47 protein-coding genes and 1 pseudogene (2 of these 48 cut by a window edge) are annotated in these 57,671 nt (G+C 43.3%); 19 read left to right on the top strand and 29 right to left on the bottom strand.

The annotated features are described in order from the left end of the window. Together LX73_RS06915 and LX73_RS06910 are read right to left on the bottom strand one after the other, a co-directional pair. Nucleotides 1-1,464 carry the 5' portion of a M28 family peptidase gene (locus tag LX73_RS06915; protein WP_148898757.1) on the bottom strand. It extends 243 nt beyond the left edge of the window, so 1,464 of the gene's 1,707 nt are visible here — the first part of the coding sequence; it begins with the start codon at nt 1,462-1,464; its stop codon lies off the left edge, out of view. Nucleotides 1,465-1,500: 36 nt separating this feature from the next. After that, nucleotides 1,501-2,244, bottom strand: a complete 744-nt coding sequence (locus LX73_RS06910; protein ID WP_148898756.1) for a segregation and condensation protein A — start codon at nt 2,242-2,244, stop codon at nt 1,501-1,503. A gap of 141 nt (nt 2,245-2,385) precedes the next feature. Between LX73_RS06910 and LX73_RS06905 the strand changes: the two genes are divergently transcribed. From LX73_RS06905 to metK, 4 genes are all read left to right on the top strand, one after another. After that, nucleotides 2,386-2,931 carry an RNA polymerase sigma factor gene (locus LX73_RS06905; RefSeq protein ID WP_148898755.1) on the top strand — a complete coding sequence of 182 codons (546 nt, stop codon included), beginning with the start codon at nt 2,386-2,388 and terminating at the stop codon, nt 2,929-2,931. A gap of 102 nt (nt 2,932-3,033) precedes the next feature. Then, nucleotides 3,034-3,858 (top strand): tetratricopeptide repeat protein, encoded by an 825-nt coding sequence (locus LX73_RS06900; RefSeq protein ID WP_148898754.1) that lies wholly within the window; start codon nt 3,034-3,036, stop codon nt 3,856-3,858. 75 nt (nt 3,859-3,933) lie between these two features. Beyond that, nucleotides 3,934-4,947 (top strand): Holliday junction branch migration DNA helicase RuvB, encoded by a 1,014-nt coding sequence (gene ruvB / locus LX73_RS06895; protein ID WP_148898753.1) that lies wholly within the window; start codon nt 3,934-3,936, stop codon nt 4,945-4,947. A gap of 114 nt (nt 4,948-5,061) precedes the next feature. Continuing rightward, nucleotides 5,062-6,210, top strand: coding sequence for a methionine adenosyltransferase (metK, locus tag LX73_RS06890; protein ID WP_148898752.1), 1,149 nt, complete (start codon nt 5,062-5,064; stop codon nt 6,208-6,210). A 15-nt stretch (nt 6,211-6,225) separates the two neighbouring features. Here the strand turns inward: metK and pbpC are convergent, their stop codons facing one another. The 6 genes from pbpC to LX73_RS06860 all read right to left on the bottom strand — a co-directional run bounded on the left by pbpC (nt 6,226) and on the right by LX73_RS06860 (nt 19,253). Continuing rightward, complete coding sequence (gene pbpC / locus LX73_RS06885) at nt 6,226-8,580, bottom strand: penicillin-binding protein 1C (protein ID WP_148898751.1); 2,355 nt, start codon at nt 8,578-8,580, stop codon at nt 6,226-6,228. A 47-nt stretch (nt 8,581-8,627) separates the two neighbouring features. Beyond that, nucleotides 8,628-11,753, bottom strand: coding sequence for an alpha-2-macroglobulin family protein (locus LX73_RS06880; RefSeq protein ID WP_148898750.1), 3,126 nt, complete (start codon nt 11,751-11,753; stop codon nt 8,628-8,630). Nucleotides 11,754-11,798: 45 nt separating this feature from the next. After that, nucleotides 11,799-14,180 carry an MG2 domain-containing protein gene (locus tag LX73_RS06875; protein WP_170245612.1) on the bottom strand — a complete coding sequence of 794 codons (2,382 nt, stop codon included), beginning with the start codon at nt 14,178-14,180 and terminating at the stop codon, nt 11,799-11,801. A 329-nt stretch (nt 14,181-14,509) separates the two neighbouring features. Beyond that, the gene (locus LX73_RS06870) at nt 14,510-15,172 is read right to left on the bottom strand and encodes a DUF748 domain-containing protein (protein WP_148898748.1); all 663 of its coding nucleotides are present in this window, start codon (nt 15,170-15,172) and stop codon (nt 14,510-14,512) included. Nucleotides 15,173-15,333: 161 nt separating this feature from the next. Beyond that, a complete protein-coding gene (locus tag LX73_RS06865) occupies nt 15,334-17,943 on the bottom strand; it encodes a M14 family metallopeptidase (RefSeq protein WP_148898747.1) in 2,610 nt (869 codons plus the stop codon). Between the two features lie 170 nt (nt 17,944-18,113). Next, the gene (locus LX73_RS06860; RefSeq protein ID WP_148898746.1) at nt 18,114-19,253 is read right to left on the bottom strand and encodes a baeRF7 domain-containing protein; all 1,140 of its coding nucleotides are present in this window, start codon (nt 19,251-19,253) and stop codon (nt 18,114-18,116) included. A gap of 256 nt (nt 19,254-19,509) precedes the next feature. Between LX73_RS06860 and LX73_RS06855 the strand changes: the two genes are divergently transcribed. Further along, a complete protein-coding gene (locus LX73_RS06855; protein WP_148898745.1) occupies nt 19,510-20,802 on the top strand; it encodes an Nramp family divalent metal transporter in 1,293 nt (430 codons plus the stop codon). 540 nt (nt 20,803-21,342) lie between these two features. Next, entirely contained in the window at nt 21,343-22,110 is a 768-nt protein-coding gene (locus LX73_RS06850; protein ID WP_148898744.1) for a LysE family translocator, read from the top strand. A gap of 242 nt (nt 22,111-22,352) precedes the next feature. Here LX73_RS06850 and LX73_RS06845 read toward each other — a convergent pair whose 3' ends face one another. From LX73_RS06845 to LX73_RS06825, 5 genes are all read right to left on the bottom strand, one after another. After that, entirely contained in the window at nt 22,353-23,249 is an 897-nt protein-coding gene (locus LX73_RS06845) for a DUF72 domain-containing protein (protein WP_148898743.1), read from the bottom strand. A 411-nt stretch (nt 23,250-23,660) separates the two neighbouring features. Beyond that, entirely contained in the window at nt 23,661-24,092 is a 432-nt protein-coding gene (locus LX73_RS06840; protein ID WP_148898742.1) for a hypothetical protein, read from the bottom strand. 5 nt (nt 24,093-24,097) lie between these two features. Next, nucleotides 24,098-24,634, bottom strand: coding sequence for a ComEA family DNA-binding protein (locus LX73_RS06835; RefSeq protein WP_148898741.1), 537 nt, complete (start codon nt 24,632-24,634; stop codon nt 24,098-24,100). Between the two features lie 120 nt (nt 24,635-24,754). Further along, entirely contained in the window at nt 24,755-25,174 is a 420-nt protein-coding gene (locus tag LX73_RS06830) for a BP74-related protein (protein WP_148898740.1), read from the bottom strand. An 89-nt stretch (nt 25,175-25,263) separates the two neighbouring features. Then, complete coding sequence (locus tag LX73_RS06825; protein ID WP_148898739.1) at nt 25,264-26,760, bottom strand: S41 family peptidase; 1,497 nt, start codon at nt 26,758-26,760, stop codon at nt 25,264-25,266. A gap of 77 nt (nt 26,761-26,837) precedes the next feature. On the opposite strand from LX73_RS06825, the gene LX73_RS06820 reads away from it, so the two are divergent. Further along, nucleotides 26,838-27,263, top strand: coding sequence for a hypothetical protein (locus LX73_RS06820; protein WP_148898738.1), 426 nt, complete (start codon nt 26,838-26,840; stop codon nt 27,261-27,263). A 192-nt stretch (nt 27,264-27,455) separates the two neighbouring features. On the opposite strand, the gene LX73_RS06815 is transcribed toward LX73_RS06820, so the two are convergent. The 3 genes from LX73_RS06815 to LX73_RS06805 form a co-directional block, all read right to left on the bottom strand. After that, entirely contained in the window at nt 27,456-30,386 is a 2,931-nt protein-coding gene (locus tag LX73_RS06815) for a CHAT domain-containing protein (protein WP_148898737.1), read from the bottom strand. A gap of 409 nt (nt 30,387-30,795) precedes the next feature. Further along, nucleotides 30,796-31,749, bottom strand: a complete 954-nt coding sequence (gene ftsY, locus LX73_RS06810) for a signal recognition particle-docking protein FtsY (RefSeq protein WP_148898736.1) — start codon at nt 31,747-31,749, stop codon at nt 30,796-30,798. Between the two features lie 145 nt (nt 31,750-31,894). After that, on the bottom strand, nt 31,895-32,485 hold the full coding sequence (locus LX73_RS06805) for a CDP-alcohol phosphatidyltransferase family protein (RefSeq protein ID WP_148898735.1): 591 nt from the start codon (nt 32,483-32,485) through the stop codon (nt 31,895-31,897). Here LX73_RS06805 and LX73_RS06800 point away from each other — a divergent pair. Further along, complete coding sequence (locus tag LX73_RS06800; RefSeq protein WP_246138185.1) at nt 32,473-33,129, top strand: NUDIX domain-containing protein; 657 nt, start codon at nt 32,473-32,475, stop codon at nt 33,127-33,129. The two genes, LX73_RS06805 and LX73_RS06800, sit on opposite strands and share 13 nt — an antisense overlap. Nucleotides 33,130-33,154: 25 nt before the next feature. Here the strand turns inward: LX73_RS06800 and LX73_RS06795 are convergent, their stop codons facing one another. Continuing rightward, nucleotides 33,155-33,448, bottom strand: a complete 294-nt coding sequence (locus LX73_RS06795) for a hypothetical protein (RefSeq protein ID WP_148898734.1) — start codon at nt 33,446-33,448, stop codon at nt 33,155-33,157. Between the two features lie 33 nt (nt 33,449-33,481). Next, a complete protein-coding gene (locus LX73_RS06790) occupies nt 33,482-33,892 on the bottom strand; it encodes a helix-turn-helix domain-containing protein (RefSeq protein WP_148898733.1) in 411 nt (136 codons plus the stop codon). Between the two features lie 302 nt (nt 33,893-34,194). Here LX73_RS06790 and LX73_RS06785 point away from each other — a divergent pair, with 302 nt between their 5' ends. The 4 genes from LX73_RS06785 (at nt 34,195) to LX73_RS06770 (ending at nt 38,105) form a co-directional block, all read left to right on the top strand. Continuing rightward, on the top strand, nt 34,195-34,668 hold the full coding sequence (locus LX73_RS06785; protein ID WP_148898732.1) for a DinB family protein: 474 nt from the start codon (nt 34,195-34,197) through the stop codon (nt 34,666-34,668). 120 nt (nt 34,669-34,788) lie between these two features. Beyond that, nucleotides 34,789-35,163: a DoxX family protein gene (locus tag LX73_RS06780; protein WP_148898731.1), complete on the top strand. Its 375-nt coding sequence runs from the start codon at nt 34,789-34,791 to the stop codon at nt 35,161-35,163. A 284-nt stretch (nt 35,164-35,447) separates the two neighbouring features. Further along, nucleotides 35,448-36,743, top strand: a complete 1,296-nt coding sequence (locus LX73_RS06775; RefSeq protein WP_148898730.1) for a two-component system sensor histidine kinase NtrB — start codon at nt 35,448-35,450, stop codon at nt 36,741-36,743. Nucleotides 36,744-36,746: 3 nt separating this feature from the next. Further along, entirely contained in the window at nt 36,747-38,105 is a 1,359-nt protein-coding gene (locus tag LX73_RS06770; protein WP_148898729.1) for a sigma-54-dependent transcriptional regulator, read from the top strand. Between the two features lie 5 nt (nt 38,106-38,110). Here LX73_RS06770 and LX73_RS06765 read toward each other — a convergent pair whose 3' ends face one another. Further along, nucleotides 38,111-38,764, bottom strand: a complete 654-nt coding sequence (locus tag LX73_RS06765) for a YceI family protein (RefSeq protein WP_148898728.1) — start codon at nt 38,762-38,764, stop codon at nt 38,111-38,113. Nucleotides 38,765-38,769: 5 nt separating this feature from the next. Further along, nucleotides 38,770-39,384, bottom strand: coding sequence for a YceI family protein (locus LX73_RS06760; protein WP_148898727.1), 615 nt, complete (start codon nt 39,382-39,384; stop codon nt 38,770-38,772). Between the two features lie 379 nt (nt 39,385-39,763). Here LX73_RS06760 and LX73_RS06755 point away from each other — a divergent pair, with 379 nt between their 5' ends. Beyond that, nucleotides 39,764-40,120 carry a response regulator gene (locus tag LX73_RS06755; protein ID WP_148898726.1) on the top strand — a complete coding sequence of 119 codons (357 nt, stop codon included), beginning with the start codon at nt 39,764-39,766 and terminating at the stop codon, nt 40,118-40,120. A 185-nt stretch (nt 40,121-40,305) separates the two neighbouring features. Here the strand turns inward: LX73_RS06755 and LX73_RS06750 are convergent, their stop codons facing one another. The 6 genes and pseudogenes from LX73_RS06750 to LX73_RS13275 form a co-directional block, all read right to left on the bottom strand. Further along, nucleotides 40,306-41,646: a hypothetical protein gene (locus LX73_RS06750; RefSeq protein ID WP_211359378.1), complete on the bottom strand. Its 1,341-nt coding sequence runs from the start codon at nt 41,644-41,646 to the stop codon at nt 40,306-40,308. Nucleotides 41,647-41,986: 340 nt separating this feature from the next. Beyond that, on the bottom strand, nt 41,987-45,109 hold the full coding sequence (locus tag LX73_RS06745; protein ID WP_148898725.1) for an efflux RND transporter permease subunit: 3,123 nt from the start codon (nt 45,107-45,109) through the stop codon (nt 41,987-41,989). 24 nt (nt 45,110-45,133) lie between these two features. Next, nucleotides 45,134-46,468 (bottom strand): efflux RND transporter periplasmic adaptor subunit, encoded by a 1,335-nt coding sequence (locus tag LX73_RS06740; protein WP_148898724.1) that lies wholly within the window; start codon nt 46,466-46,468, stop codon nt 45,134-45,136. A gap of 534 nt (nt 46,469-47,002) precedes the next feature. Then, nucleotides 47,003-47,830 carry a slipin family protein gene (locus LX73_RS06735; protein WP_148898723.1) on the bottom strand — a complete coding sequence of 276 codons (828 nt, stop codon included), beginning with the start codon at nt 47,828-47,830 and terminating at the stop codon, nt 47,003-47,005. Nucleotides 47,831-47,856: 26 nt separating this feature from the next. Further along, nucleotides 47,857-48,012 (bottom strand): NfeD family protein, encoded by a 156-nt coding sequence (locus LX73_RS13205; RefSeq protein WP_170245611.1) that lies wholly within the window; start codon nt 48,010-48,012, stop codon nt 47,857-47,859. Nucleotides 48,013-48,145: 133 nt separating this feature from the next. Further along, a pseudogene (locus tag LX73_RS13275) lies at nt 48,146-49,060 on the bottom strand (NfeD family protein); the annotation flags it as partial. Between the two features lie 247 nt (nt 49,061-49,307). On the opposite strand from LX73_RS13275, the gene LX73_RS06725 reads away from it, so the two are divergent. Beyond that, the gene (locus LX73_RS06725; protein ID WP_148898722.1) at nt 49,308-49,904 is read left to right on the top strand and encodes a TetR/AcrR family transcriptional regulator; all 597 of its coding nucleotides are present in this window, start codon (nt 49,308-49,310) and stop codon (nt 49,902-49,904) included. A gap of 14 nt (nt 49,905-49,918) precedes the next feature. Here the strand turns inward: LX73_RS06725 and LX73_RS06720 are convergent, their stop codons facing one another. Both LX73_RS06720 and LX73_RS06715 read right to left on the bottom strand, forming a co-directional pair. Then, on the bottom strand, nt 49,919-51,355 hold the full coding sequence (locus LX73_RS06720) for a pyridoxal phosphate-dependent decarboxylase family protein (RefSeq protein WP_148898721.1): 1,437 nt from the start codon (nt 51,353-51,355) through the stop codon (nt 49,919-49,921). A gap of 54 nt (nt 51,356-51,409) precedes the next feature. Next, entirely contained in the window at nt 51,410-51,622 is a 213-nt protein-coding gene (locus LX73_RS06715) for a hypothetical protein (RefSeq protein WP_148898720.1), read from the bottom strand. A gap of 151 nt (nt 51,623-51,773) precedes the next feature. Between LX73_RS06715 and LX73_RS06710 the strand changes: the two genes are divergently transcribed. The 4 genes from LX73_RS06710 to LX73_RS06695 all read left to right on the top strand — a co-directional run bounded on the left by LX73_RS06710 (nt 51,774) and on the right by LX73_RS06695 (nt 56,650). Then, a complete protein-coding gene (locus LX73_RS06710) occupies nt 51,774-52,109 on the top strand; it encodes an ArsR/SmtB family transcription factor (protein ID WP_148898719.1) in 336 nt (111 codons plus the stop codon). Nucleotides 52,110-52,111: 2 nt separating this feature from the next. Next, nucleotides 52,112-52,936: an arsenite methyltransferase gene (locus LX73_RS06705; protein WP_148898718.1), complete on the top strand. Its 825-nt coding sequence runs from the start codon at nt 52,112-52,114 to the stop codon at nt 52,934-52,936. A gap of 637 nt (nt 52,937-53,573) precedes the next feature. Continuing rightward, complete coding sequence (locus LX73_RS06700; protein WP_148898717.1) at nt 53,574-54,569, top strand: histidine kinase dimerization/phosphoacceptor domain -containing protein; 996 nt, start codon at nt 53,574-53,576, stop codon at nt 54,567-54,569. Nucleotides 54,570-54,682: 113 nt separating this feature from the next. Next, nucleotides 54,683-56,650: a S9 family peptidase gene (locus tag LX73_RS06695; protein WP_170245610.1), complete on the top strand. Its 1,968-nt coding sequence runs from the start codon at nt 54,683-54,685 to the stop codon at nt 56,648-56,650. Nucleotides 56,651-56,856: 206 nt separating this feature from the next. Here LX73_RS06695 and LX73_RS06690 read toward each other — a convergent pair whose 3' ends face one another. Continuing rightward, nucleotides 56,857-57,330 carry a hypothetical protein gene (locus LX73_RS06690; protein WP_148898715.1) on the bottom strand — a complete coding sequence of 158 codons (474 nt, stop codon included), beginning with the start codon at nt 57,328-57,330 and terminating at the stop codon, nt 56,857-56,859. Nucleotides 57,331-57,441: 111 nt separating this feature from the next. On the opposite strand from LX73_RS06690, the gene LX73_RS06685 reads away from it, so the two are divergent. Further along, nucleotides 57,442-57,671, top strand: the beginning of a protein-coding gene (locus LX73_RS06685; RefSeq protein ID WP_281289664.1) for an RNA 2'-phosphotransferase. Its footprint extends 322 nt past the window's final position; the window shows 230 of its 552 coding nt (coding positions 1-230); the start codon lies at nt 57,442-57,444; its stop codon lies off the right edge, out of view.

The raw sequence follows: 57,671 nt of genomic DNA, 5'->3' as shown, positions 1-57,671 counted from the left end.
GTTGGGATCCTGCAGGTCATTATAGCGGTCACTCAGCGTAATTTGGCCAGATTTTTTGTTACCAGCATTGATAAGGCTGTCCAGTTGTGATGAAATAATATCTCCGCCAATGATATAGGAATACTCCTCGGTCCCCTGCTTTTTATGTTTCTTGTCAATGCGTCCAATCATGTCTGTATTAATATCGGCTACGGTTTTTTCCATTGGAAAAACAGGATGGTCGGAATAGTAGCGCGAGCCGAGTAAGCCCTTTTCTTCTCCGGACACATGAAGAAACAGGATGCTACGTTTGGGCTTCACTCCATTGTCTCCGGCATTAGCAAAGGCTCGTGCAACATTTAATATCCCAATGGTACCGCTGCCATCATCGTCAGCACCATTGTAAATACGATCACCGGTAGAGTCGGGCTGGCCGATACCCAGATGGTCGTAGTGAGAGGTCATGACTACTACTTCATCTTTCAGTTTAGGATCGGCGCCTTCGTAGAAAGCGAGCACGTTTTTGGAGGTTACTTTCTCTTTAGCTGTATACGGAACGTGTGAAAGCTTATAGTTTAATTGGTCCGGTTGAAAGCTGGCAATGTTGTCAATCAGTTGTTGCCGATAATCTTCTAATGCCGACTTTGATTCAATATCGAGCAGTTGTGCTGCAAGAGCCGGTTTGATGATGTTATATCCCTTACTGAATCCGCCTGAAGAACCGGATCCATCATCGCGATAAGCAAGTTTGAGATCCGATAGTTTGCCAAAGTTAGACTGTTGCTGGCGGGCAACCTTGCTAAAATCAGAAGATTTTTCCGGTATAAGCAGAATGCCTTCGGCACCACGATCCATAATAGACTGAAAGCGGGCACGAGCATCGATGGTTGGATCAATAAGAGTATCTCCTTCTACAATATGAGGGATATTTCCAAAGACCATCACCCATTTATCCTTGAGGGTTACGCCTTGTAAATTTTGGATATCGTTTTTACTGTCATCAACGCCAAAACCAGCGAATACAATTTTGCCCTGCAGCGAATCGGTACCACCAAACTGACGAATGAAATGTGCGCTGCTGTTTTTGCTCGCTGTTGAGTAATCAACAAGTTTTTGCTCATCACTGGTAGCAAACAGTTTATAGACAATGCTGTCGGTTTTGGTAGCATTAAGATCAAAATGCTGGAAATAACTGTTATTATCACCTACGGGCTGCAATCCTAATTTTCGATATTGATGAGCAAGATAGCGGGCTGCTTTATCTTCTGCCGGAGTGCCAGTATCTCGGCCCTTCATCGAATCAGCCGAAAAGGCAGAAAGATGCCTCCGCATATATCTTGTAGAAATATTATCCTGATAACTGAGTAAGCTATCGGTATTAATGATTGGCTTTGTTTGTTGCTTCTGGGCTTGCTCAGTTCCGCTGCAGCTAATAATTACAGTTACTGCCGCACCAATAATTACAGCAAGGATATAGCGTTTCATAAATTAGAAATGAATTAGTATTAAAATGTTAGCGTGTTAATTCGTACGGACGATCTCGTCCACAGGTTTCAGATCGAGGTAAAACTTTGTAGGGTCATGATCCTCAACATAAAGGTTAATTTGTCGCTCTTTGAGCATCTCTAAGATAGCCAGGAAAGTAACTACAATTTTTGCTCGTGTTTCCAGCTCTTCACAAAAGGTACGAAAAGCCGTGCGTCCTCTCTCACGCAGGCTGTTTATGACATATTCGGACTGTTCTTCAACAGTGTATTCAATTTTTTCTACGTGATGAACGGTATCTCGTTGCTTAACTTCGGCTAGGATGTTATTAAAAGCCGTCATCAGGTCGAACATTGTAACATCTTGAAGGGCCTCCCCCGTGGCTTGTTTATTGACCTGATCTACCTCATGATTGCCGCGGAAGTGTCGTTTTTGAGCTTCTTCTTCAATATCCTCCATCCTACCAGCCATCTCTTTATATCGCTTGTATTCAAGCAATTGTTGTACCAACTCATAGCGGGGATCGTGTTCATCAAGTTTATCATCACTTTCTTCTTGGGGCAGCATCATCTTGGCTTTGATCGACATCAGCATACTAGCCATTAGGATAAATTCACTGGCAACATCGAGGTCAAGTTCCTCGAGCAGGTTGATATACTCTAAAAACTGGTTGGTGATATATGAGATGGGGATATCGTAAATATCGAGCTCATCACGCTTGATAAAAAACAGCAGCAGGTCTAACGGACCTTCAAAATTTTTAAGCTGAACACGATACATATTAATAATTGACTGCTAAAATTAATCTCTAATATAAAAAAGGAAATATTTACGGCATTTACTACCTAATTTTATATACCTGTTTATTACGACATAAATCTTTATACTGATGTAAATTGATTGGCCTGAATAAGTTAGTTCATGGACTATACGAAATTAGTTACTGCCCTTAAAGAAAATGATTCTGAGGAGGTAAATCGGCTGGTTGAGGCATTGCGGCCCCGGTTAATGGCATTTCTGCGTATCCACATGAATGCCACTGATGCCGATGCGGAGGATTGTGCCCAAGATTCACTGATTGATTCTCTTGAAGTTATTAAGTCTGACCGTATTGATGACCCCAAGCGAATTGTCTCTTATATATTAACCACCTGTCGCAATAATTATCTCAAGATGCAGAAAAAACGCAGAGAGACCTCTATGGAAGAGGTATCAGAAACGCAAAGCCAGGCTCCGCAGCAGCTACAGTCGCTGCTTGATGAAGAGCAAAAAAAGCTTCTCAGATGGTGCATGAATCAATTAAAAGAAGAATATCAGCGATTTATGCAGTATTGGTTTGACCACCCTGATGCCCACACAAAAAAGGTAGCTGCAGAATTTGATATCAGTATAAACAATGCCTGGACCCGAAAACACCGCTTGATAAAAAAACTAAACGAATGTTATAGAGAAAAAAGCAAATTATAATGTAAGGATGGGTCTTTTCAAGGGTCTTACTTAATAAACCGTTGAACTAAAGTACTTTCAAAGCATTTAAAGCACTAATATTAACTTTTGATTACGCACAAGATGTCAAGAGACTTAGAACTAGAACAAAAAATTGATGCTTATATAAAAGGCCAGCTTTCTGAAGAAGAGAGCCAAGAGTTGTGGGAAGATCTTTTACAACAGCCCGAATATATTGATTTGCTGGAGACAGAACTCGGTGTTAAGTCTATTGTTGCTGATCGTGCTAAGGCTGAAAATCCATCGCAAGAATCTTCTGCCAATGAAAACGGAATTATTTATTCGCTAAAAGAATCCTGGAAATGGACGGCTGCAGCGGCAGCGGTGGCTGTACTTATAGTAGCTATTAACTTTTTGCAGGTTGATACCAATCAAACAATACAAGAATTAGCTATTGGTAATATCAATATTTCCAAGAATCTTTCTTCGGCGCCGGTAATGCGAGCCCAAAAGGGTAATACTGCACCATCTGATTCTCTTTTAAACCGGGGATTTAAAGCAGCTATTTCGGGAGATCTTAAAAAAGCAATTGCTGAATACGATAAGATTATTCGTTCATATCCCAATGAGCCGGCTGCTGTACAGGCATATCTCAATAAAGGAATTATTCTATATAATTCGGGGGATTATGTTAATGCTATTACTGCACTAGAGCAGGTAACCAAAAAGGTTAAGGATAAACCCGTCACCAAGGAAAAGGGATATTGGTATCTGGGTAATGCATATATGAATCTTAACAAGCTGGAAAAAGCCCGCGAAGCTATTCATACTACTTATGCAATGGACGGCATTTATCGGGATTCTGCATTTAGAATCCTGCGAAAACTGGATCATAAACTCGGTAATGTTGACTTTGACAACTTTGAGCAGCAGATAAAAGACAACTAATAAAGCTTCGACACTTTGCAAATAATGAGTTAATTTAATCTGTCTTCTAAAAGTTAACTCATTAAGCATTTTATTTTGCAAAACCCTCTTTTAGACGCTTCTGACAGTGATACCGATTTTGAACAGACGCTTCGCCCAACGCGTATTCGTGAGTTTGTCGGGCAGAAAAAAGTTGTTCAAAATCTTTCTGTTTTTATAAAAGCTGCCCAAAAGCGGGGTGAAGCTCTTGATCACGTAATTTTGTCTGGTCCTCCTGGATTAGGCAAGACAACGCTGGCCCATATTATTGCTAATGAAATGGGTGTTCAAATTAAACCGTCAACGGGTCCGGTGCTGGAAAAGCCAGGTGATCTTGCGGGTATGCTCACTAATCTGGATGAGGGAGACGTGCTTTTTATTGATGAGATTCATCGCCTGAATCCGGTGATTGAAGAATATCTGTACTCAGCGATGGAAGATTATCAGTTGGATATTGTAATCGATTCGGGACCCAATGCGCGAAGTATCCAAATTGAGCTTAACCGGTTTACGCTTGTAGGTGCTACGACCCGAAAAGGGTTGCTGACCGCACCGCTACGGGCACGTTTTGGCATCGATATGCGGCTTGATTATTATGACGTTGAGTTGCTCCAGCGTATTGCTTTACGTACGGCTTCTATCTTAGATATGGGGATTACTGATACTGGTGCTCACGAGATTGCCCGCCGGAGCCGCGGCACACCGCGAATTGTAAATAAACTACTGCGTCGTACTCGGGATTTTGCCCAGGTTGAAAATATGGATACCATCAATGATGAGATTGCTGATACTGCGCTTAATGCACTAGACGTAGATCAAAACGGCTTTGACGAGATGGATATTCGCATCATGAAAGCCATTATTGAAAATTATGATGGAGGGCCCGTAGGATTGGGAACCCTGAGTGTTGCTGTAGGCGAAGATAAAGGTACTATCGAGGAGGTATATGAACCTTTCCTTATCAAAGAGGGATTTTTGCAGCGTACGCCCAAAGGACGTGTTGCTACCCGGAAAGCTTTTGAGTATTTGGGGGTCGATCCTGATGAAAAAGAGACCGATCTTTCTGATTAACCACTACACGTTTTGTTATACGTATCTTTGTTTTCTTCTATTCTGCAATAGTATAGAGTTTTTTGTAGCTTCAACGCTCTTATAATTTTTTCACTTTTATACTAATTTCTGACGATGAAAAATCTCTTTACCTCCGAATCTGTCTCTGAAGGACATCCGGATAAAATTGCCGATCAAATTTCTGACTCTATTCTTGATGCCATGCTCGAACAGGATCCTGAATCGAGAGTGGCTGTAGAGACCATGGTGACCACAGGACTTGCTGTGATTTCGGGCGAAGTAACTACTGATGCTTATGTAGATGTACAAGAAATTGCCCGAGAAGTAATTCGCAACATTGGATATACTAAAAATTCCTATCGCTTTGATTCAGAGTCGTGCGGTGTATTAACAACTATTCATCAACAAAGTCCCGATATTGCACAGGGCGTTGATGAAGGAGACGACAAAAAAATGGGTGCCGGCGACCAAGGTATGATGTTTGGCTATGCTATAAATGAGACTGATACTTATATGCCGATGAGCCTGGAGTATTCACATAATCTGCTTCAGGAACTGGCGCATATCCGTAAGAATACCTCCAAGCTTCCGTATCTTGCTCCCGACAGCAAAAGTCAGGTTACGGTAGAATATGATGATGAGGGGAATCTGGAGCGTATCCACACGATTGTAATTTCTACACAGCACGATGCAGATGTAGAGCAGAAGCAAATAAAAAAGGATCTCAAGAAAGAGCTTCTCCCCAATGTTATTGCGGATGGGCTTATTGACGAGGATACAATTTTCCACGTAAATCCTACTGGTAAGTTTGTAATTGGTGGACCCCACGGAGATACCGGACTAACAGGACGTAAAATTATCGTGGACACCTATGGCGGACGTGGCTCACACGGCGGTGGTGCCTTTTCGGGCAAAGATCCGTCCAAGGTTGATCGTAGTGCAGCGTATGCAGCACGGCATATTGCAAAAAATGTAGTAGCAGCCGAGCTGGCTGATGAGTGCAGTGTGCAGCTGGCGTATGCTATTGGCATTCCGCAGCCGGTATCTATAAACGTGGATACACAAGGTACCGGTCAGGTTACTGATGCTAAATTGGCTAATGCTATCCAGGAAACTGTTGATCTAACCCCAGAGGGAATAATTGAACGGTTTGATCTGAAACGGCCTATTTATACCGAGACTGCTGCCTATGGGCATTTTGGTCGCGGCCAATTTCCTTGGGAGAAACTGGATTATACTGACACCCTGCAAAATGCATTATAAAAGATCGCGGGTTATTTACCTGCTCAAAATTTTGAACTGATGGCGTAGCGTAGCTCCTTCCTCATCTATCAGTGTAAGAAGATGTCGGCCGGGCAATGGCGAAAGCGCCATCTGATGGGAATCTTTAGTTTTGCCCAAATACTGATTGTCTAGGTGCCAGTACACCGTGGAATTGTTGCCCCGGTGCGCTACTTTAAATATAGTTTTTCCCTTTGAGCCATCCAGTTCTTTTGGAATATAAATTTGTGATGCGTCATGTGGATATATTAGTTCCATGACAGTTGTAGCGTCAGTATTTTTCTGGCACTGTTTAAGCATGGGGGGTAGTACACGATAATTTGGATTCTTTTGTTTGTAATACCACTCTTGTGCTGGAGGAAGAACAAACCAAGATTCATCCTTCATCTTTTCTATGGACATGCAGTTACTGTTTACACGATAGTTTTCCGTTTTATCCAGATGTACCTGCTGGTGGTAAGGACAGGGTTCTGTTTTAAGTCCCGGTTTGGGTACAGCAACAGTATCCACAGTATTACAATAGGGACCAGCCCGGTGGCCACTTTTGCTACAAACAGGTACTTTTTGCATGGCATATAGGGGTTCATGAAACCAGCTTGTTTTATCCAATGAGTCAAATAAATCAAACAAAATAGGTCCGGCTGTTTTAATACCTATTAGGCCGGGTCGTCCTTCCCCATCGGCATTACCTACCCATACTCCAATCACGTACTCTGGTGTAACACCGATAGCCCATCCATCCCGGTAACCAAAGCTGGTACCCGTTTTCCACCCTATTTTACGGGAAGACTGAAATTGTCGCCAATTGACATCTTTTTCTGGGCGGTGTACGTCTAACATGGTCTCGAGGGTGTACCAGACCGCACCCGCATTAAGCGGGAAAGAATATTCTGAGCTATTTTCAGCTCCTTTTGTAAAGTGGAGTGGTTTGGGACGGAAGATATTTGTTTGTGGATTAGCGGCATTATAGTGGTTCATAAATCGAGCAACGGAGGTGTACATTCCGGTAATATCCCATAAACTTCCTTCGGCCCCACCGAGGATGAGCGATAATCCATAATGTTCTGGTGGATAGTCGAGAGTTTTCATACCCATTTGCTGCAAATAATGATGAAACCTCGGCACTCCAAAATCCTGTAGTAAACGTACGGCAGGCACATTGAGAGAACGAGAAAGGGCTTCGGAGGCCGGTACAGCTCCATTGTACGACCTACTGAAATTTTCTGGCGAATAGCCGGCAATTTCAGTAGGAATGTCAGCTACCAGCATATTAGGTAATAGTTGTCCTTTATCCTGCATGAGCATATACAAAAAGGGTTTAAGGATACTGCCGGTACTCCGCGGTGCAGTTACCACATCAACGTTATTTTCATGGGGACTGGATGCATCCTTTGTGTTGCCGATATACGCTCGTACAGCACCGGTTTTCACATCAGCAATCAGAGCTGCTGTATTATGAATTTGGTTTTGTTTTAATAATTTGTGGTGGCGTTCTACTACATTTCGAGCTTGTTTTTGCAGGGACAAGTCTATCGTAGATTTGACCCGGTGCTGGCGGAATTTGCCGGTAACCATACGCGTGAGTAGCCGTGGAGCTATGCGGGGTAATGGCAAGGGCTTTCCGGGCAAAGGTTCAGATTTGGCCAGCTTATACGTTAGGGAGTCAATCGTGCCGCTGTTCTTTAATCGTTTAAGTAATTGATCACGCTTGTTTCTCAGACGGTTACGATTTCTACCCGGATGTATTAGCGAAGGACTATTGGGAAGTACGGCCAAGGTAGTGGTTTCGGCCCATGAAAGCTGTGAGGGTGGCCGTCCAAAATATCGCCACGACGCGGCTTCCAGCCCAACAACATTACCTCCAAAGGGGGCATGCGCTGCATACCGAGCTAAAATTTCTTTTTTAGAGTAGGAAAGCTCAAGGCGCAAAGCCAAAATTGCTTCTTTTATCTTTTCCCAATAAGTCCGAGGCTGATCTTTGCGCGACAGCCGGATGACCTGCATGGTTAGAGTGCTTGCACCGCTAACAACTTTGCCGGCCTCAATATTCTGAATAACAGCTCGTAAAACCGCGGTAGGATCAACGCCCGGATGCTGGTAAAAATACTGGTCTTCGTATTCTAACAGTGCTTTTTCAAACTTTGTAGGGACATCCTTGCTTAGTGGGAATCGCCACTGCTCATCACTGGCAATTTTGGCTCCCATTAGTTTTCCATTTTGGTCTTCGAGTACGGTAGAATAAGGGGTGTTAAATAACGGCTGGGGCAAACAGTTCCAGAATAAGAACAGGCCTAAACCAAGTCCAAGTAGAACGAGAATCCATTGGAATCGGTCTTTAGCCCAGTTCAACATTCTATTATCTGAGTATTCTTGGTTGGTCTTATTTCCTGTTTTATTCACTATTCAGGAAGTACTACTTTAACCCATTGACCGGGCGTTCGAGCGCTGACTGTTTCGTCGTACATTGCGCTTGTAGAGACGGTAGGCAGGTAGTATTTGCCTGTGTAGCTAATGTTCAACATAGTTCTAAATGTTTTACTCTTTCCCGCCGGCAGGTCAAAATAGGTATATACCCGGTCGTCGCGAATGTCTTGGTAGTCAGGCTCAGATGTGGGTTTTTTAAATGTGGTTTTATCCATACGGGTATTTCGGATTTCCCATCCTGAAGGAAAAATCTGGGTAAGGGCCAAATTCTTATGATTTCCGCGAGTGCCTGGATTTCGTACCGTTACTTCGGCAATGATGTCGGTTCCCTGAGGGAGACGAGCTGGATTTAACTCTTCTCCGTCCAAGTTTAGATATTTAACTTTCTGAACCAGGTTATTAGAAGCTGCCGTTGTCTTGCCAGCGGCGGGGGTACCTTGCTGAATAAGTCGGGCAAATACAACTCCCTCACTATTATTTGTTGCCTGTACTTGTTGTTTACGATTCCCTTCAATATCAAAAGGTACCTGTGATACAGGAGCTGTTGATTGTACTGACCCTCGTCCTGCCCCAGAGATATTATACTGAAGATCAATTTCTTCAGTCCCCTTGGCAATCTTCAGGAATCGTGCAATACCAATAAGGCTGTAGGCTGTAGTTTGAGTACTCATCCACCGTTGTTTATTTAATGCACCCGCAATTTCTTTCATCAGCGGCGCGGCTTTTTCCCTTTTGTCCATAATGCTGAGCGTTTCCAGAATCATTGCTTGGTCACGTACTTCAGAACCGTAAGTTCGTCCCTTATTATCATATTTGGATATGTTCATTTTGGCTCCTCTGACTAGATCATCTGCCGCTTCAGTCTGCCCGGCCAGTTTGTAGGCTGCAGCTAGTCGCCAGCCCCCTTGTACCGAAAGCTCTTTGTGTTCTCTTAACCGATTCATGGCACCAAGGTCGGGGGTATTCGCCAATGCTAGGGTATATAAGCGGTAAGCTTGAATAAGATCGTCATTATGGTCGCGTTCACTAACGAATCGCCAATTCGAGGCTCTCTGACGCTGGAATCGCTTAATATTATTGAGCAGGTCTTTGGGTACGTAGTAGCCCATGTTCTTGGCCTCCAACAGAAAATGATAGGCATAGTTGGTCCCCCATTCATTGGCACTATTGTGATCCGGCCAGTAGCCTACTCCACCTGATGGTATTTGAAAAGACCGGAGGCGTTGGATGGCGGCATCAATATTTTTTTGGATTTTCTGTTTACGAGCATCACTTAAATCTACGATGTGGTGCAAATACAACTGTGGAAATACCGACGAGACCACTTGCTCAATACAGCCATGAGGATAGCGGATCAAATAACTGAGTCGCTGTCCAAGATTAATAGGTGGGATGCGAGATACTTCAAAGATACCTGTATTTGTACCCGCTACTCCGACTGGAGAATATTCAAAATCCCACTCTTCACCGGGATCTAACACTTGCTCATGTATATTTGTGACCGGCGGATTAGGAGTACGAACTTTTATATTAATATCGTGATGAGCCGCTTCACCTCCACTATGGGCATCAATTTGTACTTTTCCAGCCCCGATGCGGGAGCTTACCTGCAGGTCAAAACGAACCGTTTTTTCACCTGGCTCATCAAATGAAACAGTCTGGCTTGATGACCCATCAATCTCAAAAAGTTCATTGGCTTTAATTTGTACATTTACTTCTTCAATATCGTCATTCATAGCAAAAACGCTTACCGGCAAAGTAACTTGTTCGTTTGGCCCCAGAACCCTCGGCAGTGTGCCGAGCACCATAACGGGCTTGCGAACCGGAGTTGCTTTTTCGGTATGACCGTAGGCACCGTCTTGTGCTGCTACAACCATAGTACGTACTGATCCCACATAGTTTGGGATGTTAATAGAGTGTTGGTTGGTCTTGCCAGCCTTTAGATTAAAGGGACCCAGAAATTCAACCATTGGTTTAAAACGGTTGAGCTCCGCTCCCTGTTTAGGTTTTTGAGTGTCCTGATCACCACCGATAGAGAGAATTCGGTTCATATTTCCGGCATAGGAGCTGGCAACAAAATTAAACAGATCCCAGGTCTTTACGCCCAGGGCTTCACGGGCATAAAAATGTCGGTGAGGATTGGGAGTCTTAAAATTAGTTAGGTCCAGCAGGCCTTCATCTACCACAGCTACTGTATAGGTCATTGGACGACCATTTTTTTCGCTGACGTTAATGTTTGCAGTGGTTTCGGGCCGGAGTTCGGAAGGCAGGTCAACGATGGGCTCAATCTTGGTGGCGGGATCTTCTACCGAGATGGGGATGACACCGTACATTCTGATAGGGCGATCGTTCTGGCGTTGACCATGTGGTTGAATGAGCATAACATGGGCATAAATATTTGGGGCCATTGCCTCGGAGGCCAAAAAGCTAACCTTTGTTTGCTTCTGTTTGGTATCTACCCAAAAGTTTTGGAGGATACGCGAGCCTGATTCCAGGCTAACCAGCGCTTTTCCGCCGGCACTGCTGGGGATGTTCAGGGTTACCTCTTCGCCCACTTGGTATTCTTCCTGGTCTGATTCAAAAGCCAGCCGTGCTGGATTACCACTCTGGTTATTTCTGAAATAGCTCCATCCCAGGTAAAAGGTTTGTCCTGCGGCATGACCGCCATTCAAGTCTGTTACTCGTACCATAAACCGTCCCCAGTCATACTCGTCAATGCGAAAATCGACCTGAGCTTTGCCTTTTGCTCCTGTCTGTGTCTTTTCAGAAAAGAGAGGTTTTAAATCATGCTCGGTAAAATACTGGCTCAGATTTCTATTTGATTTCTCCCACCACCAGCGCCAGTCAATTTTGAAAATTTCTACTTCTACATTCTTACGGGACATTGGGTCACCGTCAGCATCCAGTGTAACGATATCTATTGTGTGGGTAGAGTCGCGAGCCAGCATATCCCATCGGTTATTACCTTCGGGCATCTGCAGGCCAACGAGAGTTTTGTAGGGATAATAAGGAATGGAAGAGCGATTAACGCTGAAGTTACCTGAATTTTCAAAAACACGGGTTAACAGGTTGGCACTAAGCCTCCCGGGAACCTTGCTCATTTTATTAAGAGTATAAGAGAAGTTCGTATTCCCCTCACCGTTAAGTTAGCCCTCAAATATTTTTTCGGTTGCTGCATCAAGCGAGCGAGAGGGATCATCAAAAACAAAGTCGTCATAGTCATCAAAAGATATCGGGCTGCTGGTGAGGGTCATTGAGATATCGGTCTTGAGATTTTGAGCCGTTGCTCCGTGCAGCCATTGCGCGGAAATACGTCCGTCAAGTATGCGGTCGGAGGCAGTAAGTCGTTTATTGGTAGGATCTAGATTTACTTTAAGTCGGTTAGGTTTAACCGTCTCAACTTTGATCGTTTTAGAAAAGGTATTATTTCCTAGCTGAGCCCGGACCATCCAGTTGCCGGTGGGGGCATCTGCAGTGGTCTTAGTTCGGTAATCATAAAAATTGTTCACCGGGTCTGTGATAGTTTGTTGATCCATGACTTGGCCGGAAGGGTTGCGCAGCTCAAAAGTAACCGGATGGTCCTCCGGTAGTATATCTTGTTTATCCTCCACGATAAGGGTTACATACAGCGAATCGCCGGGCCGCCAAACGCCACGGTCTCCGTACATAAATCCTTTAATCCCTTCTTTAACCTGAGCTCCCGAAACATCGAAATCACTAAGGGATAATGAGTTCCCATCCTTAAGCTTCAAATATCCGCGCTGCTTACCGTCTTTGGCCACAAGCAAAAACGGCTTGCGTTGGGTCTTAGCCTTAGCCATGCCCTGCCCGTCAGACGTCATGGAAGTCATTTTTTGCTGTTGATAATCATAAAGTTCTAAGGTTACGCCCGACTTGGGTTGGGCCGTATTAAGGTCAGTAACTATAACTTGCGTAGCCCCTACATTTCCTTTTTTTGCAATTAGTCCGAGGTCGGACGCCAGTACATTACGGCGTATGTAGTGATCATCGGTGTAGAAGGAAACGTCGCAGGGATTATCTCGTTCTCTCCAATTATATCCGTCGGGATAATAATAATCGCCAAATCTATCCCAGTATTTATTTTCTTCCCGGGAACTTTGGGTCCAGTTTCGATCTTCGAGTTTTGTAAGGGCGTCATCACCGCAGGGGTACACAATTTGATGTTTACGGAAACCGATTTCGACTTCGTAGATAGCACCCGGTTTCGGCTCTATCAAGTTCGAAAGGTCCAGAGCATAGTTATTCCATTTGCTTACATCCGTAGCGCCCAGCGACGACAGCGGCACTACCTTTTGCACCACAGGTACTCCTACCCGTTCAAGATACTGACTTCCATTTAAGTTATTAGTTTGCAAAAATTGCGGAATATTATTCTCATAAATACGGCTAACCTGTACATCAACAGCACCGAGACTAACGGCTTTGAATGGTACCAGTAACTCCTCGGAGTTTGGAACAATGACCCCCTGACCCACAAAACGAACCTTGGGTTTTGGTTGATGCAGTTGTACAGTGCGGGATACCTGTTCACCCAGACGTTTCCCGTGTTTGCTTTGTATGCCCGGTGATAAAGATAGTTTTTGACGTCCCTTGAGTTTTTTACGCGGATATATCTCCAGCCGATTTTCTTGCACGATGGTATTCATTTTATCGTACGATCCTATACGAATAAGGCCATCAAAGTTCTGGTTGGGATCCAGCGCATCCGAAAATGTTAGGGCTATATGAGGATTGGTATCGCGACTAACTTGCGTTTTGACTAACTGAAAAGCATCCAGCGATGAAATAGGCACGGTTTGCTTACCTCGCGTATTGGTACCTATGGATTCCCCATCCCAAGATACAATTACTGACCCCGGCTGTTGGGTGCGTTTAATATCCTTAATAGTAAAATGATGTTGCTGCTTACCGGATTTTTGTTCCCATTCCACAGGAAGGGAATTTCCATTTTGACGAGCCTCAAGTACACTTTTTATATTGCTAAGTGCTGCTACATCCGCAGTATGAATGGTTCCATTTAACTGTTGCTGGGATCGGTTGCCGTCCACAGGGTTTACACCCTCGATTTGCACTTCCAGGTCTTGCCGAATAGTTCCAAAATCAAACGTAAACTCTTCAAGGCTTTTGTTTACATCAAATAGAGCCCCGGTGCGAAAATGAACAATATACCGAGTGTCATTTTGAAGAGATGTTTTGGGCCGAAATGCTACCGTACGATTATCTAACCAGATTTGGTTTCCAACAACTGATAGTTCGAACTGAAAGAGCTCTTTCTGAGGGCGTTCCTCTTTTTTAAACTCTGATGCTAATCGAACCACAATCTCATCACGAGTACTGATAATATTGGAAGTGTAGCCGCTAATATACTTTGAAAAGGCTTCATTTTGTTCAATAACCTCCTTTTTGCTCTTTCCACATCCGCCCGCTAATAAAAGCAGACATAGTAGTCCCCATATTATTAAATTACGCCGAGTGTTGGTCTGTTGATAGCCTATAGTATTGTTCATTCGTCCCTCTGTAGATTTAGTTATAACAATAAAGAGTTTTATCATTCCGATTAGGAGGAGTAGCATAAACCACTTGATAATTCTACCCTCTTCATCCCATCCGTTGTTTTGTAGAATACAAATTTTTTGGATCTTTTGAAGGTATTGTCGGATAGTAATAACCAGTCCCAAAACGAATAATTGGTTAATGTATTGAGGTTTATAGCAGCAGGTACTGCTTATTGTAGTACCGCATTGCGTAGGTTTTTTGTGAAACAGCCTGTCCTTTCCCAATAAAAGCCTATAAGTCTCTCAAGGCTTCCAATAGTTTTGGAGATCAATGGGTACTCCTATCCATCAAGTAAATCTTCAGCAACATCTTTTGCTTTGTTTTTTAGTCCGCTTTTAACGGCTTCTTGAGCAGCCTGTTTTAAGATGGGTTCCAATATTTGGCGCAGTGCTTGTTTTGTAGTACTGCTACGGTCTCGGCCAATCCCCTCAATTTCAATCTGTGAAAACTCAGCCTCCATCGATTTTGATCCGCCGATGTCGGTACTCAATGAGATACGGCCATTCTTAACCAGCAGGTAGTCAACCGCCAAATAGGTTTTCGAAGAACCGTCGCTCTTCATGTTAGACGTCAACGCATCAAAGTTGCTGCCCGTTGTCTTTTGCTCGTAATGCAGCTCCGGCTTGTTGATTTGGATTTTATTAACGACTACGGTATCCGAAAGTAAGCTGTACAGGTCCACCTTCATGTTGATTTCTTTTAGCTCGACGGCCGTGCTGTCGCTGAAGCCCTGAGGGTTGGCAATAGTAATACCCTTGATGCTGCCGCTGCCGTCCAAAATTGATATGGAGACATCATTTACATCAACCGAAGTATCGAGCATTTCGGTGGCCGTACTTTCCAGATTTGATTTAACCATGCCATCGAGGCTAAAAGAAAGGATAAGTGCGCCAATAGCGGAGACAATAATAAGGCCAAAAAGAGCTTGAAATACTGGTTTCATAGCAATGTTGAATAGAAATTAATCTGAATCCCGTTAATAATTGGTAGTTGGAATATAAGACAGCTAAACCAAAATATTGGAAAATAAAAAAGGGATAGAAATATGTTTAATTCTATCCCTTTAAAGAATAAAAACAGCCAGAATGTTTCTGCCCTTTTAGCTTAGTTGCCTGAACCACCGTCAATGGTTTGGCCAAAGAAAATGGCATTCATAAACAGCTTGTTGGTACCATACCAAAAGGCACGGAAATTGGGATTGTCGACCATTGAAATAACGCGACCGCTGCCCACATCGCTGATTACAACAGCAGCTGTACCCGACAGTTGCTCAAGGTTTTCATCCGATACATATCCGCTTGCCAATGGCTCATCTGTGTAATAAAGAGGCGTAGCATAGGGGTTGTCAGCCTTTTTCAGAAACAGGGTGCTATTTCTGAATACTGTTAGATCCTCATCGTTATAACCGTAGCCCAGTGGGTGAGTTAAATCCAGCTTAGTGTGGAAAATCGTGCCCCCAATATATTGTGCGCCGCGGGTTTTATCCATGTCAGCATAGGGCTTGGGGTTAACTTTCTTGTCTTCTTCTTTTGACTGATCTTGTTCGGCATAAGTGATGTTTGCCAGTTCATGTTGTTTGGCCCAGTTGTTCGCATACTTGGTGGTAATTAGCGTTCCACCGTTTTGGGTCCACCGTTTAATTTTATCGACGGCTTCTTTTGATAACTCATTATACCGGCCGTTGACCATTACAATAACGTTATAGCGACTGAGATCAGCATTGTCGAGGCGATCCTTGGGAAAGATAGTTGGTGTCATGTGATATCGCTGGTCCAACAGATGCCACACTTCGCCTACTTCATATGAGCTGGTGCCCTCTCCGGCCATTACTGCCACATTAGGTTTGTCCAGCGTTTCGAAAGAACCACTGCCCAGATCGATGCCGCTGGGTGTTAAGCCTGTGCCAATGGCATAAATGTTGACCCCATCATCTTGGGCGGCCTCTTGTATAATGTCGTGAATTTTTGCACGGTCTGTGGATTGGGGACCCAAGGGAACAAGCACTGTTCCGTAGTCAAACTTTTTGCTGCCATCGGCGGTGACAGCGGTAAACGGTTTAGACGCCACTTTGGCGCGGACGCCGGCATCCAGTAGGTGATTGAGTGTTCTGGGCGCGTAATATTCATCCCACTCGAAAATATAGGCGTAATTGCTTTTGCCGCCCACTACTTCTCCCTGTGGAAAGTTTGGAAGATCCTCAACTTTATTACCCATGATACTTCGGTCCATATCCTCGAGTTCCGCAAATGGAAGGTTGAAAGCGTAGGGCATCGTCCAGGCAGAAACATCGTAAAACAGGCTGTCGGTAAAAGTGGTACGGCGCTCGAATAAGGCCTTTACAAACTTATATTTTTCTTGGTCCGCAGGGATGACATAGGCAGAATTTTTTTGGAAAGATTCATTATCTGCATTGAGATTTTTTTCTAGCTCATAGAGCTCGATCTGGTGTCGGCGTAGCATCTCTGCAAAGTGATAGGTTCGGGCCTGGTCATGCTGTGTACCAAATACATATCCTTCGATGGATGCGTCTTTTCCCTGATTTAAGGATTCCTCATAGAAATCCCGTTGATAATTAAGAATATCCTGCCGCAGGTTTTGGGAAGCCTCCCAGGTGGAGAGAGAGGTTAAAAATTGGTTTTTAATCGCAAAGGGAAATTTGAGTACGCCGTGATCACTTTGCTGGGCATGACCGCGGGCACTGGCTTGCTCAAACAGAATGCCGATTCCTCCATTTACGTCCGGATAGGTAGATCCTTTGCCGTAGTAAAAGTCATCAAAGCTTTCTTCGGAATAATACAGCCGCTGATTTTGATCCAGTTTGTCAGCGTGATATTTGGCAATCTCTTTGGTTAGCTGCTGATTTTTATCGAGCGTAATAGGATGGGTTCGTGACTGGATACCCGGCTGAAAAAAGAAGGTGGCGTCGGTACCCATCTCGTGATGATCAGTTAAGATATTGGGTTTCCACTTTTGGAATATTTTAATTCGTCCCTTGCTGGTTGGGTGTTGTACAAGCATCCAGTCTCGGTTCAGGTCAAACCAGTAGTGATTGCTACGTCCACCTGGCCACCGCTGGTTTAGTTCCATACTGTTGGGATCGGTAACAAGGTTTTTGCTTTTGTGTGTGTTGGCCCAGCCGGCAAAGCGATTCAACCCGTCAGGGTTCAGGCTTGGATCCAACAGGATAATACTATTCTGTAGCTTTTGTTCAACCGCATTGCCCTGTGCAGCTGCCAAATAATAAGCTACGAGCATGGACGCATTCGAGCCGCTGGGTTCATCTCCGTGGATGCTATAGCCCCAGTACATGACGATTGGCATATTATTGGTATTCAGCTGATCAGATTTTTCGGGATTGGAGAGGGCTACATGATTTTTTCGAATCTGATCGATGTTTTCATGATTGGATGGTGAAGTGACTGTTAAGTAAAGGAGTGAACGGTCTTCATAGGTCTTTCCGAACGTATGTAAAGTTATGCGATCGGAGGCTCTGGCTACGGCACGCATATACTGCACCAGCTGATCGTGGCGCACGTGCCATTTGCCGGGTACTGTTCCCAGCACTTCTTTTGGAGTAGGAATGGAGGAGTCATAAGTTACATCCTGCGGCAGATAGTAATCCATAGAGGCTTTGGCATCTGCGGGGTTTTGTGCCAATATACTGCCTGACAGAAGACATAAGAACAGTGTGCATATCAAAGATCGTAGTTTCATAACAAATAAGCTTATTGATGATTATAGCAAAGATAAAAGATAGCAGAAGCAATCGAAGAATAAAGCTAGCAAATGAAAAAGGTTTTAAAAAGTAACTAAATAAAAAACCCTGACAAGGTATGGACCTTGTCAGGGTTAATAGGGTTTAAGATCTTGGGACGTTAATTTGACTAAGCATATCGAAAAATAGCAGCTATGGATGAGCTGTTGGGCATCTCATCTTTGTCCAGTGCATATACGTCACCGCTCTGGGTGAGTGTTTTAATAGCTGCCATGTTTATAAGATCATGCTCCCCATTTTTAGCCTCATCACTTTGGTGCACCACATCGCGCTCCATATCAAACCAGCCCCACCGATGTACGCCGATAGGAACAAACAGTGATTCTACTTTGCCGTAATAGGCGCTTTCAACAATTTTCGTGAGGTCGTCTGACTGCCTGTCCGATCCGGTAAGATTATCAAAGTGATTAATAGCATCATACATATCCTTTAGAAAGTATGATTCAATAATTTTCCATCCGGCATCTTTAATTTCAGTGTCACTTTGGGGGTCTGGGTTTTGAGATATGGACTCCTCCATTAAGCGGTTGTAGTGATTTACCTTGTCGTATTCGGCGGTTGCGCCACTTACACCTGCCAGGATAAGTGGATCATTACGCTTGCGCATAACAGAGGTAACTTCGTTTTCAATGGTTTTTAAGTAATTAATAAGAACTTCTGTATCAGTGTCCTCCGAACCACCTTGGCCATGAAAAATAGCTTTATTACCGCTGCCCTGGCCGGAGTGATGCTGTAGGTTCTGTTGGTATACATCAAACTTTTGAAACTCTTCGAGACTGTCGGGCGAATCATCCAATTTAATTTGCTCAACACTGTCTCGCGTACATCGCAGCAGTCGAACGTTCTTTTGGCTCAGTGCCAATATGCAAAACGAGCCTTCGAGCGAAATCATTGGCACCAGTGGAGTAATCAAGAAGTGTTCTCCTACCATTACTCGTTCTTTGAAACTGTGGGGAATGCGGTAATAGATAAAATCATCCTCAGAAATAAACAGGGCTAACCCTTTATCGTTATGTCGCCAAAAAGAGGGACGATCTAACAATTTTCGGGGTTCTTCAAGAAGATTTTCAATTCGCTCTTCTGTGATATCACGTTGTTGTAATTGTGTCTTGGCCTCACTTAATAAATTCTTTAGTCTGATGGGGTCTTGCTGTACCTCTTTTCCCATTTTATGAGTGGGTAAAAAGATAGAAACACACACATCATGATCCTGTTTTGCAAGGTCGAGAATATTTTCACGCGTAATCATAGTTACCTCCAATTATTAAATGAGTAAAACAGTTTTAGCAGCACCAAATATTCAGCCATTATCGAATTCACAGCCGGCCTCGATGCACAACTATAATGGAGTATATAAATAAAGCTGTACATAGTATAATCTTTAAGCAATTTTGCTTGATTTATGTTTTTAACAATTGAGGTGAGCATGCATTTAATTTCATACACAAATTTATTATCGTTGTTTCAACGTCGGGAACATTTATTAAAAAATGCGTATGGAAGAAATGGATCACATCGCTGAAGACAAATATCAAGAAGAACAAAGTAGTTGGGAAGGAATTAAACAAAGTTTAGGTCCTGGTCTATTGATGGCAGCAGCGGCTATTGGTGTTTCACATTTGGTGCAATCCACTCGTGCTGGTGCAACCTACGGATGGGCACTTGTTTGGGCTGTTTTGCTGGCTAACTTTTTTAAGTATCCTTTTTTGGAATACGGCCCCCGTTATGCCATAGCCACAGGGGAAAGTATGATTGAGGGGTATGACCGATTGGGTAAATGGGCCATCGGTATTTTTGTGGTTTTTACTATCGGAACTATGTTTGCAGTGCAGGCTGCCGTTACCATTGTAAGTGCCAGTCTTGCAGCCGAACTTACCGGTATTGCCCTGTCACCGTTGGCATGGAGTGCTATTTTGTTGGTCATTTGTATAGTCCTGTTGATGTCGGGACAGTACTCGGCCCTCGATGGAGCCATTAAGCTTATTATGGCAGTGCTGGCTGTTTCCACTATTGTAGCTGTTGTTGCTGCGTTGTTTGAAGGCGGTACGCAAAGCCATATCAATTATTACCCCAGCATCTGGGATGTTGCAGGCGTATCATTTTTGATTGCGCTGATGGGATGGATGCCTATTCCTATCGACGCGGCAGCTTGGCATTCGTTGTGGACACTGGAGCGGGAAGAGCAAACGAATTACAAACCGAAGCTCAAAGAGTCGCTGTTTGATTTTAATATCGGATATATAGGTGCGGCTTTTCTTTCCCTGGGCTTTTTGGCGCTTGGGGCACTGGTGATGTACGGAAGCGGAGAAGAATATGCCAGCAGTGGTGCAGTCTTTGCCAGCCAGCTTATTGGTCTTTACACTGAAAGTCTTGGTAATTGGGCCTATGTTATTATTGTAATTTGTGCTTTTACAACAATGTTTAGCACCACCCTAACCGTTACCGATGCCTATCCCCGGGTGAGCCGGCGCATGTTGGAAGTACTTATGCCCCAAACCTTTGATGAAAAAGATAATCTTCAGCTATATCGAATTTTACTCGTAGTCATATCAGCTCTTTCTCTGGGTGTGCTTTATTTTCTGGGCGACTCTTTTACCTTAATGGTAGACTTGGCAACGACGCTCTCATTCTTAACGGCCCCGGTACTGGCATATCTTAATTACCGCTTAGTAACAGCTGAACATATGCCAGCTGACTGCGAACCTAAACCTTGGCTCAAGTGGCTTAGCTGGAGTGGTATTATTTTCCTCACTGGTTTTGCATTACTTTATATTTACTGGATTATCCCCTTTGGATAAAACAACATTAACCATGAGCCAAGTCTGGTAAAGTATCTTTTCAGTATATCTATATGCTATTATTAGGTGTGTCCATTGTTAATTACCCAATCCTGCTAGGGTTCGGGACCAGCAAGCTGGGAACAAAAAAGCTCACTAGTACTACTCCAAGGCTATGTAGCATAGGGAAAGCTAAATTTTGATCTCTTTATAGTTTTACATCAGGAATTGCTTTTCTACATTAGTCATTATCTCAAACTACTTTTCCCAAGCTTTGGCCTCCAGATCCCCAATTTTTAAAATCCCAACCCCTTGTCATCCTATCCGTCGTCCGGTGGATCTCAATAAATAAAAACCTGGATATAATTGTTGGTCTTTATTTTTTCGAGTCTTCTACCTGTTGAAAAGCTAACTGACAGACCGTTAGGTACTTATAGAACTGTCCAAAAAACCAACTTTATTTTTATCTTTTTTAGGTGTTCTAACCTGAAGACTGTGGGTAGTATTGTGTCTTAAATGTACCATCGGAAAAACGGCTGAAGCCCCAAATAGGATCTTCTTTTGTACAAAGAAGAGACACTACAAAAAGGATATCGGACGTATGGAAATTGTATGTATAAGCAATATCTTCAATGGAAAGAAAATAAGCGTAATAACGCTCCTCGTCCCTTCACTTTTATCAGCCTTGATAAGCCGACCAAGAATCTAATAATTGAAATAGTACTACCTGTCATGCTTAGTGAATTCAACTTTGCGAAATGGTTCCTGCTAATGCTACCTATGACATTAAGTGCCGGTCCGGCTAATGTTATGGGGGCTTCGCTGGGGGCCACCCAGGGCTACCGAAAATCACTGCCTTTTATCGTTGGGTTAACCCTGCCTGCAATAATATATTCACTGCTTATTGGTTATGGTGCTAACACTCTCATCTCTTCTTATCCCTTTATTGTCGATGGTTTACAATATGCCGGAGCCGCTTATATTTTATTTCTTGCTGTAAAGTTTTTACTCCCACCGAAAAGTAATACTGGTGATGCAACGCCCCCAAAGCTAGGGTTCAAATCCGAATTCATTCTTTCGGCCCTCAATGGCAAGCTTCTCACTATGCTTATCCTGATGTACTCGGTCATGCTTGATAGTCAGAGTATTTCTGCAGAAATCTGGCTAATGACCATCCTCCTTTTGGTAACCGGTGCCACTAGCAACAGCTTGTGGATACTTGGCGGAGATATCCTATCACGCTTCTTTGTATCGGACAAAGCCATCCGGACCCAAAATATTGTTTTTGGGATTATGCTTCTGATTGTAGCTGTATGGTTGGTTATGTAAGAAAGGTAATTTGTTAGTTGGATATCAGAGATTAACACTAGAAATGTAAAGACATTGTCGTAGATTGAGGAAAGGTGGAGAATTCCCGAACTAGCATAACACCTCCCGACCCAATTCAATAATACACGAATTGGGCCATTCTCCTCAAAGAAGGATTTTTAAGCATTACGGCAACTTCTCGGATAGCAGTGTGTGCTTGGGGCTTCCCAGTAATTGTTTGCCATATTGTTATCAGCTAACAACTAAAACAGATCACCCTGTCCTTCACTTCTCTTAAGATCCGGCAGATCCATCTCCGTATTCATCACTTCATTGAATTGGTGAATAAAATGAGCAGCCAATTGCGGTGACTTCTTCTCTTTATTCTGGTGCACAAAGAAGTGAATGTTTTCGATCCCCTGCTCACGCCAGGTTTTTAGACGTTCTACCCACTCATCCAGTCGCGACACGTCGGTAGGATGATTAGCCCCGACATACCGTACAAACGCTTCATTATTGGTGAGACGCATATGTAGCAGATCACGACGCCCGGCCGTATCGGTAATTACATTTGCTATATTGTTTTCTTCAAAGAGTGCATAAAGCTCATTTGCTACGCCTTCGTCATCAAACCAATCAGGGTGACGGAATTCTACCGCCAGCGGAATGCCCTCGGGCCAGTATTCCACAAAATTTTGTACGCGGTCAAAAAATTTCGGACGAAACTTACCGCGTAGCTGTAAAAAGGTGGTGCCCAACTTTTCTTTAAAATGCACAATGCTATCGATAAAATCGTCCGTGCGCTCTTCGATATCATTTAGCCACTTAAGGTGACTAATATAGCGATTTACCTTTGGGAAAAACTTAAAATCAGCCGGTACTTTGTCATGCCACTGCTTCACCTGGTCCTCATCAAAAATATTATAAAACGTAGCATTGAACTCCACACAATTGAATTGCTTGCTATAATAGGTTAGCTCATCACTGGTCCCTTTGGGATAAAAGTCTTTCAAATCTTTGCTGTTCCACTTGGCACACCCCACATAGATATCAAGATCTCCTGGATTGCCGTTTTCATTGAGAACAGTTTCTGTTTGAGGATGGTCTTCCGGAAGTGCAAAATCAACTTGTCCGGGATCGTCAACACTGCCAAACTTCATAATAATGCGTTTTTATTAAGCAATTTCCTGTAAATACAATTCGTAAAAATCAGTGCAATAATAGTTTATAAAGCACTGGAAACTACTGTACTTATCCGCCACATTCATTATTAAATAATAATAACCATCCATGAGTGAATACACTCCTGCCCCACCGGTAGTGTTACAATCCTATTGTAGAATTCTTTTATGACAGTCAGGTGCTATACATGAAGAGAGTTAAAAAATCAGTATGAACTGTACCTATTTAGGGATACTGTTTCCCGTTAATTGTTTGTCGGAAGCTCCGTCCAGCCGCTTGAAAGAAATACAAAGATATATATAGCGCAATGTTTGGCTTACCTCAGAAGACAAAGAGTATGATTTAGTGGGTTCAATAATTGGAAAAATATCCAAGATTGATTGATGCAACTATTCTTTTATCTCTGGGTGTTTATAGGTAGCCGCCAAGCCTAGAATACTTGCCAGAAAAAGAATGCCCGATGCAAGCAATGGAGAAGACCCCTTCATAGCGGGCCAAATAGATTCCCAAAATGAAAAAGAGGGGTTTATTTCACGTGTAAAAGACAGGTTGCTGCTAAAATGGAAATAGACCCCGGCAATACTGGTTAGGGCTACCAACAACATTACCCAGCGCAAAATCCTTAGTGATTTTTTACCGGGACTAAACCATGCACCGGCTATCGCCAGTAATCCTAACCCTGAAACGACAAACGGTACCCATTGAAATAGCTCCTCGGTATGTTCGAGCAGTACAAGTTCAAAAGGGGTTATTAAAAAAATAAAAGCGACCACGCCCAGTAGAAAAAGGCGCAGCCGCTGTAGCGTTACTTGGTCCGACATAAATACTATTCAGATTCGGTCTTGAGGTAACTTTCAGCTGTTGTTAATTCTTCTTCATCAACGTATGAAGATAACGAATCTAAAAAGGATTGATTACTATCAAATGGACGTTTGGCAAGCAGCTCTTCCGTTTCGGATTTATCCAAGCCCGGAATTTGCATTACCGTAGCTGCATCGCTGTCATTGCGGTGAATAGGCACAAAAATATATTGCTCATAAGCCGCAACCTGGCTTGAGTCCACATATTTGGCAATCTCTTTGCGGAATTGTTGAATACTCACATACGGTCGATACTCCTCAAACTCGTGTTCCATATTGTCCCCGACATTGGGAATATTTTGGAACGCTTCACCCGATGCGGTATTGATGTTCAGCTTTGCATCAGGAGTAGCAGTAGAATCTGCTTGGCTAATGGAAGGCCGTTGTTTTGTTTCAGTCTTTGTCTTTTCCTTCTTGTTAGTATTCCCGCCACAAGCCGTAATTGTGACCACTAATATCATTAACAGTGCGCTGGAAATGTTGTTATTAAGCAGCGTATTCATTGTGTTATGTAGTTATTTTTAGGATTAAGAAAACCGATAGTTAAATAAGAAGATATGTTTTTTGAGTCAATAGCAGCAGAAAGATTATTGGCAGATATCTTAAAACAGAAACCTCATCTGTCAGTTTGAAGAAACTTCTCGAACGACAAACGAACTATAGGGGCAAAAACGACCCACATCATCTACCCAGTAGTCAATATTTTGTTCTACCATGCTGGGGCGCCCGTCACAAACTTCGATGGCTGCTTCTGTAAGCTCCCACTCGTTGGATATAAAATGCCAGCTCCAGCCATTATTAGCTTCTTGTCCTCGTGCTATAGTTCCGTTTATAAATAAATCTCGTTCTGACTGAGGCAGAGAAAGCTGTTGACGTACTCTTTTTATTAGCTCTTGGTCGGTTGTTTGCGCAAAAAAATGCTCATCTCCCGTTGTTTGAAATTCAAAAGTGACCTCTTTGTTTATATTGCCACTCGTGTTGATTCCGCACGAAGAAAACAACATCGATAATGCTAAAAGAGCAAGAGTTAAAATCTTATACATGATAAACATTCCTTTGCCTTTTATTATTTAAAGAATATACATCATGTATTGTTTCAAACCTCAAAACCGTTGGACCCCTGACTTGGTGCCTAGTTTCCAAACAGAAATTGAGCCTGTTCAGGCAGCAGGTACATTCCCTGGGGCGAAAAGTCCTTTTGCTCTTTCATCATTTGCGAGCCCGACAGAGAAGGTGACGATTGTTGGAACTTCGACTGCCCTGTAATTAGACTGAGAGCACGTCCCAAAAGAGGATCATCAGGACTCCCGATAGCGGGCTTTTTTTGGATATTTTCAACCGTTAATTCGCTAATATTGTTACTGGCAGAGGGAGTAAATCCATCGGGATAATCGTCACCTGCTGAATTCACAATTTTTAAAACAATGGGTTGAATGGCTTTTTTGTGGTCGGGGTTGGCCTTATCCTTGTTGAGATAAGGTTCAGGCGCATCATATAAGGTAAGAGACCCTTGGTCTTTGCCGACCGTCTGGGTTCCGATAAGAATAACATCAATGAATGGGTTAAGGCTGTTGATGAGTGCTTCGCTGGCCGAGGCGGTTCCTCCGCTGGTTAATACATACACCTTATTGAGCCCCAGATCATTCATGGGTTCTGTGTTGACAAACTCTCCCTGATCGTTGCGTTCAAAATCCCCTTCACCGTTTTGTAGAGGGACTTTATCTAGAAAGTATACGGATTCATTTTGATCAGATCGCTTCTGGTTATAGGAAAACTCACCAAACTTACTAGAGTTGTCTAACCCTGATATAAGGCTAGAAAGAAGCTGACTTGTCAAGATAGTACCGCCCCCGTTATAACGTAGGTCGAGGATAAGCTCATCAATATTTTGGTTGTTAAAATCATTGAATGCACTATTCAGGTCATGGTGCGAATTATCCTGAAAGGCATTATACATCATATATCCAATTTTGGTATTGCTGGTATCAATGACCGTAGAAAGATAGATTGGATTTTCTATCACCTTTTCGGATTGGATTGATTTTTGGGTTGAATCTTCAAAGGCAACACCCTGCGAAGTTTCTTTAATCGTTGCAAGCGTTAGGGTATGGGCGGAATTGTCGGATAGCAACTGACGATAATTGCTTGTATTTAAATCTGTGCCATCTACTTTCGTAAATAGATCCAGCCGTTGTAACCCAGCATCGTCAGCCGGGGAACCAGATATAATGTATCGCGCGTAACCGACAATATCGTTACTGTTTTGAAAACCGATGAAGCCATAATTTACTCCCAAGGCTGCATTAATACCGTCCTGTTGGTCTGCGAACTCCTCATAATCATCGATAAAGAAAGAAAATTCGTCCTCGGAATATTGCAGGGCATTAAAGAGCTGCTCTGCATCAGAAAAGCCCTGTAAAAAGCTGCTCAACTTCTGATTGTTGGAAAATCGATTGTCAGCAAGTGCTGGCACATCTCCCTGCCAGTAATACCAGTAGTTCATTGCATTATAGACAAACTGTTTTTTAGAGGAGACGTCTTCTGACTCTGAGCTAGTTGGATCATCCCCGCAGCCCGTTACAATGACTGCAACTAGGAATGCCAGAGATAAAATACTTACTTTTTTCATATCACATTCATTAAGTTAGTACGTTGAAATATCTTGGTTATATTAATAGATGCATCTAATTAATAAGATCTTATGTTATGAAAACGAGCATTGTTAGTTTTTTACTGTTGTTATTTGCCGTTGTTAGCTGCTCTTCCACTAAACATACTACGCAAAAACCAGAAATGCAGATTGTAACTGCTAAATACGCCAAATGGTCGGATCCGCCGAAGCAAAACTCTGATGTGCCCGAAAAAGGAGTTGATATTACCTTGACTGTTAAAAACTGGCCCGATAGTGCATCGCCCTCCTCTGTTATCTATAATCAGCGCAAGTCATCTAAACCGAAGATGACACAGAAGACAGACTCTACCGTTGTTATCAATGCTCGTATTGTTATTGCTTCTTCGTTGTTAGTGAAGACCTCAGATGATGTAGCGTTGTCGGACCGGTTGGTCTATAATTTGAAGGATGGTCAAACCCAATTTATTGAAATTGAGAACTGGACCCGAATGCAAGAGTAGCGCAATATTATTTAGCTACGCTTACTAAGAAATTGGGGTTACTGTGCTGTAATCATATTGATGCCAACGACGGTGAAAATCCCCAAAAACGAGAGCAAAGACCAGGCAGGTGCTGACTATTCCCACAAGCGAAGACAGAATAGAATGATATCTCCATATAGTTTCTTAAAAGAGCAGAAAGAAAAGAGGATCCTATCGTCCCACAACAATAAAAGGAGCCCAGTAAACCGGATGATTAAAAAGTGGATGCTTAATCATCTTTAGTTTTGCCTGGCGCATGGCTGAGGCTTTTTGTCCAAAAGGAATAGACTCATTCCATCCAACCCAGCGGAGCATGCTGTCGGTCCAGCTCTCTTGGGGTTTGCTGTTGACAAGAGCCTTATAAAACTCATTCATGAACGATGCCGTAGAGCGGTCATATACATTCCAGAGGCTAACAACTACGGTAGAAGTGCCGGCGTAGAAAAACGAACGCTGCATACCTAAAATGCCTTCGCCCTTAACTACTTTGCCCAGCCCGGTATTGCAAGCGCTGAGTACCACCATATCCGAATCGATATCAAGCCCAAAAATTTCGGAACTGCGCAGCATGCCGTCTTCTTTTGATGAGGCCGTTATTTTTCTTTTAGCGGAAAGCGTCAACCCACTTCGGCTGGGGTTATTTTCATCAATGATACCGTGGGTAGCCATGTGGATATAGCGGTACCTGTTCTTTTCGAGCATTTCTTTGAACCGCTGCTCTGATACCTCATCTTCTTTTAAGATAGCCGCCTCTTTGAACTTCGTAGCAATAGAGTCAACTTCCATCAGGGTTGAAGGGAGGCCAGACAAATTAGACTGTTGAAAAGAACGCTGGCGGCTGTTTTGCTCTGAGAAGTTCGATCCTGCTACGGCAAGTAAACCCTGCCGGTCTGGCGTTTCCGATTCTTTAAGCAAATTCAGGCTGGTGAGTGATGGTTCGTACTTGATGTTGAACCGTTCAATTAAGTATTGGTCGCCGCGCGAAAGGGCTTCGAATGGCAGGTATGCCAGTGCCCCGTCCGGGACGATAATCAGGTTAGAGATGCGCTTAAGGTTTTTTTCGAACGGTTTTATAAGGCTGCTATATAGCTTGGCGGATTGCGACCGAAGCTGCGAGCGCGGAGCATTCGAAAGGATAGCACTCTTAAAATCTCCAACTAAACTGGTTAGCTGTTCGCCCAGCGGCTCATCGCCGGAGAGTGAAACCTGCTCGGCGCGTATCTCATTGGGCGTAATCAGAAAAGTGATAAGCTGGTTTTCTGCAACGGCATATTCGAGCACGGCTGTCTGGTCATCTGTCAACGACTGGGCACGCTGCAGGCTGATAGGTTCGGGTGACTGTAGAGATTTTAGCTCGGGATACTTTTGGTGAAGCTCATTCTCATAGGCCGCATAATTTAGTTCTTTAGATCGTATTTTATCCTCAATGTTGGATCGTTGTTTAGAGTTGTCGGCGTTTTCGAGCTTTGTGTAAAGTCGGTCAATCTGATTTTGTTTTTCCCTGCGTTCCACCCGAACTTTTTCGGGCAGTTTTTGGTCAATATTTTGTGATGCCTGTGCCAGTTCATCACTGAGCGACCGGGCTTTGGCCTGCTCCACCAGCTTATAGGCGCGCGACAGGTCCTGGGTGTACGTGAGCATCCATGAAGCCATCTCGGTGTAGAAGTCTGTGTGCTGTCCAAAAAAACCGGATTTGAGCTCCGAAAGTGCTCCTGCATTGGAGCGCTTTTTTTCAACGATGTTTATGGCTTTTTCCCCGTAAAAAAGAGCACTGTCGGAATTTATTTTGTGGTACTCCTTGGCTAGCTTTTTAAGCGGTGGCAGTTGGTCGCCCGTAGATAGATACTTGCTGTAGGCATACGCTTTTTGGAAGTGATGAATTGCCAATTGGTTGTTGCCTGAGGCGGAGGTAATACGTCCCAAATAAGTAGAGGCTGTCTTTAACATATTGTAGTTATCAGTGGAATCCCCAATGGCTTTTATCTGGTCCACATAACTTTTGGCCTCTTCATATTCTTGCTTGACGAGATACATCCCGGCCATCGCATTTAGGGAATAATAAATTTTATAAGGGTTCCCTATTTTTTTGCGTAACGCTAAGGCTTTGTGAAAATACTTGTCAGCCTCGTCATATTTTTCCTGATCCCACAGCAGTTGACCCAAATTATTGGTAGTGGTTGCAACAGAACCCGGATTGCCCGTCTCTTTTTTTATTGTCAGGCTCTGCCGGTAATAGTCCAGGGCTTTATCGTACTTCCCCAGCCGTTTATATAAAAGACCAATACCATTAAGAGTGCTCGCCGTTTGTTTTGGGGTGCCGGCCTTGTGGCTGTAGTCGAGACTCTTATTATACGAAATCAGGGCTTGGTCGTAGTTTCCCAAACTTTGTTGCACACTTCCCAATTGATTATAGCTGCTACATAATTCATAGACATTGCCGTTTTCTTTATGTATTTCGAGACTTCTATTAACATATTCTAAGGCCTTATCAAACAAGGACAACTCTTCGTAAATACTGCTAATATTGCTAAGTGAGGTGGCAAAATTACGATTTTGATTTATACCGCGGAGGTAAGGCAGGGATTGTTTAAAGCGCTGCATTGCTTTTGAATAATGTCCCCTGGCTTGTTGTACTTTTCCAATATTGCTATACACAACGCCAATAAGAAGGCTGTCCCCGGATTTTTTTGAAAACGGGAGTGATTCTTGGTAATAGCGATTGGCCTGATCAAGATTTCCCTTGCGTCTAGAAGCCAATCCCATACTGTTGTATAAGTCCCCGCGATTGTAAGCGTCATTGGCGGGATGATCAACAGCAAGGAGTTTTTGGTAGAGTGTTAAGGCTTGTTCATTTTTTGAACGCCACATCATGGCGCTGGCGTATTCCTTGCCGGCCTTCAGCCATGATGCAGTGTCCTGGAATTCCCTATACATATTATAGGCTTCGTGATAATAAAATTCGGACTGCTGCATCTTGCCGTTCTTGTCAAATTCTCGGCCGGTCTGGTATAGGGAGTCCGCCAGTTGTAGGCTCTGGCTCATTCCCGAAAGGGGAATAAGCAAAAACAGAGTAAAAGGTAAGAAAAATTGTAGCCTGTTCATCTGCTGGTTATTCTAAAACCGTATCCCAAATGCCATGTAGTTATTAAGGTATGACAAGGTCCCTTTTGAGGGACTCTGCAATATTATAACCCCAATTTTCTAATAATTTAAACGTCACAAAAGCACACCACAATTTAAAAAGTTTGTCATTGGCTCCAAATTATAGAATATTAAAACAGTACTCGGCTTCAAGGAGTGCACTCATCATTAATTACAATAAAATCAGGAGATCATTATGTTCAAGTTCAAAGAAAGCAAACCGTTTTCACCAGTTATTGCAGCACTGCCAGACCAAGATACTGGAACAAGTGAGGACGATGATTCAACTGTAGAGAGCTAGTGTAAGTTTGGTTTTTATTTTTTAACTATTTAAAGGCCATGCTTAGCGGCATGGCCTTTTTTTATTCTACTAATCAGCAAACATCGAGTTTACAAATAGCTCACGGTCAAACACCTGCAGGTCTTCAATCTCTTCACCCACCCCGATATATTTAACCGGTACATCCAGCTCGTTGGAAACGCCAATTACAATCCCTCCTTTGGCCGTACCGTCAAGCTTGGTGAGTATCAACCCTGTAATGTCCACAAAATCGGTAAAGGCTCTGGCTTGCTGCATGGCATTTTGGCCGGTAGAGGCATCGAGTACGAGCAGTACTTCATGGGGAGCGCCGTCCACGACCTTGCCCATTACGCGCTTGATCTTGGCCAGTTCTTCCATCAGTGATTTTTTGTTGTGAAGACGTCCTGCTGTATCGACCAGTGCAACATCAGCCTGCTTGGCATTGGCAGATTCGACCGTGTCGTAGGCAACGGCCGCCGGGTCGGCATTTTGTCCCTGCTGAATGATGGGTACATCGGCGCGCTCGCTCCAGATTTTAAGCTGGTCAACAGCGGCGGCGCGAAAAGTGTCGGCAGCTCCCAACATTACTTTTTTGCCTGCTTTTTTGTAGAGGTGAGCCAGCTTGCCGATGGAGGTCGTCTTCCCTACTCCGTTTACTCCCACAACCATCACGATGTGCGGTTTTTGGGGAAATTCGGCGTCAAACTCAGCGGGTTTGTCGGGATTATGATCTTTAAGCAGGCCGATAATTTCTTCACGTAGAATACGCTGTAGCTCATCGCTGTTCAGGTATTTATCTTTTGCTACGCGAGCTTCAATACGATCGATAATTTCGATGGTGGTTGAAACACCTACGTCGGAAGTGATAAGGATTTCCTCCAGCTCATCGAGTACGGCGGCATCTACTGTATCTTTGCCGGCAACGGCTTTGCCGATCTTTTTCATGATGCCGGAGCGGCTTTTTTTGACGCCCTTTTCGACTTTTTCTTTTTTCTTGAGACCTATTTTTTCGAGAAAACCCATAAATACTTCTAACTGTTAAAAACTAAAATGTCATCCTGTCCCGATTGTTTGGGGGCAGCATCTTTGCAGGTGTGAAAAACTCTTCTCCTGAAAGCCGGAAGAGTACTCCCCTCATGGGAGACTTTGCCAGTTTTTTAAAATAAACCTAGTTAAATTCTACGCCTTTAAGGATCAAGTTGAATCGATAAAGATAATCAAAGAAGGAGAAAAACATAAGTGCCAGCGATGCCCCCATCAGCATTTGGTGAGCGGCGTAGGCATCGGGAAAGAAAAAAGCCGACAGCCAGTACAATCCCAGCACATTAACACTTATTTTGCCCGACATTACCGCCATGGCCACTTTGCCGCGCAGCTTGCGGATATACAGAGATCCTCCCACAATAAACAGGTCACGCCCAATTTCAACGAGGAAAAACCAGAGCGGGATAATATCAATATAAACGGCATATAAAAAGAGGAAAAAAGCGCAGAATTTGTCTGCCACGGGATCTAAAATTTTCCCCCATTCGGTAACACGGTGGGTAAGGCGCGCAATATACCCGTCCAGGTAATCCGACAGAATGCCGTACAAAACCAGCACCGTAATCAGCCAGGTAATTTGTTGCCCGTTGGTATAATGTAGCCACACAATGGGAAAGGCCACGAGAATCCGCGAAAATGAGATCAGGTTCGACCATGTGAACAGGTCTTGCTTTACCTCAAACTGCTGCTGATCGATGTTGAATGTTTCAGACAACGGAAACCAATATCTTTGTTATTATTCGAGCGCAAACTGATGAACGTAAAGATACAAAAAATATGGCTATGAACGATTCCGGAAAACTAGTAGAACGCCCTCTCTCATCAAAAGAGATTTTTAACGGCCGGCTGCTCCACGTTTTTTTTGATGAAGTCCGATTGCCCGACGGCGGTACATCTACCCGGGAATGGATTAAACACCCTGGGGCATCGGCGGTAGTGCCGGTTTTTGAAAATGGAGATGTAATGCTGGTGCGACAGTTTCGCTACCCGGTGCGGCAGATTTTTTACGAAGTACCGGCCGGAAAGATTGATCCTAATGAAGAAGCCGGCTCAACAGCCGAGCGTGAGCTTAAAGAAGAGGCGGGTTTGGCCTGTCGATCATTTGCGTATGTGGGGCATTTTTATCCCGGAATCGGTTATTCGGATGAGGTTATTCACTGTTATGCCGCTTGGGATATTGCAAGTTTTGAGCAGCAGGTGGATGAGGATGAATTTGTGATACGGGAGCGGATGCCCTTTTCCGAAGTGATAGAGATGGTACACCAAGGTGAAATTACGGATGGAAAAACGATTATTGCCCTGCTTAGAACTTGGCACTGGTGGCAGCAGCACAAACCTTTTCCGATAGGCAGCCCTTAATGGGAAACTGCCTACTGCTAATTGCTTACTGTATAATTCCTTCTTCTACGGCTAAATCGTACAGTGATTTATGCAGGTTTGAATCCGAAATATCGCCGCGCTCGATGAGCTCTTCCACTTCGTCGCCGCGCAGCAGTAAGATACAGCCCATCTCATTGAGCACCTCATCAAACTTCCGTGGATCAGCATTCGATAGTTTTTCAAGATCAATGCCCTCAGGGCTTTTTGTAAGGTTAACGAGGCAGTAAAAACTGTCTTCGTCATTTTCTTCATCTCCGAATCCAAAAATCTCGAGTTTAGTATTCTCTTTATCGAGCATAAGTAATGAAATATTAATGATCGTTAGTTCTGATTACTGATGGCGATCTAAAAAATCGCGTGCCTTAATAAGTTCAACAACTTCATCTGTTTGCTGGTCTATAATGGCAACCTGGAATAAACTGATGATTGCCTGGTCATTAATACAATTGACAGCCTCTTCAATAGTAGAACATTCTTCTTGTTCGCTGACCAAGTCGTTAATGCCTTTTATAACATAGCGATAATTTTGGGGCTTTGTTTGAGCTTTTGATTTTCGCTGTCGGGGCGGCTCACCAAAATACTCACGCAGGGCCTCTTCAGTAACATACCACTTAACGCCCAGCTTGCGTCCCCTGATTTTACCCTCCCGCAAATACGTACGGATGGTCATCTTGCTGAGGCCGAGCTGTTCGTGTAAGTCATCCACAGAATAAAGAGTAAGATCACCAACTTGTCTGGGCATAATGCACAAAATCAGTTTTTTATAACCATACAATTCTAAAATATTGAAAGGTAAAACTAATAATATTGACCTATTAAGTAAATGTTATATGCTATTAATTGTTATTTGTTATAGATTAGTTAGTGATTGTAATATTTACTTGTTCTGTATAGGGTAAACCTCGTATATTACAAACAGTTGATCGAAAAAAGCTCTGCAATCGCAGGTCTTTTGTTGTTTTTACTCCTTTCTTTTGAGTAGTTATTCCAGCTTTCACTTATTTTTAATAGCTTACCTCGTTAATCAAAAGTTAAGCCTACTGTATGAAAGCCCAGAAAACCGTTCGAGAATTACTTCTTGAACAGCTCGAAGGTAACCAAGCGCATGTAGATTTTGATCAGGCTGTACAGGGAGTTTCGTATAAGCAGACTGGTATAAAAGTAGAGGGTGTGCCACATACCATTTGGGAACTTATAGATCACATCCGCATTGCACAGGCTGATATCCTTGAATTTTGCAGGAATCCCGACTATAAAGAATTGGATTGGCCCAATGATTATTGGCCGGAACATAGCAGTCCGCCTGACAAAGAAACATTTGAGCAGTCGATTCGGGCAATTCGGGATGGTATCGAAGAAATGAAAGCGCTGATTCGAGATTCCAAGAATAATCTTCGAAAGCCGCTTCCCCACGGTGACGGACAGACGCTATTCCGGGAGGCCATGCTTATTGTAGATCACAATGCCTATCATATTGGACAAATTGTACAAATTCGCCGAATGATGGGTATCTGGTAACAGGTTCTTGTTCTTGGCTATACCTCACCGAAGTTGTACAAAACCTATTTAGTTTAACATTGAATTAAATTTCATTATATTGTACGTTTAATCGTAATAAAACTATGAGGATGTTATAATATGCTTTCTACAATTGGTCGATATATGTATGCACTGCCGTTTGGTGTTTTTGGGCTTTTCCATTTTATAAATGGCAGCCAAATGGCTGGAATGGTACCCATCCCAGGTGGAATATTCTGGATTTATTTAACCGGAGTAGCTATGCTTGCTGCCTGTGTAAGTATTATTATTGAAACAAAAGCACGGCTAGCCTGTATTTTGTTGGGTGTGCTGCTGCTTATTTATGTACTAAGTATTCATCTACCAAGCGTTATCAATGGACAAATGCAGCCAAGCATGACAATGCTGTTAAAAGATTTAGTTATGGCCGGTGGTGCTTGGTTTATAGCAGGCAGTTATGAAGCTGAAGATATGATCATACAGCCAGAGGAATAGGCTTAACTTGACGCAGTAAAATTTAAGCCCGCCGTAGCTGGCGGGTTTTTAAATTGAAGAGGACTTTACAAAACTATCTCCACCTTGTCATTCTGAACTTGTTTCAGAATCTCACATGCAGTTGTGGGCGTCTGAACCAAGACCCTGAACTGAATTCAGGATGACCAAGCTAGGTTTTACAAAGGTATGTTTATGATATTGGCCAAATGATGCTGATTCAGGATTTGCTTGGCAGCTGGTAATTGCTAGTTTTAATATGTAGAACAATTATCTAAAATCACGGAATGAAAGAAATTCTTCGTTTTCTTCGGGAGGCTCGCATGGGGTATCTGTTGTTTACCTCATTGTTGCTTCTGGGGCTATTTTTCGGTGCGTTTGAAATTGTGAATCAAACGTTGCTTACCAACGCCGATTTGCAGACTATGCGCTGGCTCTATTTTAGCCGTGGTGTGACTGTTGCGTTGGTTCTTATGGTCTGGGCAGCGTGGACAGTATATAATTACCGGACATATTATGAGGACCAGCTTGAAGCTACAAAAATGCGGCACCGCGATATCATTGAGCATTCTGCTGATGGCATTATCACAATTGATAATGAGCAAGTGATCACCTCTTGGAACCGAGGTGCAGAAGAAATGCTGGAATGGGATCGGGAAGAAGTGATTGGCAAGCCTATCGAAGTTATCATACCGGATAATCTAAGTGAGGATCGTGAAGCCAATACATTTGGTAAAAACGGGGAAGAACACGGCTGGAATTATGAGACGGAACGGATTACCAAGCACGGAGAGACCAAGCTGATAAACCTAACCGAGTCGTTTATTCGAAATTGGGATGATGAGATTGTGGGGAAGTCACTCATTCTGCGCGATCTTACTGAGGTAAAAATGCGCAAAGAGCAGATCCAGCAGTCAGAGCGTTTGGCTACTGTGGGACATATGGCAGCGGGCGTTGCGCACGAGGTTGGAAATCCGCTAACTGCAATTTCATCGCTGGTGCAGGTATGTCAACGCAAAACCGATGATGATTTTTTGCAAGATCAGCTTAAAAAAGTACGGGAGCATATTCAGCGGATTAATAAGATTGTCCGAGATCTGGTGGACTTTTCTCGTCCCTCGAGTATGGAGACCGAGCATGTGCAGATAAATGAAATTATAAATTCGGCCGTGGGCTTGTTACGACATGATGCCCGTTGCCGGGATGTTGATTTTGAGCTTAGCCTCAGCAGTGATTTGCCGGCCATTTCATGCGTGCCCGATCAACTTCACCAAGTATTGGTAAATCTGTTGTTAAATGCTGTTGATGCGATGCAAGAAACAGAAAATCCGCGCATAAAAGTGGCTACAAGCAGAGAAAATTCCACCGTGCAACTTACTATTTCTGATAATGGAAAAGGCATAAAAAAAGAATATCAAAGTCGTATATTTGAACCTTTCTTTACAACAAAAGAAGTAGGTACCGGCACTGGTTTGGGGCTTTCTGTAAGTCATGGTATCATCACAAAAATGGATGGTAACATATGGGTTGAGTCCACGCCCGGCGAAGGTGCTACATTTATCATAGAATTACCAATAGAATAGTATATGGCAAGATCAATTTTGATAGCGGATGACGAGGTCGGAATCCGGGAATCGTTGACGATTATTCTGGAAGAAGAAGGCTACCAGTGTACAGCTGTGCAGGATGGTGATGAAGCCATTGCGGCTATTGATGAAGGTAGTTTTGATATTGTTATATCGGATTTAAAAATGCCTAATACCGATGGGTTGGGGGTGCTGGAACACACACTGGAGCATTCTTCAGAAACCTTGACAATTATTATAACAGCACATGCTACTGTCGAAACCGCCATTAAGGCACTGCGTAAGGGAGCGGCAGACTATATCTTAAAGCCCCTGGATTTTGATGAGGTGCTTATCCGCATAGAAAACTTACTGGAGCAAAAAGATATTATCCAGGAAAATAAGTATTTGCGTGAGCAGATCGATCAAGAGTACAACTTTAATCATATTATTGGTGAAAGTGAGCCCATGAAAGAGGTGTATCGGATGGTTGAGCGGGTGAGTGGGGCTACCAGTAATGTGCTTATTACCGGCGATAGCGGTACCGGCAAAGAACTTGTGGCCAGGGCAATCCATTCGAATGGGGATAGAGCAAAAAAACCCTTTTTGGCAATTAACTGTGGAGCCATTCCCGAAAATTTAGTGGAGTCGGAACTATTCGGGCATAGGGAGGGAGCGTTCACTGGAGCCTCATCTGATAAAGAAGGCATTTTTGTAGCTGCCCACGGCGGTACGGTCTTTTTGGATGAAGTGGCTGAAATACCGCTTAACCTTCAGGTAAACCTGCTGCGTGTATTACAGGAGCGCGAAGTAAAACCGGTAGGGGCTAATAATATGGTATCGTTTGATACCCGCATTATTGCTGCCACCAATAAGGACTTGGAGGCGGAAGTGGAAAAAGGAAACTTTCGCGATGATCTGTACTACCGGTTGAATGTAGTAGAGCTACCCTTGCCTCCGCTATCGCAACGGCGGGATGATATACCACTGTTGGTTCATCACTTTCTTAAAAAGTACAATAAAGAGCTTAAACGAAATCTGAAAGGTATTACAAGTGAGGCGATGAGTGCTATGATGGCCTACGAATGGAAGGGAGAGGTCCGAGAGCTAGAGAATGTGATAGAGCGGGCGGTATTGTTGAGCGATCATGAATACCTGCAGCTTGAAAATTTGCCCGGAGCCATCCGTAATGTGTCTGGTACTGAGGATATAGATATGGATAGCGAGCGTCTCGAAGAAGCTGTGCGGGTGTTTGAAAAGCATCATATCAAGAGTATGCTAAAACGGACGGACGGCAATAAATCGGAGGCGGCTCGTCTGTTGGGCATCGATCCTTCTACGCTGTATCGCAAAATGGAGCGTCTGGAATTGTCTGATTGAGAGAATTATTGTCCCTTATCTTGCAGGGTAACCGTCACATCAAACAGAACCCGTAGCTTTTTACTTGCCCGAATAAGACCAAACATTTTACTCGGCGGTTCAATGTCATAGGTATCCATGTGTATCTTTTTATCACCAGTGACTCTAAACTGCTGTTCACCGATAACTTTGCCTCGAATGGATATCTCTGTTGTATCGCGCACACCTGCAATTTCCATAACACCCTGTGTATAGATGTTTAACCACCCATTTGAGGGTTCACCATCAGTGAGCGTAGCCTCAAGCAGTTTGTATGATATTTGAGGATGCTGTTCCGCTTTTAATGCGTTATACATATCGGCATTCATCGCGTCTTTACCGCAGTCCAGAGAAGTAACAGGCAGTGAAACTGAGATGCGAACTTTGCCGCTATCCTGAACAGAAGCTTTTGGATTTATCGTGTTATTGATGATTCCACTGCCAGATATTTCCTGGGCCTCACAACGAAAGTTGACCGGACCGGCAGTACCTTCTATCCATATCTTAGCTCCATCGTCAATAGCGATGGTTCCGGGGATAGTCTGAGCGTTCGTTAATGATGATATAAATAGCAATGTGATCAGACTTAACAAGCCGACCACATTGCTGACATTAACTGATTTATGTAAAGCAGGATGCATCACGATTATTTTTTAGCAAAAAAGAGTTCAAAAGTGATAGTGACTTTCTCTCCGCTACTGATGGCACCAAACATAACAGAAGGTGGTTCAACATCGTAATCTTTCATATTAAGTTCGTAATTACCCATAAACTTAACGGATCCCTCTTCGGTCAACATGCTTTCTACGGGCAGTGTAATGTTGCGTGTTACTCCGGATACGGTAAGCTCTCCGGTGGCATTCGTAGTTACAGTCCGAGTACTATCAGCAGTGGCTGTACTATCAGATGATAACGTACTATCAACAGACGACAATGAAAAGTTAATGGTTGGATGCTCTTCTTCTTTGAGTGCTCCACGAATTTTTTTATCCATTCTGCCCTTACCGCTTTTGATCTTGTCTACGGGGACGGTTAGTGTAAAGGATTTTACAAGCCGTGCAGGGGCGCCGGCATCCATCGTATCGCTATTCATAGTGATGGATGTTGAAAACTCAGTGACATCTGCTGTCCAGTCATGGACGTTAGATGTTCCATCAATTTGCATGGTGCTTTTATCCATCAGCGTTAAGTTTTGATTCTGTGCCTGAACTGTCCCGCCCAACGTAAACATGAGAAGGAGTATGGTTATGATCGATTTCATAATAGCCTCTTTTTTAAGGTGGTTAATTGTTCTGTTAGTAGTAATGCAACCATCGTTCCAAAATTCACTCTGGCCAATACTTTTTTGTAAAAGGTCATTGTAAAAGCCTAAAGGGCACTATTTATAAAACGAATAAGGAGGTATTATCGCCGCCCAAATTATTATTTGCAGTATTGCAACCAGAATTATTTGTAATACTGCAGTACTGCAAAAAGACGATTTTAGCAAACGGGTATGGCCGGTAGTATGATGCGTAAAGTCCTGCTGAACATGCTAATACTATAAGTTAAGGGAGTTTTTCAGGATAGTTTGGTCACTTGGGAAAGAGTGGCCTCAAAATTGCATGGTATAAAGGTGAATGCAATAAAAGATCCTGAATATGAAACAGCAATGTATCCTAATTATAGATAAAGAAGAGGCCATCCGAGAGTCTTTTCAGCTTGTCTTACAAGAGGAAGGCTATTGCTGTTTCATTGCAAAAGATTTGACTGAGGCGAAACAAATATTGGCAGCAGAAACGGTCGATATTCTCCTTATTGACAGCCTACTGGTGCGATCACCATCATCCCTGCCCTCTCTTTTATCAGCCTACCCCGAAGTAGGTGTTATCGTGATGGGCGGTTATGCCGAAATTGAAGTCATGCAGCGTACCTTGTCGGAAGGAGCTCATGATTTTATAATTAAGCCGATGGAGTTTGCAGAGCTTATCCATAAGGTAAGCAAGTATTCTAAGTAGAATAGAACAGCTTACCCTCCTCTCACAAAATGTAAGGAATAACAATCATATCTGTTTTTACAGCAGAGTAGCGGAAACAGATGAAGGTCTTGTGTCCTCCTTTTATTTCAAAAAATTATGTAACAAAAAAAGGGCAGATCCCGATTAGGGGATCCGCCCTTGTGTTGCTTTGTTTCAGGTGTAGCTTAGAAGCTGATTACAGCTTCCATCATGACGCCGTTAAACTTACCGTCTTCATATTTTGATCCAGTGTAACCGTCGCCGCTATAGGATTGTGTTACATATTCAAGCTTAGCCAGTACGTTTTTGGTGAGGAACCAGCCACCACCGAAGTTGATTCGGTCGATTTCGATGTCGCCGCTGGTCATTTCTCCACTCACTAAGTTATAACGGCCGCCCAGGTAGAAATCTTCCCCGGCACCGAAACGATAAAGAAGCTCAGCACCGTATTGGTTAAAGGTACGGCTGTCATTGCCTACGATATTACCGCTGGTATTTTCAAATACACCATAGAACTCAAGTCCATTATACTTAATGAAAGGGTTGATCATGAAAGCCGTCATTTCACCGGCAGCTGGAGGCTGTCCATATCCGGGAGTGAAGCTAGGCGCAAATCGTCCGGCACGGAAGCCGTCATCCATAACAGAATAATATCTGGATCCTGCACGGTCACCTGAATACAGGTAGATGGATGGAGATTGGCTTACATTCAGAATGGAGCCCGTTAGACGGAATCGCATATCTTCATTGATCTGACTGTCAAAACCTAGCTTACCATAAAGGGTAGCATGTGTTTTAAAACCGCTAGCTGCTTTGTCAGTAACAGATTGGTTCAGTTTACCATTGCTGACACCAACCATTCCAAATAGGTCTCCAGTATAATAATAGATCTCACCAGCTACTTCCGTCGTGAAGGAGTCCATTATGTAGTTACCTACAAAGGGGTTATGGGTTGTAAAAGCGTTATCACTTCTTCTGAAGTGGTTGTCGCCGTAGTTAAGCTCCATGTGACCTACCTTTATACGGAGATTGTCCATTAAACCTGCTAAGAGGCCTTCCTGGATAAAATCAAGACGGTCCACCTGCATATAACCACTCTTAACATACGCCTCTGTGTGGTGTTGTGAGGTTAAATATGTACGCAAGTGCATACGGATCCCACTGCCTAAGCCTACATCAAGATCTAAGTTTGAAGTAGCCAGGTTAAAGTTGGATTCGAGATTGGGCAAGGTCTTGAAAATTGGATTACCTTGGTTATCAGTTCCTGCATAATAAGGGTTACCCGTGTTTTCTTGGGATAATCCCTGGAACTGTAGTGTGTTTGCTCCACCAATTCTGACGTGTACGCCATCAAATTCTACATCTGTTTCAAATGGGGCTTCAAACTGGTTTAATCCGCGCTGGTCGGGAGATGTAAAGTATTGTAGGTCTCTGTCTAATTTTTGAGCAGAGGAGGTACCCACAACTACAAATATACCGACGAGTACTAGTACGATCTGTTTTATGATATTTTGTAAGGTTTTCATGGTAAACACCTGAATTTTAAGGTTTAATGATTATCAATTGTTGCATCTACTAGTGCTATTACAACATCCGTTCCAGATAAAGCAAAATGGAGAAATAAATTTATGTTTCCGATGAAAAGGGTGTTTGAAGCTAATAGAGGCTATTTATAACAGGAGGGAATATTTTGCTCGGTACTGGTCAAGGGCTGAAATCAAGTTGACATTGCAGTATTGCAATGATGGTCTTTGCAATGCTGCAATGGTATAGGCTAATGATTTTGACAAAGATTAATTTTCAATCATAAAAAGCCCGCTAAAAATATCAGCGGGCTTTTTATTGTATAGAAATGAAGGGTGGGAATTAGGCTTTGGCGGGATTTATATCTTTATCGGTGCCCAATGAAGGCATCCAGCTTTTGTTGCTGATTTTGTTCATAAGATGTTCGGCGGAAACATATACAACCGGTAAGAAAATCAAGGTGATAAGTGTAGAAGCGGTAAGCCCACCAATAACAACACGTGCTAGTGAAGCTTGTATTTCCGCTCCTGCTCCTACCCCAAAAGAAAGCGGTAACAGTCCTAAAATAGTAGTAAGTGTTGTCATTAGAATGGGTCGCAGGCGTAGTTTTCCAGAATAAATAACGGCTTCTCGTACTTTCATACCATGTTCGCGGCGCATCAGATTGATATAATCTACTAAGACAATGGCGTTGTTCACCACAATCCCAATAAGCATTACCATACCCATCATGCTCTGCATGTTGATGGTAGTGCCGGTAAGCAGTAGGGTAGGTACTACTCCGATTATAGCCAGCGGTACCGAAACCATAACCACCAATGGGTCAAAGAACCGTTCAAATTGAGCTGCCATTACCATATAAATTAAGATCAGCGCCATGATAATGGAAAGTTGAAAGTCGGAAGCTGCCTCCTGTTGTTCTTCGTATTGCCCACTGTAAACAATGGAGAATCCTTCAGGCAGCGGCATATCAGTAAGTTTAGCTTTTATTTTCTCTACTGCATCACCTAGCGCTACTCCACTTTTGAGGTTGGCTGAAATATAAGATACGCGTTGGCTGTTTACGCGTTCAATTTCGGTGGGGCCTCGTCCTTTAGTTTGAGAGGTAATGGCCGAAATGGGTACTACCCCTCCGTTGGATGTCCTTATGGAGATGTTATCAAGGTCTGTGGTGCTGAGCCGATCCTCGGGCTGCAGGCGTACCGTAATGGGATATTCATCTCCTTCTTCACGGTACGATCCGGCACGGCTGCCTCCCACATTCGTTTGGACGATCCGGGCAACCTCGCTGACTGAAAGACCGAGATCTGCAATTTTTTCGCGGTTAAAGGTTATATTTTCTTCCGGTTGCCCTTCTCGACGTCCGATGCGTACGCCTTTTATCTCGGGGACCTGTTCCATTCGCTGTTTAATATTTTGAGAGATCTTTTTTGCTCGATCCAGATTGTAACCACGAAGCTGGAGTTCTACTTCTTCTCCGCCACCGGATCCAAACAGGCGTCGCAGAATCCAGAGTCCCGACTGGGCACTCACACGGATATCGCCTCCGGGAATAGTACCGGATACTTGTTCACGTAGATGATCTGCAATTTTAGAGGTGCTTTGAGAGCGCTTTGATGCTTCAACCATAGCAACTTCAACTTCGGCCCGTCCGTCGCGCACATCGGTAGTAAGGTGTTCGACGTTTTCCATGGGCAAGTTAGCCCGCACTACTTTTTCAAGCTCTTGCAGATACTGATTTTGTACGGCAATATTTGTGCCTTCAGCCATCATGAAATCGATATCAATTTCGTCGGCATCTGACTGTGGAGCTAGTTCTACCGGAATTGTAGGCAAGACCAAGAAACATCCAATAACAAGTATTGCAGCAGAAGTAAAAACCAAAGGTTTCTTGGAAAGGGTAAATTCGATGAGGTTTGTATAACGCTCTTCTAGTTTATTAAAAAATCGCTGGAACCAACTTTTTTGCTGAGCTTTATCCGAGCCTTCGGGTTGAACAGTCAAGAATTTACTACACAGCATGGGAACGAGTGTAAGGGCCACAAAGAGCGAACATACCAGGGCAAAAACGACAACAAGTGCAAGCTGCTGAAAGATGGTTCCTGAAATAGTCTGCATAAAAACGACGGGCAGAAAGATAACAGAGGTGGTGATAGTAGAAGCAACAATGGCGCCGCCCACTTCGCGTGTACCTACAAGGGCACTGTTTTTGAGATCTTTTCCGCGCTCTTCCCTAAGTCGTATAATATTTTCAAGCACTACAATGGCATTATCAATAATAAGCCCCACCCCCAGAGCCAAGCCGCCAAAACTCATTTGATTTAAGGTAAGTCCATTAAAATAGAGCAGTGCAAAAGTGGCAATAATAGATATGGGTATTGCCAAGGCAATGATGAAGGTCGAAGACCCATTTCGCAGAAACAGGTAGAGTACAAAAATGGCCAGCAGGGCTCCCCAGATAGCAGAACTTTTCACATTGTCAATGGAGTTTTGGATGAACTCACTTTGGTCGGTTGTAACAAATAGTTGCATGTCGCTGCGCTCACTGTTGATCTGGTCGATCTCATCGCGTATACTTTCTGCTACTGCTACGGTATTAGCGCCGGTTTGTTTTCGGATGCCAAAACGTACCATGGGCTTACCGTCAATAGTCACTAGCCGGTTCAGATCTTCAAAGCCCCATTTAACTTCGGCTACATCTTTCACCCTAATTGGCTTGCCGTCAATTACAGAGATAATGGTATTCGCAATCTGGTCGAGGGACTCATATTCTCCGAGCGTTCGTACATATAATTGTTGTACGCCAGAATTCACATTACCACCCGGGAGATTAATATTTTCGTTGGTAATGGCTTGCTGCACCTGTGCCGAAGAAAGTCCACTGGCGATAAGCCGATCTCGTTTTAGTGATACATGTACTTCTTTGTAAACGCCGCCCCATATCCCTATGGATCCTACACCGGCAATTTGTTCAAACCGTTTGGTGATTTCACGATCAAGAACCTGCGTTAGTTTTTGCAGGTTCATGTCGGAATTGGCACCCACAATGACAATGGGAAAGTTATTCGGATCGAACTTCCAAATGCGCGGAGGTTCTGCTTCAGGAGGGAGTTCATCACGGACACGATCAAGTACGGCCCGAATATCGTTAGCGGCAACATCAATATCGGAGCCTTGGGCAAATTCAAGTGTTACTTGGCTTTCGCCTTCTTCTGAACTAGAACGTACGCGCTCTACACCAGGTACGCCGGCCACCGCGTTTTCTATTCGCTCAGTGATAATCTTTTCCACTTCTTCGGGACCAACATTAGGGTAATCTGTTGCAACGGTAAGCTGGGGATATTCGACCGGAGGAAGAAGGTCAACGGGTAGATAGCGAAATGAAATAACACCAAGTACTATGATAATCAGGAATACCATAGTAGTAGCTACAGGACGGTTAACAGCAGTTTCGGTAATCTTCATAATATCAAAATTTCGTTATCTTAATTAATTAGTAGTGGTGGGTGACTCAGTATTAATATCATCTAAGATACGCTGTAACAGGTCTTGCCGCTGTAGCCCTTGCATAGCCAGAATGCGCTTCCATGAACTAGCGCGTACTCGTGCTTTGCTCTTGTCTTCATCCAGTAAGTTTTGGCCGACGGTTACAACCCAGCTTCCCGGATCGATGCCGGCCACTCCCAACTCCATGCGACCTTCGGCAATAACATCCACTTGTTTAAATTCTACTGGTGTAGCATCCGACAGTGGCGGGGGATTGTCGGGGTCTAGCTGTTTTATCGGCTCTACTTCACTACCCATCGAGGTAACCATGTACACACCCTCTTTACCTGTTTCCGGATCAGTAAATAGTGCACTGCTTGGAATAAGAGTTGCTTGCTGGCTCTCCCCATACAAAATATCTACTGCTACAAACATGCCCGGACGTAGGATGTTATTATTGTTTTGAACATCGATTTCGCCTTCTGTACTGCGGGTAATATTATTGAGGAAAGGAGAAATGCGAGAAAGGTCAGCCTCAATCATTTTACTTTTTTTACCATTGGGGTTCGGGTAAATCTGCGCTGTTTGGCCTACCTTAATAGAATTAAGCATGTCTTCAGTAAGCATTACTTCTATCCTTAGGTTATCGAGATCACCGATCGTAAATAGCCGAGTGCTAGAATTTACCTGCATGCCACGTTCAGCATTTCGCTGGCCCACCGTTCCGTTGATAGGAGCACGAATTACTGTTTTGGAAAAGATTTCTTGCTGCTCATTGAGATTTGATTGAGACTGTTGCAACTGTGCCTCTGCCAATTCAACATCTGCTTCTGCAGAAGACATTTGTGCTTGTAGTGTTTCGAGCTCCAGATCACTGGACAGTTCTTTTTCGCTCAGCTGTTTAGTTCGTTTATATTGTGCTTCCAGCTCGTTGTATCGTGCTTTTGCCTGTTTGAGTCGTGCCTGATTGATTCGAAGATTGGCCTTGGCCTGTTCTACCTGCTCTTTATACTGCCGATCTTGTAGAGAAACAATAGGGTCTCCCTCTTTTACCTTATCTCCACTTTGGACGTGTACTTCAGTTATTTTTCCGGAAATCTCGGGATAAAGTGAAACCTGATTGTTTGCTATAACGGTGCCACTCAATCGCTGTGAAAGAGGTAAAGAACCATACCGGGCCTTGACCGCTTCTACTGCAGGGATAGTTGAAAGTTCCTGTTCATTTTCGCCTCCTTGATTATCATTGTTATAATTCCCGCAGGAAATCAAAAGGAGCATAGCAAAAGAAAAAGTTAGTGCGCGGGAGAGTGTTTTGATCCTACTGTTTTCAATCTTCATGAACCAAAAGTTTATAAGTTGAAGTAATTACGATATCAAAAAATGAAAGAATAGAGTATAATCGTTCATTTAATGATATAATATCTTGTTAGCATAAAGTAACAACTTAATTCTGAAGGAAAGTTGAACTTTGGATCTTTAAAAAAGAATCAGTTGTGTTGAAGGATTTGCCTTAAAATTGCCTACCCCGGCGGAAAGCCAGACTTTATGAAACTGAACTTTGTTTCAGAAGAACAGAAAGATTAACAACTATACATCTCTCTCCTAGTTATGCTAATCCGCCGTAGAGTGGGTTTTATGCGTTATTCCCCACGAAAGATGTTGGGGTAATCGGTCGAAAACAGTATAGATAGGTTCCTCCTTACCTGTCCCGAACCATTCGGTAGAAACAGCAAGGGGATCAGGGGATAAACTGACAAACGTATATAAAGAATACTCACTTATTAAAAGGGATGGATCTATGAGAGGATGCTTGTTAGGTGAAGTCTTTTTTGACTTAGTCAGTATGGCAATCCTCTCTATCTATTAAATGCATTAGCTTTCATCACCTGTATCTGTTTCATCGCCATTTGATGAAGAAGGCAAATTAGTGTCAGACATCCCTTTAAAAACATCCAGCATTTCCATAGGCAGTGGCAGCATAGCAAAGGTGGCATTTTCTTCTGATACCTCGGCCATTGTTTGCAAAAATCGAAGCTGTAGTGCCATGGGGGCTTTTTCCATCATTTGAGCAGCGTCTACCATGCGTTCGGCAGCCTGGTACTCACCCTGAGCATTAATAACTTTTGCCCGTCGGTCGCGCTCCGTCTCGGCCTGACGTGCCATAGCACGCTTCATGTTCTCGGGTAGTACTACATCCCGGACCTCAACGGATACTACTTTAATTCCCCAAGGGTCAGTTTGGCGGTCGATAATTTCCTGGATGTTCTTGTTGACCTTTTCACGCTCGGCAAGTAACTCGTCAAGCTCCACCTGTCCTACGATACTGCGCAGCGTAGTTTGTGCCAGCATAGATGTAGCGTGGATGTATTTTTCTACCTGGATAACGGCTTGTTCGGCATCCATTACCCGAAAAAAAGTAATAGCATCTACATGTACCGTCACATTATCTTTAGTGATAACTTCCTGACGATCTACATTAATAGTGAGTACACGCAGATCTACACGCTCGATTTTATCAATGAAAGGAATCAGAAAAATGAGTCCCGGCCCCTTGGTTTTAAGGTACTTTCCCAGCCGAAACACAACAGCCCGTTCGTACTCACGCAAAATTTTGAACATCTGCGGCAGTAAGATGGCCGCAAGTACGGCAATGGTTACGATCCAAACGAGTATATCATAAAATGAGCTGTCACTTTCCATAAGATCCTCTTTTTTTGATTAGTTTATTACGAATGGTCATCCGTAGGTTCAACTGTTATTGTGAGTCCGTCGATAGAAACAACTTTGCACCATTTTCCTTCTTGAATATTCTTTTCGCTGACAGCATTCCAGTATTCCCCGTTGACGAAAACGCGTCCCCCCTTCAGCGGTAACCGGCTCAATAACTTCAGCGTGTTTGCCAATCATTGATTCCTTGCCGGTCTGGTTGCTAGTAAACTGTACACGTACGCCCTCGGTAACAATCCAGGCAAAAAAGAGCGTGGTTAAAATAGTAGCCGGGATTAGCCAGGCCCATGAGAGCTCCATCGATTCGGGAAGATCCTGAAAAAGCATAAGCGCCCCCAGAAAGAAAGAAACCGATCCGCCGGCAATAAGTACGCCAAAAGCTGGAGTAAAAGCTTCAGCTGTAAACAAGACAATAGCCAGGCCGATCAGGGCGAAGCCGGCAATATTAATGGGCATAGCCGAAGAGGCATACAGCACAAGGATAAGTGCTATAACCCCCGCAACTCCCGGTATAATAGTACCCGGATTGGTGACTTCGCCGATTATACCATAGATGGCGATCATGGTTAGGATAAGCATTACCTCGGGACGAATAATAAAGCTGAGCAGTGATTCAGCAAGATTCGTAGGGAGTTTCGAAATAGTAGCATTTCGGGTATTAAGAGTATCTCCGTTAACTACCCGGCCGTCAATTTTTCGTAGTACATCTGTTCGGTTTGGAGCTATAAAATCTATGACATTGAGCTCCAGTGCTTTTTCGGCCGTTATTGCCTTTCCCTCGCGAACCGCCGAACGTGCCCAGTCAGCGTTACGGTTGCGCCGGTTAGCTATACTTTCAATAAAACTTTCGGAATAATTGAACAGTTTTTTCTGCATTACAGAATCCGTCTGCCCCCCGCCCATCTGCACGGGAGAGGCTGCGCCGATTGTTGTGGTAGGTGCCATTACTGCAACATGTGATGCCATGGTGATAAATGTACCTGCACTTGCCGCGCGTCCACCTTCGGGAGCTACATACACCACTATAGGCATGTCGTCAGAATCTAAAAAGCTCTGGACAATACTTTTTGTGGATTCCAGCAGCCCGCCCGGCGTATCCAGTTGGATAAGCAAACATTCTGCATTCGCTTTCTTTGCTTCACGTATGCCCCTGTTGATATAATTTGTTGTGGGTGGAGAGATAGATCCTTCAACAGAAATCATTGTAACATTCTTTCGGGATGAGTCTGCAGTATTGGACTGTGCAACCCCCGCCGAAGCTACAAAAGTGAACAGCAATATGAGGAAAACGTGTTTTGCCATAGGTTAAACATGGTGAAATCCTGCTTTCAAAGCAATTGTATTTCCAGGGGTTGTTTTATTGGTTATTAACTATTCGTTTAATGGTAAGCTTGAGCTTTAAGCACTGAACTGTTAGCTTATAACAAAGTTAATTAACTAATTAGTTTTTATGGCCAAAGATCAACAGGATACTCGTTCAGAGATACTTAATGTAGCACGTGAACAGTTTATTGCTCATGGCTACGACGGAGCACGGCTGCAAACTATAGCTGATGGTATAGGGGTGACAAAGGCGATGATCCACTACTACTTTAACACCAAGCAAGAGCTTTTTGAGCAGGTGTATCGCCGTTCAGCCGAGCAGATCTTTGGTAAGCTATCGGATACCCTTGACAGCGACGAGGTGCTATTCAAAAAAATTGAATCACTTATTGAGGATTGTCTGCAGATAGCAAAGAATGAACCCGAAGTGGTGTCATTTGTAATAACCGAAGGTACACGCAAGGCAGATTGGCTGCAACCTGCTATGGAAGATCAGATTACTGTTGATCTGCAGGGATTTGACGAAGAACTGCAGAAGGCTGCTTCAAACTATCAGATTGCAGCGGTGGATGCTCACGTACTGCTCATTCAGATTTTCTCTTTGTGTTATTATCCGGTGTTGTCTCGTAATATTAATAGATCACTATTTAAAGAAGCTGTTGATGAAGAAATGCCCAGCAAGGGTATTGTTATGGATACCATTTTAAATTGGCTGACAGCTTAGGCTCAATATGCAGACTATTTAATCTCCTCAATCTTTTCACTGAGTACGCTGATGATGAGATCAATATCATCGAGATGCGTGCGAAAATTAAGTATAGCCAGTCGAAGATAGGTAGTGCCATTAATTTCTGTTGATGACAGGAATACGCGTCCGTCTTGGTGAATGGCATCAACCAGCTTTTTATTGAATGCGTTAGCTTTTCCTGTTTTGGGAACGTATCGAAAAAAGAGGATCGACAGTTCGGGCTCGGGCCCCACCTCGATACCGTCAATTTGTTGAATTTCGTCATAGAAATAGCGCGTCAGCAGTAATTTTTCCTCGAGAGCGGCGCGGAAAGGTTGTATGCCAAAAAGTTGGAGCGGCAACCACATGCGCAGTCCCCGGAAGTGTTTGGAAAGCTCGGGCGAAAGATCTGCCGGAGACATCTCTTCTGTGGCCTGGTAAGTATCCTGCATATAATTGGCGCTCATGTGCTGGGAGTGATATAGTTTCTGCCCATCCCTCACGAGCAGTGCTCCCGACCCGTAGGGCAAAAACAGTCCCTTATGAGGATCGATGGTTGCTGAATCTGAATATTCTATCCCATCCATAACTCGTTGTCCGTGTTCGGTAAGCAGAAAAAAGCCACCGTAGGCCGCATCCACATGAAACCAGAGGTCGTGCCGATCTGAGATGTGGGCAATATCCTGTAGGGGATCCACCGCACCGAGATCAGTCGTTCCGGCTGAAGCAAAAATCGTGAGCGGAATAAGGCCGTCTTTCTTATCGGTCATGATCTGCTTGTCCAACTCATTTGGACGCATACGATACTGGCTATCCATCGGAATGGTACGGACTGTCGCATCTCCGAGCCCCGCAAATTTGATAGCCTTGATCACGCAATGATGCACTTGTTGGGTAGTATAAATGACGGCTCGGCTAAAGTCAGAAGCGGTAATACCAGAATCGTCGCGTGCTGCTACCAGTGCAATGAGATTAGCAATTGATCCGCCTGATGTTAAATTTCCGCTGGCCTCTTTCGGATAACCAAGCAGGTTACACATCCAGCGAATACATTGGTTTTCGATGCGGACAGCACCGGGAGATGAAAAGAAAACACCGGCATAGCGGTTGGTTACAGCAGCCAAATAGTCCCCGATGGCTGAGGGATAGAGTCCCCCGCCCGGAATGTAGCCGGCATGTTTGCCTGACGCAGGATTAAGTCCCTGAGAATCAACTTCGGAATCAAGGGTTTGGAGTAGGGTATTAAAATCAGTTGGATTATCGTCAATTGGCAGGTCAAGTACCCCCCTGCCCATTGCATCTGATTCTTTATATGCTGGCTTATGGTCCAGTTCATCTAAAAATTGATGTCCATATTCATGGGCTTGCTCAAGCAGTTCTTTACGCTCCTTGGCAGAAGGTTCTAAACTACGTGCTTGTTTCTCCAGTTTTTTAATTTTTGCCTTCATAAATGCTAGTATTGCCTGTTCAATTTAAATGAGCGGTCGCATTGAGAAAGGAAGTTACTCTTCTTCATCTTGATACTGTTCGTCGTAGGCTGTTTTGATACGCTGGTTCATGTGGCGTTTATAGTTCTTGTATTCATAAGTCCGTACTGTAAATTCAGAACGAAAGTTGCCGTCATTGCAGACCACCTGCAGTTTTTCTGGATGGTCAGTTTCGGTAATTTCCACTTCGATGGAACCAAGATTGTAAGATTCGATAATAGAGCTCATAAATATAGTCGTCTTATTTTAGTCTAAAGATACACACTCTGAGGTTATTTTTGAATTGTTGATATGGACAGACTCTAAAAAAACTTCACAAATAAGTTTGCAATACAGTTCGGAATAATTTAATTTAATCGTAAAACTACGATATACGATTATGGCAATTACAAAAGCTCAGCTTTTTAATAAAAAACAGAAACGTACCGCCGAACTGGCAAAGGTGCTTGGTCACCCGGCGCGCATCGCTATTTTGGAGCTTCTGGCCGAGCGTGCCACCTGCATTTGCGGAGATATTACCAATGAACTACCCCTTGCTCAGTCCACAATATCGCAACATCTGAAAGCGCTCAAAAAGTCGGGAATTATCAAAGGTGAAGTGGACGGCGTGCGTACCTGTTACTGTCTGAATGAAGAAGTGGTCACAGAATTTGAGGAATTGATTACTGCTTTTGCTACTGATCTACGAATTGCAATCTCCGAAGACTCCTGCTAATTATGAAAACCGATAAACAAACTTCTGACGAATTGAAAGAAACAGTTAAGAAAAAATATGCTGCTATCAGTGAGCAATCGAGGTCCGAAAATGAAGGATCTTGCTGTGGTACTTCCTGCGGCTGTGATACTGTAGATTATGCTATTTTTGCTGATGATTATTCAGAAATGGGTGGTTACAATCAAGATGCCGACCTGGGATTGGGCTGTGGTCTACCTACTGAGCATGCGCATATCTCTAAAGGTGATACCGTTGTGGATCTGGGATCGGGGGCAGGCAATGACTGTTTCGTTGCGCGGGAGCTTACAGGAAGTACAGGACGGGTTATTGGTCTGGATATGACGCAGAAAATGATTGATAAGGCTGAGGCCAATACTGACAAGCTGGGATTTGAAAACGTGGAGTTTGTCCTTGGGGATATTGAGGACATGCCTCTTGAAGATGGTCTGGCCGATGTGGTGGTAAGCAACTGCGTAATGAACTTGGTACCTGACAAACCCAAAGCCTTTGCGGAAACGTATCGTATTATAAAGCCAGGCGGGCATTTTAGTATTTCGGATGTAGTTACTTCTGGTGATTTACCACCAAAGCTTAATAAAGACGCCGAAATGTATGCTGGGTGTGTGTCCGGTGCTATTAACAAAAAAGAGTATCTGGAAATTGTGCGGAAAGCAGGATTCACAGATCTAAAAATTCAAAAAGAAAAACGTATTAGGCTTCCCGATGAAATTCTTTCCAAGTATTTAGCTGCTGATGAGCTGGAAGCATTCAAAAATTCTGGGACTGGCATCTTTTCAATTACTTTATATGCAAAAAAAGCCGAATAATTATCCTAGACAGGGCTTTACAAAACTTTGTGCCATTGTGAATGGAATGAGCGAAATCTAGCAATCCCACTATATTGAGGATCACCACGCCCCAAAAATGTGGACCCGTGAGGGCAATTTTAGAATGTATGGTTTTGCTAGGGGCAGGTTAGAATATGAAAAATAGCACCGCTTAGTAACATTCATGTAACTCTTCCGGCGTTTAAAGCGGTGCTGTCTGATATCGACAGTAGCAACTCTGATGTAATTTATTGCCTGATACGTTGGACGATGGAGTGGTCGTATTTATCGGCTATGTGCGCTGGAATTAAGGATTAGATCCAGCAACTTTTTGAATCAGCTGTCTTTGCGGCTACTCCCTGTTTTGTGATTCAGAAGCAGTCCGACTATTCTTTCACTGCCAAGGTTTGCCAACTGTAATGGATATGATGAAAGGTAGTAGAATAGCAGATATTACAGAAAAGAAAATACTTGTATGTGCAGGCATATATATTGTGGTATTCTTTGTACCTGTCAGCATCTCCAAAACCGTGATTAGCTAAAAAAAGCTTAGTAATCATTAACCGATTCATTAAATTCAAATTTGCTCGGGATAATGATTATCATTGGGTAAACCATAAAATTAGGGTACGATAAAATGAAGGACATGAATTTTTCAGAATTCCAGGAATTGCTTAATGACAGCTCACGATTGCTCGTATATCGGGGTACAATTAAAGATGAACTAACCTTTAATTACTTTAGTGAAAATACGGCTAATGTTCTGGGTTTTTCAGAAAGCGTTTTTATCAAGGATGCTAAAGCTTGGTTTGATTGCATCCATGTGGATGATACATCCAGAGTGAAAGATCATTACCACAACTTGGCTCCTGGGGAAAGTGCGGAATTGATCTTTCGGTTTCAACACCAGCGCGGGCATTTTGTTTGGCTTCGCAGTCATATTAAACATATCGGGGAGAATACCATAATCGGTACGGCTACAGAAATTACGGAAGAAAAAGAAGCCGAAGAGAAAGAAACACTTCTTTCTGAAATTCATCACCGTGTGAAGAATAATTTGGCCATTATGTCGGGATTGCTGGAAATGCAGGCTCTCAATACTAAAGAAGAAAAGCTGTTACAACGGCTCAATGAAAATCAATCGCGCATCCAGGCAATGGGCCGAGTACATGAAAAGATGTATGAGTCAAACTTATTTTCTGAGGTGCCCATCAGTGAATATATAGATGACCTGCTTGAAAAGATTGATGAGGGCAAATATGCCGATGGCTCTAAGGTAACGGTAACAACTGATATGGAGCAGTTATCTTTAAATATAAGTCAGGCCGTTCCCTTTGGAATCATTGTAAATGAGCTGGTTGAAAACTGCTACCGATATGCTTTTGAGGGTCAAAAAAGTGGTAAAATAAATCTTAGCTTATCCAGAGACGAAGATACTGTAACATTGGTAATAAAAGATAACGGTATAGGACTGCCGGATGAATTTGAGTCGAAATCGAAATCCTCTACAGGAATGACCTTGATTGATGCCTTGGTGGGTCAGCTATCGGGAACCTTTGAGCCGTCATCATCATCTGAAGGCACAACTTTTGTGGTAACATTTGATGTCGATGAAAAAGAATCTTTGGGTTAGGCTTAATAAAGGTTATCAGGAAATGTTAATTTTATATTCTACAAATTATGTTTTTACGGTCTAAAATATATGCAATAATATTATGCTGTCTGATTTCCGTATCACCATTACTGGTGAATGGTCAATCCTCATCACGTGGGATGACGCCCCTGGATGTTGCCAAGACTGAACAGGTTGATGAAATAGCGGTTAGTCCTTCTGGGGAAAAAGCCATTTATACGTTGCGGGTTCCGGCGAATCCACTCAAAGAAAATAAGCCTGCCAGCCACCATTTGTACCTGGCAGATCTAGCCAGCGGAAATTCTCTGCCGTATGTAACGACTATGAGCGTCAGCGATATAGCTTTTCGACCAAACCATAATACCATTACTTTTTTGGGCCATCGTTCTGCCGATAAGCCGACAGCTCTTTTCGAGATATCGCTAAATGGTGGAGAAGCACAAAAGATTTTTTCTTTTCCCACACCCATTGCAGGATACTCATGGGCTTCTGATGGCAATCATCTTGCATATATGGCGGCCGATACTACCAGACAAGAAGATTCTGTATTACCTTATGAGCCGGAAATTTATGAAGAAAACCTAACACAGCGGCGCGGCTATGTAACCAACCTTTCAAAAGAAGGACACCAACCCCATCAGTTACAGGTAGAAGGATCGATTTATCAAATGCACTGGAGCCCTGAGGGTAAGCGGCTGGCTATTGCTGTAGCACCAACACCTCATGTGGATGACTATTACATGCACCAGCAGGTGTTAATTACTGATCATCACGGCGAAAAAGTACATACTCAAGTAGATCACAAAGGTAAGTTGGGGCATATAGGCTGGAGTCCCGACGGTTCCAAGCTGGCTATGTTGGCCGGTGCCGATATCCATGATCCTATTGCGGGACGTTTATTTGTAATTTCTGCTGATGATGGAAGTACAACTCAGTTGCAGCCGCAGTTAAAACAGAAGTTTGAACAGTTCCAATGGGCCGACAATAATACTCTATACTATTTAACCAGCAAGGGCGTATGGTCAACCTATGGAAGGATAAATACCGACGGTATGGGAATGAAGACTGTTGTGGATACCAGCGGCCCCAGTATTAATTCTTTTGACCGTTTATCAGCAGGTACTACTATTTTTACAGCCAGCACTCCCTCCCATCCCCAGGAATTATTTAAGCTAGATGGCAATGAGGCTAAAAGAGTGACTAACAGCAATCCTTGGCTTGATCAGAAAAAACTTGGTAAACAGAAAGTTGTAAAGTGGAATGGCAATGACGGTACTGAGCTACAGGGCATTCTGGTATATCCGATTAATTATCAAAAAGATAAGAAGTATCCGATGATAACCAGTGTGCACGGTGGACCCGAAAGTCATTATAATAATGGTTGGGTAACGGGTTATTCCGATGCCGGACAGGTAGGAGCGGCACAGGGTTATTTCGTTTTTTACCCTAACTACCGAGGCAGTACCGGTCGGGGCGAAACTTTTGCCAAGAGTAGTCAGGCAGATATGGCCGGTGCCGAATTTGATGATATTGTAGCTGGGGTTGACGAATTGGTTGAGGTTGGGCTGGTCGACTCCGCCAAAATAGGTGTAACCGGTGGATCGTATGGCGGCTATGCTACGGGCTGGATGTCCACTCGCTATACTGATCGTTTCGCGGCAGGTGTAATGTTTGTAGGAATCAGCAACAATATTTCGAAATGGGGTACCAGCGACATCCCCGAAGAGCTGTACTTGGTGCATGCCCGGGAGCGTATTTGGGAAGATTATCAGTCGTTTTTAAAGCGCAGTCCCATTTACTACGCAGGACAGGCTGACACTCCCCTACTGATTATGGCTGGCAAGCAGGATACCCGCGTTGATCCCGGCCAATCGTATGAGCTTTATCGCCACATTAAAACGCGTACTGATACCCCCGTTCGATTGGTGCTTTATCCCGGAGAGGGACATGGTAACGCTAACGCTACAGCGCAATACGATTACAATCTGCGCAGCATGCGTTGGTTTAATGAGTATCTGAAGGGACAACCCAAAGAGCGTCCCGATGATGAATTGAAGCTTGAAGGTACTACAGTTGAATAATGAAACTGATGTCTTGAACAACAAAAGCCCGCTGTTAAAGCGGGCTTTTGTTATTAAAAGAAAGGCTATAAAGTGTTTTCTCGGTATGTGTTAAGAGTGTGAGAAACAATCCTATCTTTAATTTGCTACAGTAATAGTATTGTTCCACTCCGTTTGTAAATAACAGATGTTTTAATAACTCCTTTAATTAGTCTTGCCAAGAAATATTATGCTTGTTCTCCTATATACTTTTCAATGTCATCCGAATTGCCTGAAAGGGTCACCTCTTCAAGGTTTTTCGTACGTTGTACTTTATCGATAATACCCTGAATTAAATCTTTATAATTGTTAAAGTCATTGCTGATATACAATTTATTTTCATCCGATTGTAGGCAGAAACTGGAAAAGGTAGAACCAAAATCTATCTTTTCTACCTCTCCAAAAGACAAGTTACTGGGAGCAAAAACGCCTTCTTTTTTTATTTCTTCATCTGTTAGTTTTACGGTGTATCCAATTGCTTTAAGGATGACCAGTGCCCAGATCATAAAGAGCATGATCATGACCGTACCCATAATAACTTGCTGTACCTGTACATTAAGTACTGCGGCATACAGCATAGGGATACCCACAAATGCAAAAAGAAACCCAATTAAAATTTTTGATCGTAACCTAAGCTGAAACTCCTGTTCGTTTTTTTCCATAACAAACTATTTTGAATAGCATTTATGATTTTTAATGCTACAAATTAATTTTTAAAAATAAAACTGTTGAAATTGTTAGGAAGTTAACCCCGGTTTTTAAAAAGTAAAATTTTGGATAAAAGCCTAAGATCACTGAGTAAATTTTTGAGTTATGTACTACGGGACCACCCCGAGTCGATCGGGCTTTCTGTTGACGAAAATGGTTGGGCTTCGGTGGATAAGTTGATCCATAAAGCTAAAGAGGAGGGCAAGAAACTAAATTACAACCGGTTGCATGATATTATCAGTCATGGATCAAAGCAGCGTTTTATCCTCTCAGAAGATGGAAATTATATTCGAGC

It is taken from the genome of Fodinibius salinus (assembly GCF_008124865.1).
GTDB lineage: Bacteria > Bacteroidota > Rhodothermia > Balneolales > Balneolaceae > Fodinibius > Fodinibius salinus.
Note: the sequence above shows the minus strand (reverse complement) of the source record. Positions and strands in the feature narration are given on the sequence as shown.

What these genes read in the sequence shown, in the direction of transcription:
- LX73_RS06910 (WP_148898756.1), bottom strand. Translation starts at nt 2,244, where the DNA reads ATGTATCGTGTTCAGCTTAAAAATTTTGAAGGTCCGTTAGACCTGCTG.
- LX73_RS06905 (WP_148898755.1), top strand. Translation starts at nt 2,386, where the DNA reads ATGGACTATACGAAATTAGTTACTGCCCTTAAAGAAAATGATTCTGAG.
- LX73_RS06900 (WP_148898754.1), top strand. Translation starts at nt 3,034, where the DNA reads ATGTCAAGAGACTTAGAACTAGAACAAAAAATTGATGCTTATATAAAA.
- metK (WP_148898752.1), top strand. Translation starts at nt 5,062, where the DNA reads ATGAAAAATCTCTTTACCTCCGAATCTGTCTCTGAAGGACATCCGGAT.
- pbpC (WP_148898751.1), bottom strand. Translation starts at nt 8,580, where the DNA reads ATGTTGAACTGGGCTAAAGACCGATTCCAATGGATTCTCGTTCTACTT.
- LX73_RS06880 (WP_148898750.1), bottom strand. Translation starts at nt 11,753, where the DNA reads ATGAGCAAGGTTCCCGGGAGGCTTAGTGCCAACCTGTTAACCCGTGTT.
- LX73_RS06875 (WP_170245612.1), bottom strand. Translation starts at nt 14,180, where the DNA reads ATGAACAATACTATAGGCTATCAACAGACCAACACTCGGCGTAATTTA.
- LX73_RS06870 (WP_148898748.1), bottom strand. Translation starts at nt 15,172, where the DNA reads ATGAAACCAGTATTTCAAGCTCTTTTTGGCCTTATTATTGTCTCCGCT.
- LX73_RS06865 (WP_148898747.1), bottom strand. Translation starts at nt 17,943, where the DNA reads ATGAAACTACGATCTTTGATATGCACACTGTTCTTATGTCTTCTGTCA.
- LX73_RS06860 (WP_148898746.1), bottom strand. Translation starts at nt 19,253, where the DNA reads ATGATTACGCGTGAAAATATTCTCGACCTTGCAAAACAGGATCATGAT.
- LX73_RS06855 (WP_148898745.1), top strand. Translation starts at nt 19,510, where the DNA reads ATGGATCACATCGCTGAAGACAAATATCAAGAAGAACAAAGTAGTTGG.
- LX73_RS06845 (WP_148898743.1), bottom strand. Translation starts at nt 23,249, where the DNA reads ATGAAGTTTGGCAGTGTTGACGATCCCGGACAAGTTGATTTTGCACTT.
- LX73_RS06840 (WP_148898742.1), bottom strand. Translation starts at nt 24,092, where the DNA reads ATGTCGGACCAAGTAACGCTACAGCGGCTGCGCCTTTTTCTACTGGGC.
- LX73_RS06835 (WP_148898741.1), bottom strand. Translation starts at nt 24,634, where the DNA reads ATGAATACGCTGCTTAATAACAACATTTCCAGCGCACTGTTAATGATA.
- LX73_RS06830 (WP_148898740.1), bottom strand. Translation starts at nt 25,174, where the DNA reads ATGTATAAGATTTTAACTCTTGCTCTTTTAGCATTATCGATGTTGTTT.
- LX73_RS06825 (WP_148898739.1), bottom strand. Translation starts at nt 26,760, where the DNA reads ATGAAAAAAGTAAGTATTTTATCTCTGGCATTCCTAGTTGCAGTCATT.
- LX73_RS06820 (WP_148898738.1), top strand. Translation starts at nt 26,838, where the DNA reads ATGAAAACGAGCATTGTTAGTTTTTTACTGTTGTTATTTGCCGTTGTT.
- LX73_RS06815 (WP_148898737.1), bottom strand. Translation starts at nt 30,386, where the DNA reads ATGAACAGGCTACAATTTTTCTTACCTTTTACTCTGTTTTTGCTTATT.
- ftsY (WP_148898736.1), bottom strand. Translation starts at nt 31,749, where the DNA reads ATGGGTTTTCTCGAAAAAATAGGTCTCAAGAAAAAAGAAAAAGTCGAA.
- LX73_RS06800 (WP_246138185.1), top strand. Translation starts at nt 32,473, where the DNA reads ATGTTTCAGACAACGGAAACCAATATCTTTGTTATTATTCGAGCGCAA.
- LX73_RS06795 (WP_148898734.1), bottom strand. Translation starts at nt 33,448, where the DNA reads ATGCTCGATAAAGAGAATACTAAACTCGAGATTTTTGGATTCGGAGAT.
- LX73_RS06790 (WP_148898733.1), bottom strand. Translation starts at nt 33,892, where the DNA reads ATGCCCAGACAAGTTGGTGATCTTACTCTTTATTCTGTGGATGACTTA.
- LX73_RS06785 (WP_148898732.1), top strand. Translation starts at nt 34,195, where the DNA reads ATGAAAGCCCAGAAAACCGTTCGAGAATTACTTCTTGAACAGCTCGAA.
- LX73_RS06780 (WP_148898731.1), top strand. Translation starts at nt 34,789, where the DNA reads ATGCTTTCTACAATTGGTCGATATATGTATGCACTGCCGTTTGGTGTT.
- LX73_RS06775 (WP_148898730.1), top strand. Translation starts at nt 35,448, where the DNA reads ATGAAAGAAATTCTTCGTTTTCTTCGGGAGGCTCGCATGGGGTATCTG.
- LX73_RS06770 (WP_148898729.1), top strand. Translation starts at nt 36,747, where the DNA reads ATGGCAAGATCAATTTTGATAGCGGATGACGAGGTCGGAATCCGGGAA.
- LX73_RS06765 (WP_148898728.1), bottom strand. Translation starts at nt 38,764, where the DNA reads ATGCATCCTGCTTTACATAAATCAGTTAATGTCAGCAATGTGGTCGGC.
- LX73_RS06760 (WP_148898727.1), bottom strand. Translation starts at nt 39,384, where the DNA reads ATGAAATCGATCATAACCATACTCCTTCTCATGTTTACGTTGGGCGGG.
- LX73_RS06755 (WP_148898726.1), top strand. Translation starts at nt 39,764, where the DNA reads ATGAAACAGCAATGTATCCTAATTATAGATAAAGAAGAGGCCATCCGA.
- LX73_RS06750 (WP_211359378.1), bottom strand. Translation starts at nt 41,646, where the DNA reads ATGAAAACCTTACAAAATATCATAAAACAGATCGTACTAGTACTCGTC.
- LX73_RS06745 (WP_148898725.1), bottom strand. Translation starts at nt 45,109, where the DNA reads ATGAAGATTACCGAAACTGCTGTTAACCGTCCTGTAGCTACTACTATG.
- LX73_RS06740 (WP_148898724.1), bottom strand. Translation starts at nt 46,468, where the DNA reads ATGAAGATTGAAAACAGTAGGATCAAAACACTCTCCCGCGCACTAACT.
- LX73_RS06735 (WP_148898723.1), bottom strand. Translation starts at nt 47,830, where the DNA reads ATGGAAAGTGACAGCTCATTTTATGATATACTCGTTTGGATCGTAACC.
- LX73_RS06725 (WP_148898722.1), top strand. Translation starts at nt 49,308, where the DNA reads ATGGCCAAAGATCAACAGGATACTCGTTCAGAGATACTTAATGTAGCA.
- LX73_RS06720 (WP_148898721.1), bottom strand. Translation starts at nt 51,355, where the DNA reads ATGAAGGCAAAAATTAAAAAACTGGAGAAACAAGCACGTAGTTTAGAA.
- LX73_RS06715 (WP_148898720.1), bottom strand. Translation starts at nt 51,622, where the DNA reads ATGAGCTCTATTATCGAATCTTACAATCTTGGTTCCATCGAAGTGGAA.
- LX73_RS06710 (WP_148898719.1), top strand. Translation starts at nt 51,774, where the DNA reads ATGGCAATTACAAAAGCTCAGCTTTTTAATAAAAAACAGAAACGTACC.
- LX73_RS06705 (WP_148898718.1), top strand. Translation starts at nt 52,112, where the DNA reads ATGAAAACCGATAAACAAACTTCTGACGAATTGAAAGAAACAGTTAAG.
- LX73_RS06700 (WP_148898717.1), top strand. Translation starts at nt 53,574, where the DNA reads ATGAAGGACATGAATTTTTCAGAATTCCAGGAATTGCTTAATGACAGC.
- LX73_RS06690 (WP_148898715.1), bottom strand. Translation starts at nt 57,330, where the DNA reads ATGGAAAAAAACGAACAGGAGTTTCAGCTTAGGTTACGATCAAAAATT.